Source organism: Paenibacillus sp. CAU 1782, assembly GCF_054551715.1.
Window position 1 is genome coordinate 1 of sequence record NZ_JBTOLL010000010.1, and the last position, 57,671, is coordinate 57,671.

Here is a 57,671-nt window from a genome sequence, read left to right on the forward strand (position 1 = left end):
CTGCTTCTCAAGGAGATTAAACAGGGCAGTTTCACTCGTTGTTCAGTTTTCAAAGAACAAGCTTTTGTTTCGTTTTGTTTCGTGTGTCCCGCATGTCTCAGCGGCGACTTAAATAATATAACACGACCCTTATATACATTGCAACCCTTTTTTTCGGATTTTCTTATATTTTGTCGAAATTCCTGTGATTAATTATTGCTTTAAAAAATTACTTCATTAATATACACAATTATAAACATATATTTTCAGTCATTCTGAATTACCCTCGGCGCGTAAAATATGCAGTTTGTCGGGATTGATCTAGATATTAACGCAGTGATAACGGTGATAACTGTATGGGCACCTCATTACTGATAGAGTAAGAATCTTCGTTTCCCTATGCTTCATTCGGCTAGATCTCTTATTTGATACTGATTCTGCAGCCAGCTATGCCTCGCAATGAGAAATCGGACTCTTCGAAAAACCTCTACAAAACTATTTTTTCAAAATACATTACCGCAGTTTTACTTCGTCCCCGTAACCTTGTCAATGGGGCGGCTTCTATTGTGTTTTGTCACATGACAAAAAAGTGACAACAATCACTACCGGATCTTTATCTGTTTATCTATACTTGTTTGACGTAGGCATTTTTACCTGTTAATCATACTTTAGTCCTGTATTTTTTCTATTGAATTTGCTATAATTCCAATAGATGTAAAGCGAGGTGATGATCTCTGTCCGGATATATGATGTTTACAGAGCTGCAGACTCCTTTGAAGATTTTTGGCATACGTTTGTTTAAGGATGAAGACGGGAAGTATTGGTACAAATATAAGGCCAACAAAAGAAAACGGATATTTTAACCGTCATAGGCTCGCCAGCTGCAATTAAAAAAAGCCCGCCATATCGGCGAGCTGTTTAAGTGTGCATGTATGGTATTAGTACTTTTTAGCCGCTGTGTATTTGCCGGCTTCTTTAATCATCTCTATTTTTTTGTTGCCTGCTTTTAAACCCGCATCCACTGTCGTATCGATGATGACCCACTTGCCGTTCAAATAAACCTCATTCCAAGCATGATAGACATCCACATAATCCGATTCGCCCATCACGAGTTTGGTTGGAATACCGAGGCTGCGAAGCATACCCGCAGTTAACGCGGCATACCCGTAGCAAATATCTTTTCTTGTCGAAAATGTGCGGTCAATGCTGGGAAGATAATCAGCGGGCACATTGGCCGCCAATTTTTTATCGTAGGCGATGTTTGCAATGACATAGTCATAAACAGCCTTAACTTTTTCTTCGTCCGTCTTTTTGCCTTTAGCCAATTGGGAAGCTTGAACAATCGCTTTGCTGGTGCTTGTCCAGCTGACATTTTGAATAGAGTTAAGATAAACCGCTTTTTCATCCTTCACATTCAACGTCACCGTGCTTTGCAGGACGCCTTTGAACTTTTTATCAGATACATGCTCCAGCACAGTGACTTTGTATTCGCCATTGCCCAGTTGCAAAGGGAACGTCTCTGTAGCTTGTCCGGCGATCAAATTGTACGTGTAGCTTTCTTTGCCTTTGGTGATCATTAGTTTGGTCGAAACGTTGGGGTTTACTTTGTAGGTAACCGAAATGGCGCCTTGAGACAGAAGATCGGTGCCCAACCATTCAGTACCTTTCGAGGTTTGTGCCGATGCAACTTGCACAGAAGTGAACAGGAGAATTACGGCAATTGCCATCGTAATGAGTTTACGCATGAAGAAAATCCCCTTTCGGCGGCCAGGCTGCCATCTGTGTAGAAGGCCCTATAGCTTTGCGTCCCTACCTTTCGATAGGTTTGCTATTATCGGTGTTAGGTTTTCTTTTGTTCAATATTGGCCTACTTTTGTTCAAAAAAGGGCCAGAAAAAACAAAAAAAGCATGTCCATTCGGTAGCTGGCTGCCATCAATTAGGAAGGCCCTATAGCTTTGCGTCCCTACCTTTCGATAGGTTTGCCGTTATCGTGTATTGCTTATCTAGTTCTATTCTACCACGATTTTGTCACAATTCAATAGATTCATAGAAAAATAAACCACTGCCTGACAACAATTCTGCCGTTACCTGTCGCTCCATTGAACAAATGACGTCGAAGGAGTGAACAAGCCTGGATGCAGTTAGGTCTGGCAGCATACAAAGGGGCTGTCCGAAAAGCCGATCCGCGTATCTGATTCAATTAAAAACGCTAATGGACATCCGTGTCCGTTAGCGCTTATTTTTTAGCTTTTTGCGTTTGTAACGGACATTGATGTCCGTTACAGCGAAAATTATCCAATAATTACCCATTTTGGGGCTCTAACGGACAAGGATGTCCGTTAGCATTTCAAAATCTGCGTTTTACGCGTCTAACGGACTTCCGTGTCCGTTAGAGCGTTTGACTTTTTGGACAGCCCCTTATTTCCATTCAAATATGTGAAGAAGAAGGAATTCGCCAAACATGCTGGCTCTTTTGACCGTTAACCCAGATTCCCGGCTATAGCTCGACCAGCGGCCAGTTCCGCCTGGAACGCTTTGCGATACTCCTCAATGATATCTGTACTATAACCGTTTGCGGTTAGACTTGCAGATACGCTGGACAAAAGGGATTCAAACTTGCTTGTGCAGCTATCCACTTCCTTGCTAATCTGGGCTTTAATCTGTGCTTTTGCGGCGGCGTCGCTTGTTGCATAATAGTCCAGTCCCAGACCGATCAATGTTGCCTTGCAGCTGTCTCTCAACGTTTCAAGAGAGCTCTGCGCGCTAGCTGTAATTTGCTCGTAGGTCAGTTTGGCAGGAACGCCCCCACCGCCTGCGCCGCCGCCCGCTACAGGCTGCGTTCCCGCTCCGCCATTTTCGCCAGACGCACCGCCATTATTGCCGCCCGGTTTGCCGGGAACCGTTTCTTCATTAAATTGTGCCCGATACGCCTCGGATTCTCCGTTTACCGTCCGGCTCACAGGGTCCCAATTCATTTCCGTGCCGATCGCTTCAGCAAGGAAGCGAACCGGAACATAGATCGTGCCGCTGTAAATAAACAGAGACTGACCTTCCGGCAATGTTTTGGCTGTTCCATTAAAGAGCAGCGTCGCATTAATCGTGCGAACCGGCAGGTTTACGCTTTTAAAGTCTTTGACTTTGCTTGAGCTATTGTTCAAAAGCTGCTTTTGAAGCTCCTCCAGCTCTTTTTCGTTTGGCTCATCCACTGTTACCTGCAGCTTTTTGCCGTCCCAGCCTACTGTTTGCTGAAGAGCATACGATATGTAACGAATGGGAAGATACACCCTGCCTTGATAGATAAAAGAATGCTGGCCTTCCGGCAGCTTCAGCTCTTGTCCGTCAAATACGAGTCCGACCGCTTGGGTTTTGACATTGACCACGGTCGGTTTTGAAGCATCGGCAGCCCACACGCCAGCAGGGATAAGTCCCAACAGCAGCAGCATGGCAAATGTCAGGGCAACCGTTCTTTTTAATGAATGCACGAATAAATCTCCTTCCTTTCTTAACTCTATTAAGCTTATTGTATAGCATAATGTACCAATCTCCAACCATTCCCCTCATAAAAACGGCTTGCCTCCGTATGCGAAAAGAGCAGACAGAAGGCAATCGGCAGCTTTCTTTAATTTTTACCGCATTCCTTTAATTTGTTAGCTGTCGGCATGAGGCTTAATCCGTTATTTTTAAGGTAAGCTTATCTTAGAGGACTTTTTGAACATGCACTTAAAGGTAGCACTATTCGTTTTGAGGGGGTTCCCGATTCATGGAACAATTCAGATTGCCAAAAGTTACAATCCCGAGCCTGGAATTGCCAAACGCTGTACAAGATGTGCTGCGCGAGGCTGAGCAAAAGCTGGCTCATCGACCAAAATTACTTCAGCTGTTTAAAAACTGTTTTCCCAATACGCTTGAAACCACTACAAAGCTGATGCCCGACGGCACGACCTTCGTCATCACTGGCGACATCCCGGCCATGTGGCTGCGCGATTCCGTTGAGCAAGTGATCCACTACGTTCCGCTGGCGGCCGAAGACGAGGATCTTGGGCGCATTATCGCCGGTTTGATCAAACGTCATATGGAAATGATTCTGATCGATCCCTATGCGAACGCATTCAATGAAAGCGCGAACGATTGGCATTGGAATACAACGGACGAAACGGACATGTCACCATGGGTTTGGGAGCGCAAGTTCGAGCTGGATTCCATCTGCTTCAGCATTCGTCTGGCTTATCTGTACTGGAAAGAAACCGGCAATGCGGATATTTTCGACGCGGGCTTCAAGCAAGCTATGCTGGCCATTCTGGATCTGTGGCGCACAGAGCAGCACCATTTTGAAAAATCGCCTTACCGCTTTACCCGCAACAACGGCATTCCAACCGATTCGCTGCGCAACAACGGCCTCGGCATGCCTGTCAACTATACCGGCATGATCTGGTCCGGCTTCCGTTCCAGCGACGATGCCTGCGATTTCCATTACAACGTGCCTGCCAATATGTTTGCCGTTGTATCTCTTCGCCAGATGGGTGAAATTGCGGAATGGGTTTTCCGCGACATGAAGCTTGTTCAGGAGCTTGCGGCGCTTGAGGCCGACGTTAATCACGGCATCGAGCTGTACGGCATGTATAACCATCCTGAATTCGGAAAAATCTACGCCTATGAAACCGACGGCTACGGCAATTACTGTCTGATGGATGATGCGGGTACGCCTGGTTTGATGTCGATCAGCTATCTCGGCTATGCTCCGGCTGACGATCCTATCTATCTCAACACCAGACGTTTTGCGCTTAGCAAAGAAAATCCTTTCTACTACGAAGGAAGCGCGGCTAGCGGCATCGGAAGCCCGCACACGCCTCCGGGCTATATCTGGCACATGGCATTGTCCATGCAAGGACTGACAGCTACCGACAAAGAAGAAAAGCTGAAAATGATTAACTGGCTGGAGTCCACCGATGCCGATACCGGCTTCATGCACGAAGGGTTCCATTCCGACGATCCGACTCAGTTCACGCGCAAATGGTTCGCCTGGTCCAACAGCCTGTTCTCCCAGCTCGTATACAAAGCGATGAAGGACAACTTACTATGAGCAAATCGATCCTGATTTTTGCCGATTCACAGTTTCCGACACCCTCCAGGGCTTCCCTGGAGGGCATTCAACAGCTTGCGGAAAATGCCACGCTCGTTCTTGCCGAACAGTTGGCTGAAAAGCTTGATGAGCTAAATGAAGGCGTATTCGTCAATCTGCATGCGCCGTATTTCCCTAAAGCGGCTTGGGGCAGCATCACTGCGTTTCTGAAGCGCGGCGGCGGATTAATTAGCGCCGGCGGAGCCCCGTTCCGCTTTCCTGTTGAACGGACCGAGTCCGGCTGGAAAGCCGGCACCGAACAAACGGCCTACCACCAAGAGCTGCACATCCATGAGGTTTTGCCGGTTGATCCTGCACCCGTTGCGAGCTTGTCCGCCAATTCGGACATTCCTCTGCTGCAGGGCGCGGAGATTCTGTTCGATATAGAGCCAACATGGAATATGGTGCCGCATGTATCCAAAAACAGCGAGCTTCCTCATCAGATGGGCTCCGCAGGCCCAATGGACGCTCATCTGTTTCCGCTGCTGACCGGGGTATCGCAAGACGGACGTTCCGTCGCTGCGCCCGTTGTGCTTTGGGAAAATACCAAAGGCAAATTCCAGGGCGGACGCTGGCTGTTCGTAAACCAGACGATCGGAGATCGCTTTTGGCAAAATGGCGGCGCTGAACAGCTGCTGGCTTGGGCGCGTTATTGCGCAGCGTCCGTGACCGAGTTTTGGCTGAAGCCAAACTACGCGTCCTACGAGCCGGGTGAACGGGCCACTTTAACGTTCCAGCATCAATGGCTGGGTCAAGGCGGCGCACCAACCGGCAAAAAGAACGCTTCATCCGCTGGAGCGGCGGCATCGCAAACCGCTTCAGGATCGGCCAATGCGGCAGCTCCGGCCAGCAACGCAGCCGGTGACGGTCAAGCTGCTCCAACGTCTACGTCAGGTCAAGAGTGGAACGTAACTCTGACAGTCGACTTTGTGAAGTCCGATGCCCTCTCCGCACGGAGCGAAGCCGCAGGCCAAGGAGAAGCAGCTGGGCAATCGGAAGCATCGCGCCTCTGGGAACATCAAGAGAAAGTGACATCGTCCCAGCGCTTGTCTTTTAGGCACATCACGCTTCCTTTTGACATCCAGTCCGGCTACTATGAGGTCGTATGTCGCGCCGAAGCGGCAAGCGGCGAGGTTCGCGTATTGCGTCAAGGCTTCTGGGGGATGGACCGCGCTTTCCTGGCACAGGGCGAACCCGTGACCTGCGACCGCGACTACTTCCAAAAGGACGGACGCCCTCTGCCCGTTGTCGGCATGACCTACATGACGTCCGATGTTGCGCGCAAGTTCCTGTTCCTGCCTAATGCTTCCGTCTGGAGCCGCGACATGGCGCAGATGAGCAATGCCGGCATCAACTGGATTCGGACCGGCATCTGGACCGCCTACCGCAATATTATGCAGACAGACGGCCATGCTTCGGAGGATGCCCTGCGGGCGATCGACGCATTCCTGCTGACAGCCAAAAGCTACAATCTGCAGGTTACATTTACGTTTTTCTCCTTTACTCCGGAAACCTGGGAAGGCGTCAATCCGTATCTGGACCCGCGCAGCGTGGAAGCCCAGAAGCGGTTTATCGGAGCCATCGTGTCCCGTCATCGGGATACAGCCAACGTGGATTGGGATCTGATCAACGAACCTTCGATGTTCGACCCGGTTCGCATTTTCTCCGACGGCCCGCGCACCTGCGGCGACGTGTACGAACGCGAAGCGTACTCGGCATGGCTGCGTCAGCGCCATGGCTCGATCGAAGCTTTGCAGGAGAGATGGAATATGACGCCGGTTCAACTGCCGGATTTTGAAGCAGCGGGGCCTCCTGAAGCAGAGAAAATCAATTTTGACGTACAAGATATGCATCAGGGCAAAAAAGGGCTTCAATGGCTCGACTACGTCCTGTTCTCGATGGACATGCACAACCGCTGGGCCAGCGAGCTGTATGCCGCCATCAAGGAAGAATGTCCGAACCATATGGTAACGGTCGGCCAGGACGAAGCGCTCGGCGCGCAGCGTCCATCGCCTTTCTTCTACGGCGAAGCCGTCGACTATACGACGGTTCACTCCTGGTGGCTGAACGATCAACTGCTGTGGGACGGCATTTTTGCCAAAACGGCGGATAAGCCAAACCTGGTGCAGGAAACGGGCATCATGTATGTGGAAACGCCCGATGGCCGCGCCAAGCGGACCGAACAAGAGCTTCACAACATTTTGGAGCGTAAATACGCCTACGCCTTTGCTGCCGGCGGAGCAGGCGCCGTCCAATGGATCTGGAACACCAACTTCTATATGGACAATGCCAATGAGTCCCATATCGGAGCGCTGCGCGCAGACGGAACGGAGAAGCCGGAAGCGGATGTTTCCTACCGCTTTGGATCATTTATGGCGGAAATCCGCGACTTGTTCCGGAACCGGAAGCTAGAGGATATCGCGGTTGTTTTCCCGTATTCCAACGACTTCTCCAACCGGAAGCTGGCGTTTGAAGCGACGACTGCGGCAACGCGTACGCTGGCCTATGAACTGAAGCGCAATTTCCGGGGAACCGGCGAATATCAGCTGGAGGCGCTGGAGCAAAATCCGCCAAGGTTGATTTTATTGCCTAGCCCCCATAACATAGAAGCTGAAGCCTTGAACAGGCTGCTTGATCTGGTAAGCCAATCGGGCGCTACTTTGCTTCTGACCGGACCTGCGGGCCTGGATGCTTATTGGCATCCGCAGAACACACTGAACAGCCTGATTGGCGAACGCCTCCCTGCCAATGTTCGTCGCGAGGAGCAGCTGAAGCTGAACGGAGAGGTTTATGCCGCCTCCTTCGGCATGCGCAAAATCGCGCAGCTGGCAAAAGAAATTCCTGCCTCGGGCAAAAACGGACCAAACGAGGTCGTAACGGTGGCCCACGGCGCAGGCAAGCTGATCTGGTGTCCGCTGCCGCTGGAGCTGAACGACCGCGACGAGGCGCTTTCCGCACTGTACCGCTATGCGCTGCAGGAGGCGGGCTGCGAGGAAGAGCTGGAATGGCTGAAGGGCGGTTCCCTGCCGGGCGTCTATGGACGCAAGCTGAGCTTTGACGACGGCGCATTGTTTGTGTTCGTATCGGAGTTTGGCCAGGATGCCGATATTTCGGTCAAGGACAACGCAACCGGACAAACGTACTCCTTCAAGCTGGAGGAAGAACGCTCCGTCCTGTTTGCTGTGAACAACAGCGGCGATATTTTGTCCGTGTACAGACCGCTTGAGGTAGGTATCGAGACAGAGCCGCGCGCTTAACGACATTGCGGGGACATGTGCCCCGCATGCTGACACTCAAGCAAAAACCTACAGCAAGAACAACACCAAGAACAACAAAAGCAAGAACAAGAGCAACAGCAAGAAGAACAACAAGAACAAGAACAAGAGCAACAGCAAGAGCAACAACAAGAACAAGAGCAACAACAACAACAACAAGAACAAGAACAAGAACAAGAACAAGAACAAGAACAAGAACAAGAACAAGAACAAGAACAAGAACAACAAGAACAAGAACAACAACAACAACAACAAGAACAACAGCAAGACCTAAATGTACAAAAATGCGAGGTGCGACATGACAGCAAAGAGAACGGCTCATCTGATCTCCCATACCCACTGGGACCGGGAATGGTATCTGCCTTACGAAAAACATCATGTATTGCTTATTGAACTAATGGATACCTTGCTCGACACCATGGAGCGCGACCCTGAATTCCGCAGCTTCCATCTCGACGGTCAAACAATCATCATCGACGACTACTTGCAAGTCCGTCCAGAGAAACGCGAGCTGCTTACCAAATACATTAAGGAAGGCCGCATCCAGATTGGACCTTGGTACATTCTGCAGGATGCTTTCCTGACCAGCAGCGAAGCCAACGTGCGCAATATGCAAATCGGCCATGCCGACGCACGTCCTTACGGACAATTGGCACGCATCGGCTATTTCCCCGACACATTCGGAAATATGGGCCAGGCTCCGCAAATTTTGAAGCAAGCCGGCATTGACAACGCAGTGTTCGGACGCGGCGTTAAACCTACAGGCTTTAACAATACCGTCAGCGACGGCGACTACGAGTCTGCTTTCTCCGAGCTGATCTGGGAAGGACCGGACGGCTCCCGCGTGCTTGGCGTTTTGTTCGCGAACTGGTACTGCAACGGGATGGAAGTTCCCGTCGACCCGGCAGAAGCCAAAGTATATTGGGACAAAAAGCTGGAAGAGGCCGAAAAATACGCCGCTACCGGACAACTGCTCTTCATGAACGGCTGCGACCACCAGCCTGTGCAAACGGATCTCAGCCAAGCGCTGGAAGAGGCGCGCAAGCTGTATCCCGACACCGAGTTCCTGCATTCCAGCTTCGAGGAATATTTGACGGCGCTTCGCAACGCGCTTCCGGACGAGCTGTCGGTTGTTAAGGGCGAGCTGCGCAGCCAACGCACGGACGGCTGGTCCACGCTGGTGAACACCGCGTCGGCGCGCGTCTACCTCAAGCAAATGAACCAAGTGGGACAAACCCTGCTGGAGAAAGTAGCCGAGCCCCTTGCCGCTTTAGCTTACTGGTCCGGTGCCGACTATCCGCATCACCTGTTCACTTACGCTTGGAAAACATTGATGCAGAACCATCCGCATGACAGCATTTGCGGCTGCAGCGTGGACGAAGTTCACCGCGAGATGGTTACCCGCTTCGACAAGAGCCGCCATGTAACAGAAACGATCGTGGATGACGCATCGAACTACCTGGCTGGCAAAACGGACACTTCCGCTTTTGCTTCCTATGGCGAAGACGCTCTGCCGTTTGTTGTATTCAACAGCACCGGCTGGTCGAGAAGCGGCGTTGTAGAAGTGGAAATCGATATCGCGCGTATTTACTACCGCGACGGCGAGCCGCTTAACGTTATGAACCAAAAGATGAAGACGCTGGATATTTCCGGCCGGACTCTGGTGGATGCAAACGGCAAAGCATTGCCTGTCACAGTGACCGATCTTGGCCTGCAATTCGGCTATGACCTGCCGAAGGACAAGTTCCGCCAGCCTTACATGTGCCGCAGAGTGAAGCTGTCGTTCCATGCCGACAACGTGCCTGCGCTGGGTTGGGCGGCTTATGCTTACGTGCGCGCGCAAGGGAATCAGGCAGCGGCAGTCGCAACGGCGGCGGCTATCAGCCCGGACGCAATTGCTGGCGCCAACTTCCTGGAAAATCAATCGCTGCGCGTCGACATTGCGGCAGACGGCTCTTATTCCCTGAAGGACAAAACGACAGGCCGCGTCTATTCCGATCTGGGCGTTTACGAAAATACAGGCGACATCGGCAACGAATACATGTACAAGCAGCCTAACGGCGAAGTTGCTCTTTTGACAAAAGGACTTGCGGCAAAAATCGAGGTTCTTCAGCAAGGCGGCGACATCGCTTCTGTTTCCATCGTGCATCAATGGGAGATCCCTGCAAGCGCCGAAGAAGGCTTCGAGGACGAGAAGCAGGAGGCTGTTTATTTCCCTGAACGGACATCGCAGCGCTCCAAACAAACGGTTCCTTTTACAATCCGTACCGTACTTAGCCTCTCCCGTTCGTCGAAAGCATTGGATCTGGAAACCAGCTTCAACAACCAGGCAAAAGACCACCGCCTGCGGGCTCTGTTCCCAACGGATATCGAAGCCGCGACTCACAATGCGGACGCGATCTTCGAGGTAGCCGTACGCTCCAACGAGCCTGCTGCGGAATGGACAAACCCAAGCAACTGCCAGCATCAGCAAGCTTTTGCCGATGTTAGCGGAGAAGGCGCTGGTTTGACAGTTGCCAACCAAGGCCTGCATGAATACGAAGTGCTGCGCGATGGCCGCAATACGATTGCCGTTACGCTGCTTCGTTCCGTGGCTGAGCTTGGCGACTGGGGCGTATTCCCGACTCCTGAAGCGCAATGTCTGGGTGAATCTACCGTTCGCATGAGCTTAATTCCTCATGCCGGCAACGGCGCAGAGAACGATGCTTACGCATCGGCTTATCAGTATCAAGCAGGCTGGGTTGCCACCCAGACGGATTTGCATGGCGGCACGCTGCCTGCAATCGGCTCCGGCTTGAGCTGGAACGGCACGGGCGTTGCATTCTCCTCCATGAAGGTCAGCGAACAAACAGGCGACATCATGCTGCGCTGGTTCAACATGCAGCAAAAGCCGTCGGAGCTGCAGCTGCAGACATCCGGTCAGCCGGGAACGGCCGCTTCTCTGTACAAGAGCGACATTCTGGAGCAAGTGGGCGCCGAGCAGCCTAAGCAAGAAGCTGCGCAAACAGCAGCGGCCTGGACAACGGCCGTTGGCCCTTGCGAAATTTTGACGCTTGGTTTGACTCCTGCTTCGAAGAAATAAACCGAGCCCGAGCTTTGCGGGTAACTAGGTAACTCTAGCCCTTGCGGTATCAAGCTAATTCTTGCTCTTGAGGTAACTAGGTAACTCTAGCTCTTACGATAACAAGCTGACTCTAATTCTTGAGGTAACTAGGTAACTCTAGCTCTTGCAGTAACGAGCTAACCCTAGCTCTTGAGGTAACTAGGTAATCCCAGCCCTTACAGTAACTAGCTAACCCTAGCTCTTGAGGTAACTAGGTAATCCTAGCTCTTGCGGTCATCCGCGTCCGTTAGACATCGATTTCCAAAAAAATCAGATGTCTAACGGACGTTCATGGCCGTAAGGGCTCTTTTTGTCTCCATTTACCCGCTATTTTGTATGCTAACGGTCAAAAATGTCCCTTACGTTTGTTGTTTACGGCTATTTGCCCCTCTAACGGTCACCGGTGACCTTTAGCCAGCAGAACAAAATAGACAGGCACCAATATCCATCAGGCAGCTGACCACAGACAGTTAGCGAGCCCCAATGTACGTCATGAACAGCAGACCTAGCTGGCGACCATCAATGTCCATCATAGGCAGCTGACCACAGACAGTTAGCGAGCCCCAATGTACGTCATGAACAGCAGACCTAGCTGGCGACCATCAATATCCATCAGGCAGCTGACCACAGACAGTTAGCGAGCCCCAATGTACGTCACGAACAGCAGACCGTAGCAGGCCAGCATCAATGTACTCAGGCAATTGACCACTACAGGCGGCAAACGACACTCCTCATACAGCATGACAACAAATACTCCATGGCCCTTATGCACGACTCAACACAAGCTACTTACTCTATTGCACTTTGCACACGACTCAACTCTCGCACTCCTTCTACGGCACTTGGCCACTACTCAACACACGCTACTCTACGGCACTTTGCTCACGACTCAACCCGTACTCCGTCTATGGCGCTTTGCCAGCTACTCAACACACACTCCCTCTGGTACCAAGTGCACCCCATGCCGGCGGATAGCGAGCAGCAAGCAACGCTAAATGGCGAGCACCAAACACTCTTTCCACGCCTGGCATTGCCACAAAAGAAAAACGCCCCCTCTTCGCCGATTATGCGGCGTAAATGGAACGTTTTTTCGTTATAGACCTACAGCAAGGTCGTACTATTGGATTTCAATTGCTTTATTCAGCATACTTGCTGCACTTGTTATACTTGTGCACTTACTGTACTTGCAGAACTTGTTGCACTTACTGCACTTACTGCACTTCCTGCACTTTCTGCACTTACTGCACTTGCTGAACTTGTTGCACTTTTTGCATTTGCTCCACTTGCTGCATTGACTTCAGTCCATCCGGCTGCCCGCTTGCTCTGCTTTGCCTGGAAAGCAGCCTTATTAAACCATCTACAGCATCGTTCGGTACTCCGTCGGGGAGACGCCGCTGTATTTTTTGAACTGCTTGTAGAAGTAGTTGGAGTCCCAGAAGCCGACCTTGTTTGCAATGCTCTGCGTTTTCAGATTGGATTCCGCCAGCAGCTCCTTCGCTTTGCCGATCCGATAGCGATTGACGTAGTCGGAAAAGGTTTGCGAGGTTTCCTTGTGAAACAGCTGGCCCAAATAAACGGGATGGGTATGATAAAACTGGCCCAGCAGCTTAAGCGACAGCTCCTCGCTGTAATGGGTATGAATGTGCTGCAGAATTTGTTTGATAATAGGACTGACGCTGCTGCGGTCGTTCAAGGCTTCCGCGACGTTGCGGGCGATCAGCTTAACGCAGTCTGCCAGCCGCTTAGGCGTAGCTGCCTGGAAAATCCGCTCGCTAATATCCCGGTAGTCTTCGCCATCACCCATCAGAGATGTCTGCGCGTCACGCAGCATGCGAATCATGGAATGGCAGCGCTCCAGAGCCGCGTTGCGCAGCTGCGAAGGCGTAACCCCTTCGGTCTTCAAGCAAGCCTCAATGTCCTGATCGATCATCTCCAGCAGGGCATCCAGATCATTGGCGGCCAGCAGACGCGTATACTCCGAGTCGGGGCTGAACGCTATGCGAACTGCCGGCGCGTCGCCGGGCTTTTCATCATAGCCCCATACAATCCGCCCCGGGTCAAGCAAGGTGAGCGACAACGCCTCCTGTGCATGCTGGTAGCTGTCCGGAATTTGGGCAATGCCGGACTGTACGCTGCCGATCAATACAAGCGGCCGAATCCCGTGGACGTCCTCCAGCTTCCGGGCTTGCTTCTCCAGCGTTTCCCGCAGCCGGAGCAGCATTTCCTTGCCTGTCGACGGCAGGCCGCAAACCGCGATCAGATCATCATCCAGATTGATCAGGCAAATAGAGGGCACTCCCTCCAGGTTGAGCCCGTCCTCCATCTCCCTGCGCACAAGCGCCGCTCTCTCCGCCCCATGATTCTCCTCATCCTCGCAGGCGGGATGCACCGTTTGAATCAGCACGACGGCCGCATGCGGCGCAGGCATCTTCATATGCAGCAAATCGGCTCGGCTGGCCCATTCGTCCAGCGTCATGCGCCGTGTCAGCCAGCGGAACCACAGATTATCCTTTAAATGCTGTATTTCATCATCCAGCAGCCTGTCGGATTGGTCACGCACCAGCTGCTCTACCGTATTGACCACCGTTTGCTGAAGCTCTTCCCGGTTAATCGGCTTGAGCAGATAGTTTTCGATGCCGATGCGGATAGCTTCTTTTACATACACAAACTCATTGTATCCGCTGAGAACAATGCAGCGCAGCCGAGGATTCCTCTCCTTCAGCCTGCGCATCAGCTCAAGCCCGTCCATCTCCGGCATGGAAACATCCGTGAGCAGGATGTCCACGCGCAGGTTTTCCTCAGCGATTAACTCCAGCGCCTCTTCCCCGTTCTCCGCTTCGCCAACGATATTCAGATCAAGAGCGTTCCAATTCAATATCGCATGAAGCCCCTCCAGAATCAGAGGCTCATCATCCACTATAAACACATTAAACAAGACCGTTCCCTCCCTTTTGATAAGGAATCCGCAGCTTGACGACGGTGCCCTCATTCCAGACGCTGTCCACGCTTACGCCGTAGTTTGACCCGTAGAGCAGTCTGATGCGGTCATGTACATTCATCAGCCCGATCGACGTACCCGAAAGCCTGACCATGCTGCTGAGCGCCTGCTGCAGCTCGTCCAGCCGCTCCGGCTTAACCCCTTTGCCATTATCCTCTATGGTAATCGCCAGCGTTGCCCCATCGTCCTCAATGCGGGATGTAAGAGTGATCGCAGTCACTTTTTTGCCGGAGCGAACGCCATGAACAATCACGTTTTCTACCAGCGGCTGCAGAAGAAGCTTAAGCAGCGAGCTTGATCTTGTAGCCGGCTCCAGCTCTATGCTGTAGCTGATCCGGTCCTTCAGCCGGATGCGGTACAGCTCCAGGAAGCGGCGGCAGTTCTCGCATTCCTCCTCCAGCGTCACCATCGTTTCCTGCTTGATCGTATAACGCAGGAGCGAGCCTAGCAGGTAGGTCATGTCCCCGACATTTTCAGCGCCTTCCGCAATGGCCTTCATCCGTATCGCTTCCAGCGCATTGTAAAGGAAATGCGGGTTGATCTGGGCCTGGAACGCCATCAGCTCCGCATGCTTCTGCTTGATTTCGGAGACGTAAACCTGCTTGATATAGCTGTCCAGCTCCTGGCACATGAGATTAAAGCTGGTCGAGATTTCGTCCAGCTCGTCATTTTTGCGAATCGGGATTCGTACGTTCAAGTCGCCTTTGCGCGCATGACGCATCGCCCTAATAATGGAATGCGTCCGCGTGGAATAGCGATATACCGTAAAATAAGCGAACAGCACCGTAACAACGATACAAATCGCCGTGATGGAGATTACCCGGCTTTTGAAGCCCAGATTGCTCTGGTCCATCTCTTTTTCCTGCAGCAGCGCTGCTACGTACAGTCCGGATTTGTCGGTTCTTTCAATAGTTGTATACGTTTTCAAGCTGCTTTTATTTATATTCCCCTGCTGCAGAAGCTCCTTCATGTGGGGATAAATCTTGCCCGTGTTCTCTCCCGTTGAATCATACAGAACCGTACCGTCCTGAAAAAGGACAAGCTGGCTGCCTTTATGATCGCCTACCTTGGAGCGCAGCACGCTTCGCAAGGAATCCGCCTTGTACGTGATCAGAAGCGCGCCAACATTGCGCAGCGTCGCGGGATCGTTGATCTCCAGCGCAAACGTGTAATTTCCTTCCCCCGTAATGCCCAGCACCTTGTCCAGCTCGGGACTTCGAGAACTCGCCCTCTTCTGCGAACGCATCTGATTGATGACTTCCCCAATCCCGGCTTGGCTTTCGGGCAAAGCGGTGAAATGGGTCAGCGAGGTCTGGTACACATAGAGAAAGGACTGGCTCGAGCTGTACAACGCGATATTGGATATATCGGCATCACGGTCCAATTGGCTTTCAAAAAAAGTGATCATATCGCGATCATTCGACGTGCTCCCCGACAAATAGGATTCCAGCCGGTGCCGCACATAATCGGGAAGATCGTTGTTCAGGAAAAACAACACATCCTCCTGCAGCGCCTTGTCCCGGTAAACCTGAAGCATGACGTCCTGGGACATGTCCATCTTCTGATCCAGGTAGCTCGATATCGTATCGACGGTCAGCACTTGGGCGGACAATTCTTTTTGCAGCAAGGAATCCGTGTAATATTGATAAATCAAAACGGCAAGTGTGAGAAAAGCCACAACCGCCACCAATGAATAAATAAAGACGATTCTACCGAAAATTTTCTTGTGAAAACCAAAAAAAGAACGTTCCTTCAAGAGAGTCATGATGATCTGTCTCCTATAGCGGGCTGCTTGGCAACCTCTGCTTTTGTGTCCTGTTTTCCTTTACTTCATGCTACCATGACGAGGGTCCCGAGAAAAGAACAGCCTTTTCCACAACTTTAATTTATACTGCAAACCTTAGTTTTATCAACTTTAACCAAGTAACCCGTTTCAGGTAAGGTTATATATAGACGCAGCAAATCTGGAACGTAATGATCGGCCGCAACCATGAATAACAGAACTGGAGGAGTGTCAATGAAAGCGCTGTACCAATTTGCAAAAAATTTAAACCGCAATAAAGCTTTTTTGCTGATGGTGCTGCCGGGAGCCTTGTGGCTTCTTATTTTTGCCTATCTGCCAATGCCGGGTGCGGTTATCGCATTCAAGGAATACCGGTTTGGCAAAGGCGGATTTTTGGCCAGCATACTTGAGTCCGATTGGGTGGGCTTCAAAAACTTTGAATTCCTGTTTACCGCGCAGGACGCTTTTATCATTACGCGGAACACCGTGCTTTACAATCTTGTTTTTATCATACTTGGCCTGATCTGTTCGGTCTCCATGGCAATCATTCTGCATGAGCTGACCAACAAAAAACTGTCCAAGCTGTACCAGACAGGCATGTTCATGCCTTATTTCCTGTCCTGGGTTATCGTTGGTTACTTCGCATTCAGCTTCCTGAGCATCGACAAAGGCGTGCTGAACCAGGTTGTTCAATATTTCGGCATGGAGCCGATCTCCTGGTATAGCGAGCCGAAGTATTGGCCGTACATTCTCGTCTTCCTTAACTTGTGGAAGGGTATCGGCTACTCCAGCGTTATCTATCTGGCATCCATCGCAGGTATCGACAGGTCTTACTATGAAGCAGCCATGATCGACGGAGCCAACAAGTGGCAGCAGGTAACGCGCATTACATTGCCTCTGCTGCAGCCGATGATGATCATTCTGACCATCCTGGCGATCGGCGGCATTTTCCGTGCGGACTTCGGTTTGTTCTATCAAATTCCGCGGGAATCCGGTATCTTGTTCCCGGTCACCAACGTTATCGACACCTACGTATACCGCGCGCTCAAAGTTGTCGGAGACTTCGGCATCAGTACCGCTACCGGCTTGTATCAATCCGTAGTCGGCCTCATACTGGTTCTTACGGCTAACGGCATTGTCAAAAAAATCAACAGGGATCAGGCACTGTTCTAGGAGGAGATGGAGATGAAAATAGCCAAAACACGCCGTCTCAACAATGGCCAGAACTTATCCCGGCCATGGAATTTAATTCTAAATCTCGTAGCCGGCGGATTCGCGTTTCTATGTGTATTCCCGTTTATATTCGTAGTCATTCTATCCCTGACCGACGAGCAGTCGCTGCTCTTGAACGGTTATCAAATATGGCCCGAGAAGTGGAGCCTGTACGCCTATGAATACATTCTTCAAACCGGCGACCAGCTGCTTCGCTCCTACGGCGTAACGATTCTCATCACGGTAATCGGCGTTCTGATTACGGTCTCCATGACCACGCTTTACGCCTATGCCCTTTCGCGGCGCAATTTCAAATACCGCGGCTTCTTTTCCTTCATTATCTTTTTCACGATGTTGTTCAGCGGCGGTCTGGTGCCGTCCTACATCGTCGTTACGCAGATGCTTGGTCTCAAGGATTCCGTATGGGCGCTGATTCTCCCTATGGCGATGAATGCCTTCTACGTTCTGGTTCTGCGGACCTTCTTCTCAACCAGCGTACCTGATCCAATCATTGAATCGGGCAAAATCGATGGCGCAGGCGAGTTCAGATCCCTGTTTTCGCTCGTACTGCCGATTTCCCTTCCGGGTCTGGCCACCATCGCGCTCTTCAGCACGCTGGGTTACTGGAATGACTGGTTCAACGCTTTGCTGTACATTGATTCCAATCAATGGGTGCCGCTTCAGCCGATGCTGATGCGCATCGAAAACAACATGCAGTTCCTGATCCAGAACTCCGCCCTGCTTAACAGCGGCCAAGGCAAGGATCTGCTAAGCTCGCTGCCTCAGGACACCTCCCGTATGGCGATGGTTGTTCTGGCAACCGGCCCGATCGTTCTGGCTTATCCGTTCTTCCAGCGTTATTTTGTGCAAGGCCTGACAATTGGCGCGATCAAGGAGTAGTAACTGACGATTATAGGAATGAAGGAGCCTCGCGCTCCTTCGGACTTGTAATATAAATTATCTGCTAGGGGGATATGACACATGGTAAGGAAAAAAGGCTTAAGCTTGCTTGCGCTGGTTCTCGTCCTGTCTTTGGTTTTGGCGGCCTGTGGCGGCAAGAATAATGAAAGCGGTAGCGAAGGAAGCAATTCCGGCGCTAACGGCGGCAGCGAAGCTCCGGTAGAGCTGGTATGGTATACGATTGGTACACCACCAAGAGACCTGCAAAAGGTTAACGATGAAATCAACAAGATTACAGCTGACAAAATCAACGCAACTGTAAAAATCAAAATGCTGGATTGGGGCGAATATTCCCAAAAGATGCAAATCGCTATCGCTTCCGGCGAAAGCTTTGATATCGCTTTTACAAGCTCCTGGGCTAACGATTACTTCGGCAATGCCAAGAAAAATGCATTCCTGGCAGTCGACGATCTGCTGCAATCCCATGGACAAGGCATTGTAGCCGCTCTTCACCCTGACTTCCTTGAGGGAACAAAAGTAAACGGCCACAACTACGGTATTCCTGCAAACAAAGAGCTTCCGCAGCAACGCGTATTCCGTTTCAACAAAACGTTTGTTGACAAATACAACCTGGATATTTCGAACGTAAGAACGCTTCAAGACCTGGAGCCGCTTTTGAAAACGTTTAAAGAAAACGAACCCACAATTGCTCCGATCCCGGCTAAAATTGCTGAGTTCTTCCATGTAGACATGCCTATCAACGATATTCCAATCATCGGCATGCCGCTGGACACAACGGATTACAAGCTGATCAACGTATGGGAAACTGACGAAGCTAAGAGCTACCTGGAAACCATGCACCGTTACTACCAAGCAGGTTACCTGCCTAAAGACGTAGCAACGCAAAAAGACGCTGGCGACTACTTCAAAACTGGCCAATGGCTGGTTGACGTAGCCGATTCCCAACCTCTTGCAGACAACCTGTGGAGCGCTGATGCCGGTTATGAAGTGGTGAGCGTGCCTATGCAAGATCCAATTTCGTTCAACTGGTCCGTAGCTGGTTCCATGCAAGCAATCTCCATCAACTCCGAGCATCCGGAAAAAGCGATGGAGTTCCTGAACCTGCTGTACACTGACGCTGATCTGATGAACCTGCTTGACTTCGGTATTCAAGATGTTCACTACACAAAAACAGGCGACAACACAAAGGACATCATTCCTGACAGCGGCTACGGCTTCCCTGCTTTCACAGCCGGCAACCTGATGCTGACATACCTGAATTCCAACGATGCTCCAGACAAATGGGAGCAATTCCAAAAGTTCAATGATTCCGCAACAGCTGCTCCTCTGCTTGGCTTCCAAGTAGACACAAGCAAAATTACAAGCGAACTGGCAAGCTTGAAAAATACGAAGGACGCCGTTTATGACGCGTTGTTCTCCGGTACGGTTGATCCTGCCGTTCAATTGCCTAAAGCAATCGAGAAGTTCAAAGAAAACGGCCTGGACAAAGTTATGGCTGAAATCCAGTCCCAAATCGACGCTTGGGTAGCTAGCAAATAAGCAATAGCTGCACCATTTGAAGAAGCCTCCGGCTCCGCAGTAACATGCGGCCCGGAGGCTTCTCTTTTGTTATGGGATTATCCATCATTGCCTGCTGGGTTACATCGCATTGGCGATAGCCGACAACGCGTTGGCGCGTGCCTTTTCTTTGGAGCTTGCGTATTCGGAGCTCCAATCCGGCAGCGTGGTCTCCGAGATGCCTTCACTCTTATACTGCTCCTTCGCTTTGGACAACAAAGCGTTAAAGTCGCTGTCGCATTTGGCTTCGGCGGCAATCACATCATCTAGAAATGCCCCCTGGATTTTATCCAGCCCGGCATCCGGATCGGCCTTCAGCTCGGCTGCGATTTTTTTGACCAGACTGCTGCTCGTTGCGGTGCAGGATGCCCTCAGCTGCTCCATCTCCTTGGTGATGGCGGCGTCAATGCCCTGTTTGACTTTGCTTTTGTCGTCAGGCGATGTTGTGGCACTCGGATTGTCAGAGCCTCCGCTTGACGGCGTCCCGGGCTCCGTCGAAGGTTTAACCGTCGGGTTGGCTCCACCGCTGTCTTGGCCGCCAGAAGCCGCTGGCGACGGCTCAGGGGAAGTGGAACCATTAGGATCGGAGCTGGCTTGTCCCGGTGCTGCCGCTCCGCCTTGGCCATTTTGGCCCTCCGTGGAGCCTCCGTCGTCGTTGGAGCCTTCAGTCGCGGAGCCATTAGCTGCACCGGCTTCATCGCCGCCAGCTTCACCAGACGCGTCTCCGGGCTGTCCGCTCGCCTCCGGCTGCTCCCCGTCGCCCTGATCCGGCTCCTTGTCATCCTCTCCCGAAGCTTGCGCGATTTGTTCATTCAGCCTTTTGGCCTCATTCATTTTGGAGCTAAGGCTGCTTACGCCATACACAACAAGGGCAAGAAGGAGCAGTGCTCCCGCTCCTATCAACAGCATTTTTTTGTTTTTGGTCATTTGATCTCCTTCGCCTGCAAACCCTCCAGCCAGTGAAGAACGGCGATTCTCCTTATTCTGATTAAAAGTAAACTCGGTAACATCTGCTTATCTCTTAAACGCCCTTTGCTCATGATTTGTTTCAGTTCACTTTACCCTTCCGCTTAACCTCATCGCCTGCGTTCCCGCCGTATTCTCCATTGAGTCCTGATTCTGCTGATGCCCCAACAGAGAAGAATTGCGGTAGCCGCGCCCGCTCCATCAATGATCACATCTCTAACCTGCGCCCCTCTGCCCGGCACGAAATATTGATGAATCTCATCCGAGATCGCAACCAGCACGCAGAGGATCAGAGCCATGCCAGCTCGCCGCCAGCCTCGCAGAGGGCTTAACCGGAGCGCATTAAACATCAGAATTCCCAGTAGGCCATAAATGAAGAAATGCGCGTTTTTACGGAACAAATGATGGACCCGTTCAAAATGATTCCCCGCATCAGGATACCAGCCGGACACATGGGAAACGAGCCACCGCGTCAGGCTGCGGCTCCACGCTCCCGATTCCGTCGCCGGCTGGGAGGACAAATAAAAGATCAAACCAAACGCCAGAACAACCAGCGCCCAATATATCGTTTTTTTCATAGACTTATCCTTTATTGGGGCGGCTTTCTATATTTAAAGCCGCGGAGTCAAATATCGTTGTTTCCAGCCTAATGACCCTGGCCCCTCATTTGGCGAGCCGGCACTTATAATCTCCAAAACGTGTACCCTTTTTCTTGAATCATTGCCTTATCCATTATACTTTTGACATCGATAATTATTTTTTCATCATTCTTTATGTCTGCAAAAAGACGGTCCATTTGGTCAATTTCCATATTTTTAAATGAGTTGTGCGCTACGGCAAAGACTAGACAATCTAAATCCTTTAAATCATCAAAGGCCGCTAACTCCACGTTATACTCTTTTCTGGTTTCTTCAAAATCAGCATATGGGTCATAAATAATAGGCTTTATACCATACTCATTTAATACGCGAATAATATCTATTACTTTCGAATTCCGAATATCAGGACAGTTTTCTTTAAAGGTAATGCCAAGTATAGCAACCTTTGCTTGCTTGACCACCTTATTGGCCAATATTAACTTTTTAATTATGGCATCTCCCACAAACTTCCCCATACCATCATTTATTTTTCGGCCAGACAAAATGATTTGGCTATGATACCCTAACCTTTCGGCCTCATATAAAAAGTAATAGGGATCGACGCCAATACAATGCCCTCCAACAAGGCCAGGATAAAACTTTAATGCATTCCACTTCGTATTCATAGCATCGACAACTTCTTTAGTGTCAATATTCATACTATTAAAAACCATCGCCAGTTCATTCATGAAAGCTATGTTAATATCCCTTTGGCTATTTTCGACCACTTTTGCAGCTTCAGCCACTTTTATCGACGATGTTTCGTAGACTCCTGCTTTTATAACTAACCTGTAGACCAGTGAGATCTCGCGAAGAGCTTCATTATCCATACCCGATACGATTTTCACTATATTCTCCAGGGTATGAACCTTATCGCCAGGATTAATTCTTTCAGGCGAATACCCTACTTTAAAGTCCACTCCACACTTTAACCCCGACTCTTGTTCTAGAATAGGGATGCAATAGTCTTCCGTTACACCCGGATATACTGTCGACTCATAAACAACTATTGAGCCTTTAATCAAATTTCGCCCTACCACTCTGCTTGCGCCTTCAATTGGTGAAAGATCAGGAGTTTTATCGGCATTTATTGGAGTGGGAACCGCAACAATATGAAACCTGGCTCTTTTTAAATCCTCTTCATCCGATGTAAAGATTAAGTCCGTATTACTTAATGCCTCATTACCCACTTCATTTGTGGGATCCTGCCCTGTTTTATATAATTCAATTTTTTCTTGATTTAGGTCGTATCCTATCACGTTGACCTTCTTGGCAAAAGCCACCGCCAGCGGCAAGCCAACGTAGCCTAATCCCACGACCGAAGCAAATTCGGTTTTGTCTAATAGCTTGGCGTAAAGTTCCACTGACTTAACCTCTCCCTGTTGTTTAATGATCTATCCAATGCTGACTCCTTCTAATTAGATTACCTGTTGGTTTCTAAAAGCATAACTTGACTTAGATCCCATATTGCTTATCAAAATAATGCTGGTATTCGCCGCTTAAAATACGCTCCCACCAAATCTTGTTATGGAGATACCATTCAACCGTTTGAACAATCCCCGTCTCAAAGGTATACTGCGGCTTCCAGCCCAGCTTGATCAGCTTGGAGGGATCAATGGCATACCGCTTATCGTGGCCAAGACGATCCGTCACAAATTCAATCAAATCCTCCGTCTGATTCAACGCATGAATAATCGTCTTCACGACCTCAAGGTTTGTCCGCTCATTATGCCCGCCAATATTGTAAACCTCGCCGTTTGCTCCTTCATGCATAACCAAATCAATCGCTGAACAATGATCCCAGACATGCAGCCAATCCCGAATGTTTCTTCCATCGCCATAAACGGGAACCTTCTGGCCGTTAAGCACCCGGGAAATAGTGAGCGGAATAAGCTTCTCCGGGAAGTGGTAAGGGCCGTAGTTATTGGAACACCGTGTAATATTAACGGGGAGTCCAAAGGTTTCATGGTACGCTCGCACCAACAAGTCGGATGAAGCCTTGCTTGCGCTATAGGGGCTATTAGGCTGTATAGGCGTTTCCTCGGTAAAGAAGGTGTCGGGGTCAAAATCCAATTCGCCATATACTTCATCGGTGGAGACATGTACAAACTTGGTGATCCCATATGCCTTGGCTGCATCCAGCAGCACCTGTGTTCCCAATACATTGGTCTTCACGAAGATGCCAGGATCGGTAATCGAACGATCCACATGGCTCTCAGCTGCGAAATGAACAACATAATGAAACTGTTCTTTTTGAAATAAAGCCATGATTTCATCCCGGTCCGCAATATCTGCTTTCACGAAGCGGTAATTCTCTTTTTCCTCGATTCCGGAGTGTTTGGTAAGATCGCCGGCATACGTCAACAAATCCAGATTCGTGATGTCATACTGGGGATATTTATCTACCATATACTGAACAAAGTTCCCGCCTATAAAACCAGCGCCTCCGGTAACGAGCACTTTTTTCCTTGTCATTTCTGCTCCTCCAACTTTAACTGTTCTAGGAATCTCTTTACCGCATCCTGCCATGACGGCAAAGGCTCAAAGCCTTGTTCAATCAATTTTCGCTTCGACATTCGGGAGTTTTTGGGCCTGACCGCCCGAGTCGGATATTCTTCTGTTGCAATGCCATTCACTTTTACGGCTTTATGGGCAACTGCAAAAATTTCACGAGCAAACTCTGCCCAACTGCAAAATCCCTCATTCGATGCATGATAGGTTCCATATTTATCCGTACGCGCAATGTCTATCAGCAATCGAGCCAGGTCTGCTGTATACGTAGGGGAACCCCACTGATCTCCAACCACATTTAACTCATTGCGCGTTTCAGCCAGCCGTAGCATCGTTTTTACAAAATTATTGCCATTAAGTCCGAATACCCACGAAATCCGCACAATAAAATACTCCGACAACAAATCCTTTACGATTTGCTCTCCTTCGTATTTGGTTAACCCATAATGATTAATCGGGTTTGGAGAATCGGTTTCTTTGAAGGCTTCTTGCCCTTTGCCATCGAATACATAATCCGTGCTGATATATAGAAACTTAGCTTGCACCTGCTTAGCCGCAGCCGCCAAAAACCTGGTGCCGTCTTTATTTGCCTTCCGGCAATTTTCCTGGTCATCCTCCGCTTTGTCCACGGCCGTATACGCTGCGCAATGAATAATAACATCCGGTTTATGTCTATGTACAAATGCCGACACCGCTGCTTCATCCGTTATATCCAGACTTGCCGAGGTTGTGCCTATCATATTCAAACCTAAACTAGCTCCTCTTTGCACAACATCGAAACCAAGCTGTCCCCCAAAACCCGTCACTACAATATTCATGTCCTATTCTCCATGGATAAAGTTATAATCGGCATCAGTTAATAAAGGCGCTATTTCATCCTTCTCCGAGAGGATCGGCGTTGTGCCCAGCGGCCACTGTATGCCAATCTCTTGGTCATTCCAGCGAATGCCACGATCATGTTCTTTGGAGTAGACTTCATCCACTTTATATTGAACTTCTGCATTTTCCGTCAATGTCATAAAACCATGGGCAAACCCTCTGGGTACCAGCAATTGTTTTCTGTTTTCTTCGGTTAACTCCACGCCGATCCATTGCCCGAAGGTCGGACTGCCTTTTCGAATATCGACGGCTACATCATAGATAGCTCCCCTGTTGCACCGAACCAATTTGGTTTGCGCCTTAGGATTTAGTTGATAGTGCAGCCCTCTGAGCGTCCCTTTTGCCGCGGAAAAAGAATGGTTGTCCTGAACAAAGGTTATATCGATGCCTTCCATTTTAAAACGGCCTTTGCTATACGTTTCCATAAACCAACCGCGATGGTCGCCATGGACCGTTGGCTCAATAATGATTACGCCATCTAGCTTAGTGCTTGTCAGCTTCATGCTAATACGCCCTCCTGTTTAATCACTTCTTTATTTTGCTGGGCTAATCGGATCAAGTATTGCCCATACTCGTTTTTCTTCAACGGTTCGGCAAGCTCAAGCAGCTGCTTTTTGCTAATATAGCCTTTGCGATATGCAATTTCCTCAAGACAAGCCACCTTTAGACTTTGCCTTTTTTCGATGGTTTCAATATAGGTTGACGCCTCTAGCAAAGATTCGTGCGTGCCCGTATCCAGCCAGGCGAAACCACGGCCAAGAAGCTCCACATGAAGCTCGTCCAGCTCCAAATAAGCCTTGTTGACATCCGTTATCTCTAATTCGCCACGCGCTGAAGGCGTTATTTGTTTAGCTATATCAATAACGCGATTGTCATAGAAATACAGGCCCGTTACCGCATAAGTCGATTTGGGCACTTGGGGTTTCTCTTCGATGGAAATAGCTTTGCCGCTCTCATTGAACTCTACGACACCAAAGCGCTCCGGATCTTTGACATTGTAGCCAAAGATGGTTGCTCCCTTTTGACGCAGAGCAGCTTTTTCCAATAGATTCGTAAAACCATGGCCATAAAAAATATTATCTCCTAATATTAATGCGACGCTATCATCGCCGATAAACTCCTCGCCAATTAGAAAAGCTTGTGCCAATCCATCTGGCGACTCCTGAACAGCATAGCTGATGGTAATGCCAATGTCGCTGCCGTCACCTAACAACTGCTCAAATCGGGGAGTATCTTGGGGAGTTGAAATGATCAAAATATCTTGAATACCTGCCAACATCAGGATAGACAGCGGGTAATAGATCATAGGCTTGTCATAAATCGGAAGCAGCTGTTTGGAAATCGTTTTAGTTAAGGGGTACAGTCTTGTCCCGCTGCCTCCTGCAAGGATTATGCCTTTCATTTGTTACCCTCCTGGAAAATGTAGTTGTAAGTAAGATACACTGAAGCCGCTAAAAGCCCTAACCTCATTTTAATGTAAGCCTTGAACGATTACTACAGATACTCTTGTAGTTATAAGAAAAGCTGCCTCGCCAATGGAAGCAGCTTCTATTATCCAACAAGATGGAGTGTTTCGAATTATTTAACCCCGTAATAGCCCACGTACCAGTCCGCAAAACGCTGCAGGCCTTCGCTTATCGGCGTTTGCGGTTTGAAGCCGACCGCTTTGTACAATGCATCTGTGGATGCATATGTGGCTGGTACGTCGCCGGGCTTAATTGGCTCAAACTGCTTGGCAAATACAACCTCTCTGCCCAGAGCCTTGCCCAAGGCCGTTTCAAGCGCCCCAATAAAAGCCATCAGCTTCTCCGGGCTGTTGTTGCCGATATTATAGACCTTGTGCGGAGCTCCTGCTCCACCGGTTTTCGCAGCTTCAACCGGTGTTGTTGCATCGTCCTCCGCCATCCCTGCGCTAACCGCCCCAGCTACCGTGCCGACCGGAGGCTTCCCGATAAGCCGAATAATACCGTCTACAATATCATCGATATAGGTGAAATCACGGTACAGATCATTTTCAAAATCGCCATTGTTGTAAATCGCGATCGGCCGCCCTGCAAAATAGCTATCGGCAAAGCCAAAGTAAGCCATATCTGGCCGTCCCATCGGACCGTAGACCGTAAAGAAGCGCAGGCCTGTCGCAGGTATGCGATACAGATGGCTGTAGGTATGTGCCATCAGTTCATTACTCTTTTTGGTAGCGGCATACAATGAAACGGGATGGTCCACAGGATCGCTTTCCTCAAAAGGAACCTTGCGGTTTGCCCCATAAACCGAGCTGGACGAAGCGTATAAAAGATGCTTCACCGGAAACTCGCGGCAGGCTTCCAGGATATGATGGAATCCGACGATATTGCTTTGAATATAAGCGTCCGGGTTCTCAAGAGAATAACGAACACCCGCCTGAGCAGCCAAATGCACAACAACCTCCGGCTTGTAATGCCGGAATAAGTCCGTTACCGCCGTTTTGTCCGAAATATCTCCTTGAACAAACACAAAGCGCTCTTGCTGTTTCAGCAGCTCCAGCCTTGCATGCTTCAGCTTGGGGTCATAATAATCATTTAGATTATCAATGCCGATAACCGTTGCCCCGTCCTCCAGCAATCTCTTGGAAACAAAACTGCCAATAAAACCCGCCGCGCCTGTAACCAGATAGACGCTGTTTCCGCCTGCAGTCTCATTGCTCAATGCTTTTCGCCTCCTTAACTCCCCTGCCGGACAGCAGCTTCGCGACCGATGGAATGATACTCCACGCCAGCCGCTTTCATTGCCGCCACGCTGTACAAATTGCGCCCGTCGTAAACAAGCGGAGTACGCATCAGCTTACGGTAGGCTTCAGGCTGAATTGCCTTAATCTCTCCCCACTCCGTAAAAATAAAGCAAACATTCGCGCCATCCAGCGCCTCCTCAGCACTTTCGGTATACGTGATGCTTCCTTTGGCGTTGCCTCCTGAAGGGTATAGCTTGGCGAAATTAGCCGCGCCGACCGGATCGTAGGCAAACACATTTGCGCCTTGCTGAAGCAGCATCGGTACATTCTCCAGCGAAGCCGCTTCCCTGAGATCGTCCGTCGCCGGCTTAAAGGTCAATCCAAGCACGGCCACTTTCAGACCGCTAAACGTAATCAGCCGCTTGCTGGCTTTTTTGTATAACATCGTCTTCTGATCCTGGTTCACATCAATCGCAGATTTGACCGTTCTAAGCTCGTAACCATGTTGTCTGGCCAAATAATCAAGCGCCTTCGTGTCCTTGGGAAAGCAGGAGCCGCCAAAACCGATCCCGGCGTTCAGAAACTTTCTGCCGATTCGGGGATCGTAGCCCATACCTTCGGCCACATCCTGAATATCCGCTCCCACCAGCTCACACAAATTAGCGATATCGTTCATATACGATATTTTGAGCGCGAGAAAGTCATTGGAGGCGTATTTGATCATTTCCGAAGATCTGCGGTTAACCGAAACGATAGGCAGCCCAAACGGCTCATAAATCGACTTCAGCAACTCTTCCGCCCACTGGCTTTCCGTCCCGATAATAATGCGTTCCGCGTGCAGCGTGTCGTGAACGGCAGAGCCTTGCGCCAAAAATTCCGGGTTAGAGGCCACTTCCACCTTTACCGGGTTGATTAAAAAATCCCGAATGAATTGCTCTACCTTATCGTTTGTTCCTACAGGCACCGTCGATTTGACGACAACCAGGCAATCCCTCTCGATCGTTTCAGCAATTTGCCTAGCCACCGTTGCGATGTAGGACAGATTGGCAGAACCATCCGGCTGCTCCGGAGTGCCGACTCCAATGAAAATCGCATCAGCATCTTTATATGCAGATACATAGTCAGTGGTATAGTCGATTCTCCCGGCAGCGTAATTTTTCCGCATTAGCTCTTCCAGCCCGGCTTCATAAATAGGCGAAACACCCGACTTCATCAATGCGACCTTGTTTTCGTCGATATCGACGCAGGTCACTTGGTGGCCCATCTCCGCAAAACAAACACCTGCGACCAATCCGACATAACCCGTTCCGGCTACTGCTAGTTTTGACATCACTACCTCCACTATTTATTTTATTATTTTTTTTAAAACTCCTAAACCCTCTCGTTTTATCTCTGAAAAAAAACTAAGAACAACAAAATAAAGAACAATGCACAAAAAAATCACCACTAAATACCATAGAGTGTTGGACGATACTGATTTTAACATATACCCCAAAAGTCCCATGATACATGCGGATAGCAGCATCGGATATGTGTTATTTAAGACCCTGAGAATTGGTATACCAATAAACATCTTTAATAATGCAAAATGAACTAATACATGTTGCATTCTAATCCAAGCACGCCAATATACTAGCGTCCAGAAACCAACCTTAACGCTAATTAAACAAACTGGAACCAGTACGAATAAATGCATAGCTTGAGCTAAAAATGATAACTTTGGTTTTCCCTTTGCCCTATAAACTTCACTATTATAATACCCATATACTATTGTAATTGCACTTGTTAGAGACCAAACTCCAATTATCTTGCTCGCTTCCCCCCACTCATTCCCCAAAACAACAAGAGTAACTAAATCGCTAAATAGGAAAATACCCACTCCCAAAGGAAGTACAATTATTGATGATATTCTTTGAAACTTTAGAAAAACTTCAGTGAATTTTTCAGTATCTTCTTGTAGTCTTGAAAGTGCTGAGAATAATACGGGAACACTCGATGCTACAATTACGTTTAAGAGTGCACTTACAAGCATTGTCGAGGTTTTATAAAGGCCTAAAAAATACATGTTTAAGGCACTAGCTATAATAAAAGAATCTATCCAAACAGTAAGCCATATGGAAATTGACTCCATGCTTGACCAAAAGCTAAAATTAATCATTCTTTTTAAAATTTTTATATCAAAAAGAAACTTTGGTTTCCAGCTTGATCTTAAATATAAAATAACCGCACTAATAAGTTGTGATAATAATAATCCCACTATTATTGACCAGTACCCATATCCGCTTAGTGCCAGTGGTATCGTAATAATTACAGGTACAAATACTCCTATAATTCTTACGACAAAAACCGTTCGAAAATCTAGTTCTCTTTTGTAAAGCGCTAACTGAATACTTGTAAACGAGTTTATTGGTATCAATAAACACGAAACCCAAACTGCATTTCCTAAATCAGAATATCCTAACCACATCGAAATTGTATTAGCATTTAATAAAATTATTACAAATACAATTATTGACAACAAAAAGTTTGTACAAAAAGATACACTTGAAGCATTCTCCAATTCCTTTCTACTCTTAAAATTGAATTGGATCAAATATTTATGAAAACCTGCATCAGTTAACATCTCCGCAAAACTCGTAATTAATGTGATTGAAGCAACAATCCCAAAAACCTCTGGTGCTAGTATTCTTGCAAGAATCATGTTTGTTATTGGGCCAATTATTTTAGCTAAAACTTCTGTTATTGATGCCCATTTGGTTGCTTTTATAACTTTATTGTTAAATTCCATATTACTCATTTAATGAACACCTTCCACACTACACTTCATTAATTACTAATTACTTCTCAAGATTAATACAGCGAGAATAATGTTACCAATTCCAATACCATAGATATGGATAGACTCGATTCCACTCTGGTCTATATAGCATTGTTATGTAATAATTCAAAAAGAATCCTATTGAGATTACCGAAAATAAAACTAACTTTTCAACTTTCCCCTTTAACCCACTCACTATATTGGGTATAGCAAAGATATAAAAAGCAGTAAAATATATTGAAATCCGACTCACTAAAGGTGCATTCAAGCCCGCAAGACCACATATGACTGCAATTAAACAAAAAGAAAACCAAATTTTTTGCTCATCCATGTAGTGGTTAGCAAGAATTGTGTTATTATCTCTATAAACGTATTTCCTATAGCCTGTTATTAGAGCTGCGAAAAAAATACTCAAGTAAATTAATAGATTAAAGTAAATTGCTATGTTCCCTTGCGAGTTAAAGTATTCACTATGCAAGTACACCAAATATTTTGGATTTAAATTTGTAAACATTCTAACGATCTCGTCAAACATTACACTAGCAACAATTCCTATTAATAATATTAAAGTTACATTCCCCTTTTTATAAGTTATATTTGAAATCGGGTACGAAATAAGGAATACTAGTGCAGATATATGGAATAAGGACGCTAATAGTACTAATAAAAAAAATTTAATAAACTTTTTTTCCTTTATATAAGACACACTCAACATTAATATTGCTATTGAAATGTACTGTCTACTTATATTCATAATATCAAAGAACATTCTACTAGTAATAAATATATATACACTAAAAGCTACATTCTTTGAATATTTATAAATTGAAACAGCTAAGACAATAAAAATAAAACAAGTTATTAGAACTTGTAAGTGTATATATTCAAAACCTATTAATCCAAAGAGTCTAGATAATATTACATAGCCTATCTCCATACTAGATACTGACTTTGAGAATAGGTCTTCATTAATGACAATAAAATATGAATTATAATATGTTAACGAGTCATTGCCTACCGAAGGTGCTCGAAAAGCACTTAAAATAAACAACGGAGTTAATAAGATTATTACCCACAACACAGACTTTTTAATTTTTGGGACTGCATATTCAAAAACTGCGGCTAAAAAAAATAAAAATGCTATTAATATATAAAGAGACATTATTCAACCTCTTTCTTGCTAAGTACATAATTAACAGTATTCTGCTAGATGGAGTTCACCAATCTTAAGTATTAATTTTATTAACTCTTGAAAGATCAAGCCAACTTCCTATTTCATACTCGAATTCAACTGGTTGAAAAGTTTCATAACCTGAACCATGATAAAAAGTCATTTCCCCAAAATAAATATCACCATTAATATTATACAAATCTATTCTAACATGGGGTATATCGGCAGATAATATCCTCGCTATACTTATCATTTGATCGAAATTTATAGGCTTTGGGATTTTATGTTCGCGATCAGTTGGATAATGTATCATTGCATTGCAATAATTCCAATCCATGTCATAAATATTTCTTTTATGCTCATCAAACCTACCATAATCAATTTGCACAAATTGGGGCTCCCCATGAAAACAAAAAAACTTATAGTCCTTGAGTTCATTATTTGATTCATCTACCATATATTTCTCGCAAATAATTTTTGGCCGGATATTTTTATAGGGCCACTCCCTTCCATGCCAATACCAATTCATTTTCATCCAGCCTTGAAGCTTGTTTAGTACCAGTGCTCTTGATGCATTACTTTTATCTTTACATATAAAGTTACTGCTAGAACCATGCGTGCATTTAAGCACAAATTCCTTAGGCAAATCATTCCATTTTATTTCTTTAACATCATTATATACAGCAAGTAAGGGTATTAAATAGTCCGAACCAATTTTTGATTCCACGAATTCTCTAACTTTGTATTTATCCACATAATCTGTATACAATGAGTTTCTATTATTTAATTTAAGCCACTGAATCTTTTCATTAAATGTTTGTGGTGCCTTTAAGTTTAGTTTTTTTTTCATATGGTAATAATACTGAACCCTTATATATGCTTTGTCAGGAATAATTCTCATTATATATTTAACTATGTTTTTAATATTGATCATTATATTGCTCCTTAATTTATAAGACTTACTTTTTTATTGCTGCGTAGCAATGACGAGTATTGCTGTTCTGTTTTTTGCGCAATAACATTCCAGTCATATTCCAAGGATTTGTTTCTAGCATTCTGTCCTTTAATTTTAAGCCCGTCTATTCTCTCACTAAGTAAATTACGTATTGCATATTCAATACTGAATACTGTTCCGTCAGCTCCCCAACCAGAATTAGAACTTTCAATATCTTCTCTCATATTAGTCCCATTAGTGACCAAACAAGGTAACCCATAAGATAATGCTTCGATGAGTCCCATTGAGTGACCTTCAAATCGAGAAGTCAGAACAAAGACATCACTATTTAATAATACTTTTTCTTTTTGAATATCAAAAACTGGATCATAAACCCTCACTATTTTATCTAATTGATTTTGTTTAACTAGTTTCTCTATTTCATTTCTAGATCCATTTTTATCAGGACCATAAATATCTAAATACAAATTAATGTTATTCATTTCACTCTTTATTTTTCCTAAAGCTCCAATTAAGAGATCAAGACCTTTTTGGTAAATATCCAAACGCCCAATAAACACCATTTTTATCTGCTGTTTTTCTTCATTCCAGACTTTTGACACTTGGGGCGTTGAAATCCCGTTAGGAATAACAATCATTCTTTTATTCCAACTTGTTTTTGAAGAGCTTTGCTCATCTTTTGTTAAATATTGAATTGCTAATGCCTCTTTAATGAATTTATTAAACAAAAATAAATTAGCTACTTTTTTCTTAATGTATTTTGATTTTTGTGCAGCCTGCGTCAACGAACTTCTAGGAATTATAATATACGGTATCTTTCGAATTCTGCATTCTTTAGATACTTTCAAATATTCAATAAAGTACATTCCTTGAAAAACAACTAAATCAGGGTTATTAAAAGGTGCTGGCAAACTTGAGATTTTTAGCTCAGGATAATCCTTAAGACTATGATAATATTCTTTTTTATACATGCGTTCTCTTTCCGCACTACAAATATTATACCAAAATACGTTATTTAATAGTCCTTGATTTACAATTTGAGATGGAACACTATAATATAATCCTGATGCTTTTTCACCATCAATATGTGATATATAAAGTATATTCATAGCAATCTCCTGACCCATCAACTATTCATTTAAATGTACTCACTAGAAATTCACTAGAACTTCAGGGACCATCCACATTCTCACATTATTAACAAACAACAATCTTGTAATAAACCAATTGATTTATCTGGCTATTAAATATTTTCATCAGGCACCATTCTCAATGGCATAGGTTTGGAATATTATTTTTACTAACCTAAGTTAACTTAAAATAAATTAATAACTAAAGGCTTGTTCTCCTTAGAATGCTTTGGTAAAGTTTTTTAATTAAGGGATTAGGCAATTGCCGAACAGATATTGAAATTAACAAATTAATAAAATACTGTGAGTAACTTATCATGCGATTACCGCGCATATAACCAAATAGTTCTACTTGCATTTTAAAGTAGTCCCACCCTCTTCTTCTCACATATGTACTGTCTGTCACTCTCATTAATAATAAAACTTCATCAATATTTGTGAATTTACTTCCAGCTATCCATAGTCGTATCCATAGAAAATAATCTTCTGCATACTTGAAATCCCTATAATTACCAACCATTAAAACATCTTTTTTTCTAAACATCACAGAGGGGTGATTAAATGGATTTCTACGTTTTATATAACTTTTTATTTGCTCATCAAATAAGGGCACTTTTCTATAACCAATTATATTACTTGGATGATTTAGAAATTCACCAATATGGCTGCCCACAACGCTCACATTCAGTTTTGAAGTTAAGATTTTTAATTGTTTTTCACAGCGTTCTGGTAAAGAGATATCATCCGAATCCATTCGGGCTATGAATTCATTTTTACATTGAAGCACCCCCCTGGACAGTGCACTACCTAACCCAACATTTTCTGTAAGGGGAAGACACACCAAAGGACCTTCTGTTTTTAGTTCCTCTATCGTACTGTACAATTCATCTGAGAGTGGCCCATCAATGACCAGCACAACCTCATCTGGAGGAATAGTTTGGTTAAACATGCTCCTAACACTGTCCCTTAGGTTTTGGGAGCTTTCTTTTATATAAACACTCATAAGCACACTATACTTCATTACTATTCCTCATTGTCTATATTAATATATTCTGATAGTCTATCGCGCTCCACTACCAGTTAACACCACCTTAACCGTCCTAAACAATATTTGTAGGTCCAACCCAATGCTGCTATTATGAATATAATATCGATCTAGCTGTAGTTTCTCAGATGGAGTGATATCATAACCACCATTAACTTGCGCCCAGCCTGTTAGACCAGGTTTTACTTCCAGACGTTGTTCAAACCCTGGAATTTCCTTTGCAAATTTTTCTGCAAAGATGGGACGTTCAGGCCTTGGTCCTACTAAACTCATTTCTCCTTTTAACACATTCAAAAGCTGTGGCAGTTCATCTATTCTTGTTTTTCTAATAAAAGTTCCAATTTTTGTTATGCGTGGATCATTTTCAGTGGCCCATTGGGCTCCATTTTTCTCTGCATCGATTCTCATTGATCTAATTTTTGTCACTGTAAATTCTATGCCATCCATGCCAAGTCGTTCTTGACGATAAAATACTGGTCCTCTACTCTCTAACTTTACACATGCTCCTGCAATTAAAATAAGTGGAAGTGCCATTACCAGACCAATAATACTTAAAACTATATCCGCAGCCCTTTTTACAGTCAGATATATATACGATACATTTCTTTTAGGCTTTGTATAATTTACTATCTTGGTTGCTTGGTCTCTTTTATAAGAATTTGCATTTGAACGGTAACTCAAACTGTCTCACCTACCTTACGTTGTGCGTACCTCCATGAATCACGGACCATATCTTCTACAGTCCGCAAAGCCATCCAATCAAGCTTCTGCTTTGCCTTATTTACATCTGCAAAACAATTGTCAAGATCACCAGGACGCCGGTCTACGATTTGGTACGGGATGGAAATTTGGCTAACTTGTTCGAATATATTAATCATCTCAAGAACACTAGTGCCTTTACCTGTTCCAAGATTGAATATTTCCAAGCCCGTTTTAATTTTTTCTATTGCTTGTACATGTGCCTTTGCTAGGTCTACAACATGTATGTAATCTCTAATACCGGTGCCATCAGCTGTATTATAATCATCTCCGTAGATAAATAACTTTTCATATTCACCGGTTGCGACAGCAGTAATATAAGGCATTAGATTGTTTGGCTTGCCAGTTGGGCTTTCGCCAATTAAGCCACTTTCATGAGCACCAACTGGGTTGAAATAACGCAGAATTGTCACGGACATAGTAGGATAAGCAGTCACATAATCTGTAAGAATCCGTTCATTTATTACTTTGCTTTCTCCATATGGGTTCGTTGTTGGAAACAATGTCATTTCTTCATGTAGCGGTGATTGATTTGGCCCATACACAGTTGCTGAAGATGAGAAAACAAATCTATTAACGTCATATTTTAGGCATAGTTTGGTTAATACTAAGGTAGTTAATATATTATTGTAGTAGTAATCTAGAGGAATGTTGACTGATTCACCTACTGCTTTAAATCCTGCAAAATGAATTACACCATCTATTTGCTCACTCTCAAACAATTGATCCATACACTGCTCATTAGTCACATCTATTTGAAAAAATTTGGGCTCAATTGTTGTTATTTGAACAATTCGGTCTAAAACACCAATAGAACTGTTAGACAAGTTATCTACTATAATAACCGTATGGTGATTTTTAATTAATTCTATTACCGTATGTGATCCAATATATCCCAAACCACCAGTAACAAGTATTTTCATAGGAAATATACATACTCCTTTCCAACATAGTCTATCAACCACTACTAATGCTCCAAGCAATTTATCATTTTTCTACTTCATCACTTATTTCTCTTTTGAGACTTCTTCATAACTCTTACCTTGACTCATGCCATACTTCTTTGCAATTTGAATTAGCTCATCATATTGCTCTGGAGAAAGTCTTTCAAGAATTAAAGTTCTAGCTGCTTTCTTTTCATCTATACTTAAACCGCCACTTGCAAGCTCTTGTAGGTACTTGATATCATCAGCACTAAGTTCCTTCAGAAAGACAGTTGCGAGTTTCGCTTTTTCTCCTACCGTAATTTTTTCCTGTACATCTTTTGCCTTATCTACACTTACTTCCGCGCTGTATTCTGTCGAACCCTTTGAGGGCTCACTACTAGGTTTTGTTGTTTGTGGATCTTGTATTTCTTCATGATCGTCAGATTGATTAATTTCTTCATCATTGTTGTCAGGGGAAAGCTGGTTAACTTCATCTTGATTTTGTTGCGTATCGTTTTTATCAACAAGCACCGGTTCGTTTGTTTCTAGCAATGTATCCGCTAGCAACTCATCTTCAAGACTATTAGATAATTGCGCTAACATCTTGTCCATTGCATAGTTTGCTGCAAGCAAACCGGAAATTACAACAACAACTAGTATGCCGGTTAGCCACAAAAGAACCTTTTTCCAACGTTTCATTTTTCGACGAGTTTCTACCATGATTATCTACTCCTAACAAGGATGTTTTATTATGATTAGTTTACTTTGACTCTCATTTCAGATCCTTTTCGTCGCCCCAGTAAAAAGCTTACTGACAGTTGAAACGGGATAGTTCATTAAAATAGTTCAGCAAAGCCCATATCAAGTAAGTCTATGAATACGGGCCCGCCAGAATAATTCCCAAATTGGTAAATCACATCAAATATATGTCACATGCAATTGTGGAGACCATATAAAATCTTAAAGCAAGACCATCATTCTTTTGCACCGTAGTAATAATAGTAGGATTCCTCGTTGGCTTTGCGTTTGACGTTGTTAAGGACAACGCCCAAAATACGGGCATTAACGGTTTGCAGGTTTTGAATTGCTTTTTTGGCAATGTCCCGTTTCACCCTGCCTTGATCCACGACCATAATGGCCCCATCGCTTTTTGTTGCAACGATTTGCGCATCGGTAACGGCAAGCAGCGGCGGCGTGTCGATCAGAACGATATCGTACATCTCGCGAAGCTGCTGAATGATTGCGGTCATCCGATTGGAGCCCAGCATTTCGGCGGGGTTCGGCGGGATCGTTCCGGACGTAATGACGTCCAGACCGGGAACATTGCTCATTTGAATCGACTCTTCCAGCGTACATTGCTGAGATAACACGGATGACAGGCCCCATCGATTGGATATGGAGAAGTTATGATGGGCGGTAGGTTTCCTCAAGTCGGCATCAATCAATACAACTTTTCGCTCCGACTGGGCATACGTAATGGCGAGGTTCGTAATCGTTGTTGTTTTGCCCTCGCCCGGACCGGCCGAGGAAACCATAATGACCTGAATTTTTTCGTCGATGGCCGAATAATCAATATTGGTTCGCAGCGACCGGTATGACTCGGATATTGGGGAACGGGGGTTTGAAAGCGTGATAAGCTGACGTTTATTTTTCGATCGTGACACGTTCAAGTTCCCCTCCTTTATAGGCCCGAGACGTCCTGCTGCTTTGCGGTGAACCTTCCGCTTCTTCAGGACTCATTCTCGATATCATAGCCAAGGTTGGCTGTCCCAAATATTCCAATACGTCCGCTTCCGTCTTGATGGTGTCGTCCATATACTCCAGCAGAAACACAACGCCGACAGCAAGCATTAGCGAAACGACAAAAGCAATGGCAATATTCAATGGAACGTTAGGTGCTACAGGCTCTGGTTGAGCGTCAACAGGCGCTTCGTTCAGAATCGAAACGTTTTCCACCTGGAAAATGTGCTGAATCTCTTCGCGGAACACGTTGGAAACCGCATTTACCGTTTCTGCCGCTTTTCTGTAGTCAATATCCTGCACAACAAGCGTCATGACTTGCGTATTGTTAACGGAGCTGACCATGATCTTTTTGGATAGCTGTTCTGTTGTGTACCCCAGCTCCGGATATTGCTCAGCGACTTTATCCAGAATAGCAGGCGTTTTGATGATTTCCTTGTATGTATCGATCATGCGAATATTGGTATTAATCTGATTCAGGTCAAGCTGCCCCGTTACTTGCTGCGATGATGTCTGGTTAACGATGATTTTGGTAAAAGCTTCATAGACCGGGGATTTAAAGAAGAGGCTATAAACACCCGCCACCGCGGAACATAATACGACAAAGGCTACGATCAGCCAAAGCCTCTTCCGTATAACGGCAACATATTGCCTCAAATCAAGTTCATTAGACACTACACTACTCCTCCATTAGACATAGTTTTTTCTCATGATGAATAGTTCTTTAGCACCATGCCCTTCTGCATTATACCACTATAGGGGTAGACAATCTGTGACTTTTGACAAAAAATCTTCCTCCCATCCACATGGGAGGAAGATTTTGTGGTAATTGTAGTGTATTTGTATTAGAAGTTGAATGCTCTGTAAATGATTACTGCGGCTTGAGCGCGAGTTGCGTTGCTGTTAGGCGAGAATTTGCCGTCGTTGCCAATGACGATGCCATGGTGAGCGGCGAATGCAACGCCCTCTTTCAGCGAGGAGCTGATTTGACCGGCATCGGAGAAGACAGCCAGTTCAGCATCCAGATCTTCGACTGCAGTAGCGCCTTTTGCTTTCAGCGCGCGTGCAACCATAGTTGCCATCTCAGCGCGAGTGATCTTGGCTTGCGGATCGAAACGGTTAGCGGAACGCCCATTAATTACGCCCAGATCAGCTGCAGCAGCAACGTAAGGAGCAAACCAGTCGTTAGCGACAACGTCGCCAAAGGTTGCTGTTGCAGACACGTTGTCCAGATCAAGAGCGTGAATCAGCATTTTTGCAAATTCAGCGCGTGTTACTTGATCTTGTGGAGCAAACACGCCCTCCGCTTTACCGTTGATTGCGCCTTTAGCGGCGATTACTTGGATCGCACGGCCAGCCCAATCTTCAACTACGGATGTATCACCGAACGATACTTTATTTTCCACTACTGCGTATGAAGAGAATGTGTCACGCGCCTCGGTAAGCGCTCCATTCTTATATCTGCCACCAAAAAATTGAAGCTTGTCTTCTACAATTTTGGCAAGCGTCAACAACTCAGTGTCAAGGCCAGTAGTATCACTAAGCGGGAAGACAATTTGAATAGGTTTGGAGAAGGTAGTTACTGGCTTATTGTCTACTGCTAAATTAAACTCGAACACGTCGGAAGCGAATGTAGCTTGCTGAGTCAATTCCTCGGAAGGAGCCGATTGTTTTACGTTCAGATCAATGGCTCCTGCGATGTTTCCTCCAACCGGTAGTGTAACAACAAACTCGCCCGCTTTAATAGCGATTCCGGCCAGATTGGCTTGAATGCCTTCGCTTACAATGGCCGCCGACACTTTGATAAGCAGCTCGTCCTGTGTTACTGCACCAAAATCAAGTGTAAGCGTTGCGGCAGGCAATGTTTCTCCCGTTACGCTTTTCAAAGCGTTTGCGATTGCTGCAATGCCTTTGATTGCGGAAATTGCATTGTTTTCGTTAGGAGCAAGCGTTGCCTGGTTGTTTTGAACCGCTGCTTGACCAGTCAAGGTAGACAGCTTGCTAACAGCTGCCCCAGCATCTTTAACCGCTTGAGCGATCAATTCCGCTTTTTCAGCTTCAGTTGCATTTTCCAGCTTGCCTTTCAGCGCTTCCAGGTTGTTCACTGCGATTTGAGCTTCTGCAGGCACGCCTGTCGTCGGGAAGATAACAACCGGATAAGTTGGATTTGGTGTAACCGGTACTGGGAAAGCTTCAAAGTATGCTTTATTCAATACCGAGTAAGCTGCTAGAGCTGTCGAGAAATGAACGACACCTTCGCTTGCTTGAAGCTTAGTAAACACATCAGCCAGATCTTGCGAAGTCAATCTGTTTTGCGCAAAATTTGCAAATGTTGTGTTAGAGAGAATCGCTTGATTCGCTGCAGTCTTCAACTGCTCTTTGATAGCCGTCAAATCGGATAGTTGAGCAACTGTCAAAGTGGAGATGAGATTGGCAACCTTCAACTCGAAGTTGTGCAGCACAGACGCAACATCATTTACGGACAGTTCCGGGTACAGGTCATTGAGGAATCCATCGTTGGCAGCAGCAATTGCTTCATAATTTTCCTGCCAGTCTTTATCAATTGTTAGCGTCAAGATATCTTCGATCAGATCATTGATTGTGGCACTGTCTACATTAGTTCCAGCGATCAGCTTTTCAACCAATGGCGAAAGAATTGTAGAATCGGCATCAACCGCGTTTGCAATTTCAGCTCTGAAAGCATTAACTTTAGCCAGACCGTCAGCATCAAGCTTAGCGTACACTTGCTGAGCGCGAGCTGCAAAATCGGAGTATGCTGCAGCATGAATTACATTACTTACCCCAAGTTTCTCAGCCAGTCCCTTATTGCTGAGCGGGATGCCTGCGAATGCGGACATCACTACGCTTGCCGCGATTGTTGTGACTGCCAGTTTCTTTTTGAACGACATTTCCAATCACCTCTATAATTAGAATAGTTGCACTCATCGTTTTTTGATGAATGTCTAGTAAAACCTAAACGTACCGCTTTCTTATGTATCGGTTTCATGAAGCTTGTCTTGAACCTTTTCCGAGTATTTCCCTTACCTTTTTGAAAATAAGGAAATGAAACGGCGCCATTGTCCTCCTCCTGCTGCGGAAAAAGCAGGTTGTTCGGCCAGCGGCGAGTTGTCCAGCAACCTTCTGGCGTTGTTCTTCAGATAGCTGCTCCATTGTTCTCCCATTGTTCTCTCAATGAACGAATAGGCTTCGCCCAATCGAAATCCCCGGCGGGAGATATGATGCGCATCTGACGATACAAAGTGGATGCTGCCTTGCTTGAGCAATGAAAGCGAAGTTTGTTGAATCCGTTTTCCGAATACGCCAAGCAACGAATGGGTGGTCACCTGACCGCATGCCCCTAGTTCTACCAATGACGCGAAACGTTCCGCATGCTGCGCAACCTCCGCATTTCTCTCGGGATGAGCGATGACCGGCGTCAGCCCCATAACACTCAGCTCATGAATCATTTCTTCCATAGACTTCGGAATACGGGAAGAAGGCATCTCCAGCAAAACATATCTGGTTCCGGCCAGCGTGAGCAACTCATCTCGGCTCCAAGCATCCAGCAGGTCATCGTGAACGCGAATTTCCTGACCTGCGGCTATTGTGACAGGCACGCCCGTTTCTATCAGTCTAGCATTGACTGAATCTACGAGCCGTCGCACATCGGAAGCCGGATTCATATAAGCTCCATTGGCATGGTGAGGCGTTGCGATGATTGTTGTAATCCCCTCTGAACAGGCTGCCCGGGCCATATCCAGCGTATCATCAAAATTTGCGGCCCCATCATCCAATCCGGGTAAAATATGACTGTGGATATCTATCATGCCGACTGCTCACTCCTTTGTCAGCAATTCTTGATGGTCTTCGACATTATTTCTCATGCTCCGACAGTCACTTGACATTACTCTCAGTATATCCTACGTTTTCCAAATACACAAAGTCAAAAATTGCATTTGAAAGCGCTTTAACGTAAAAATGAGAGGAAAAGTTCAGATTTTGTTCAGAAAATCCCAGTTTTGGTATGCGATTTTCTTAAAATTGATTCTTTAGTCTCACTAGGTTTTTTGTAAATTTCCCAGTTTTTTAAGCCAAAAAAGCGCTGCTTAAGCAGCGCTTCCCCTGGAAACCTATAAATTAATGCTCGCCCCGCATATGAGGGAACAGAAGCACGTCGCGAATGGATGGAGCATTGGTCAGCAGCATGACCAAACGGTCGACGCCGATGCCAAGACCGCCCGTTGGCGGCATGCCGTATTCCAGCGCGCGGATAAAGTCGTCGTCCATCTCATGCGCCTCGTCGTTGCCTTGCTCTTTTTCCTCCAGCTGGGACTGGAACCGTTCGCGCTGGTCGATAGGATCGTTAAGCTCCGTGAAGGCATTGGCATGCTCACGCGCTACAACGAACAGCTCGAAGCGATCCGTGAAACGCTCGTCCACGCTGCTCTTTTTCGCCAGCGGCGAAATCGCGACGGGGTGTCCCGTTACGAATGTCGGCTGAATCAGCGTGTGTTCGCAATGCGTTTCGAAAAACGCGTTGACGATATGGCCAAACGTCATATGAGGCTCGACCGGCACCTTGTGCTGTTTCGCCAGCTCATGCGCCTGCTCGTCGCTCATATTTTCGTTGAAATCCACGCCGGTCACTTCTTTAACAAGGTCCACCATGCTGATGCGGCGCCAGCCTGGCGTCAGATCCACATCGTAATCTTGGTATTTGATTTGGGTTGTGCCGAGCACTTCCTGGGCGATATGGGCGATCAGATTTTCCGTCAGATTCATAATATCTTTGTAGTCGGCGTAAGCCTCGTACAATTCAATCATCGTAAACTCGGGATTATGGCGAGTAGAGATGCCTTCATTCCGGTAGACGCGTCCGATCTCATAGACCTTCTCCAGACCGCCAACGATCAGCCGCTTCAAATGCAGCTCGATCGCGATTCGCATGTACAGCTCCATATCCAGCGCGTTATGATGCGTTACGAAAGGACGCGCCGCGGCTCCGCCCGCGATGGAATGCAGGGTTGGCGTTTCAACCTCCAGATAACCCAGCGAATCCAGATAACGGCGCATGGACTGGATAATGCGGGAACGGGTAATAAACGTTTGCTGAACGTCCGGATTAACGATGAGGTCGACATAACGCTGGCGATAGCGCAGCTCAACATCCTTCAAGCCATGATGCTTGTCCGGCAGGGGCAGGAGCGACTTGGTCAGAACAACGATCTCCAGCGCCTTGACGGAAATCTCGCCTGTATTGGTGCGGAATACGATGCCGCGCACGCCGATAATATCGCCAATGTCGAGAAGATCAAACGCGGCGTATTGCTGCTCGGATACGGTGTCCTTGCGCGCATAGATTTGAATGCGGCCCGTCAAATCCTGGATGTGTGCGAACGCTGCTTTACCCATGCTGCGTTTCTGCATAATGCGGCCCGCAATGGTAACCTCCGTCGCTTGCTCGTCCAGCGCTTCCTTGCTGAGACCCTCGTTGCCTGTGAGAATATCGCCCGCGCTGTGAGAGCGCTCGAATTTGCGTCCAAAAGGATCAACGCCGAGATCTCTCAGCTCATCCAGCTTGTTTCTGCGAATCTGCAGAAGCTCGCTCAGCTCCTGCTCATTGTTTTCATGTTCCACTTTTCGCTCATCTCCTTGGTACGTTGGCAAACGTTCAAAAAGCTTCCAGCAAGGAAGCTTTCCGAATTAGCGCGCCTTATTTTTTGATATCGACAATTTTATATTGAATAATGCCCGCCGGTACGTTAACTTCAACAACGGTGCCCTGTTTTTTGCCCAAAATGGCTTTCCCGAGAGGGCTTTCATTGGAAATCTTGTTTTGCAGCGGATCCGATTCCGCCGTGCCGACAATAGCATATTCCATTGTATCGCCAAATTCCATATCTTCTACGATGACGGTAGAACCGATGCTCACCGTGTCGGTATCGATTTCATCATTATTGATAATACGAGCGTTGCGGAGCATTTTCTCCAGCGTAATAATTCTGCCTTCAATAAAAGCCTGCTCGTTTTTGGCATCCTCGTATTCCGAGTTTTCGCTGATATCTCCATAGCCGATGGCAACCTTGATCCGCTCGGCCACCTCGCGGCGCTTGACCGATTTGAGGTTCTCCAGTTCCTCCTCAAGCTTTTTAAGTCCGTCTTGAGTCAGAATGATTTGCTTATCGTTCATCTTTCCGATTCTCCTGTCGCGTGACTAATTTTCATACCGGGTATGAATTCACTGATACTTAATATATTACGCATGATCGCCGTCATACCTTCCTCGGAGTGGTCATATTGGCAATCTTTTGTTAGATTATATTGCACGATTATATTGCATGGTCCCCCGAATGTCAATGTAAGCGGCCTATCAGAGCCGCCTGATTCCGGTTTAGAGGGCTACGGCCCCTTCGGCGGCTTCATCAAGGGATGAAATGTAATGATCCAGGATAGCCACCAGCCGATCGCGACTCGTTTCTTCCATTATGACATCCTTCACACGCGCTCCGCCGGGCAGGCCTTTTAGGTACCAAGCCAAGTGCTTGCGCATCTCCCTTACGGCTACGGCTTCATTCCTGATCGCGATCAGCCGATCCAGATGAAGAATCGCAACATCCAGCTTCTCGCGCGGCGTCGGATCGCCAAGCAGCTTGCCGCTCTCCAGGAACTGGATCGTGCGATAAAGCATCCACGGATTGCCGAGCGCGCCTCTGCCGATCATGACTCCGTCAACGCCCGTTGTATCCAGCATGCGTTTTGCGTCTTCCGGAGAGAACACATCGCCGTTGCCGATTACCGGAATGCTCACGGCTTCTTTAACTTCCTTTATAATATCCCAGTTGGCTTTTCCGGTATACTGCTGCTCCCGGGTACGGCCATGCACGCTGACGGCGTTGCCGCCGGCGCGTTCCACCGCGCGTGCGTTCTCCACCGCATAGACATGTTCGTCATCCCAGCCGATCCGCATTTTGACCGTTACCGGCTTATCGACGGCATCCACAACAGCGGACACCATCTCGTATATCTTGTTAGGGTCTAGCAGCCAACGGGCGCCAGCGTCGCACTTCGTCACCTTCGGTACGGGACATCCCATATTGATGTCGATTATATCTGCGTTCGTTTGTTTGTCGACGACCTTGGCGGCTTCCACCAGCGACTCCCGGTCGCCCCCGAAAATTTGCAGGCTAAGCGGCTTCTCCCGCTCATCCACAAAAAGCATTTCCATTGTACGCTTGTTGCCATGCAAAATAGCCTTGTCGCTCACCATTTCGGCGCAAACCAGACCCGTTCCGAATTCCTTGGCGATCAAGCGAAAAGCGGGGTTGCAGACGCCGGCCATCGGCGCAAGCACCACTCTGTTCTTCATCTCGATGTCTCCGATTTTCAGCATGTCGCTCCCTACCCCTCCTTTGTTGACGCAAGCTCTTCCGGGCTAATGCCCAATGTTTCCGCGATCTGCTCCAGCAGCCGGGGATCGCTTCTGCGCGTGCCTCTCTCAAGCGAGCCTAACACCGCTACCGAAATTCCCATTTCCTGAGCCAAGCCTTGCTGCGTATATCCCTTCAGCTTCCGGAACGCTCTGATGCGCTGCGCAAGCTGATTGTTGTGGACTGAATATTTTTCCATAATGCAATGCCTTCCTTTCCTTGCTGAAGCGCCTCTTGCGAAGCTTTTCCCGTCTGCTCTGCCAATGGGTGCAAGCGGTTCAGCACGTCGTTCAGAGGAACCAGCACGAAAGCCCGTTCCATCATGCGGGGATGCGGCAGCGTCAATTCCTCCAGATCCATGGCAACATCCTCATAGAGGAGAAGATCCAAATCAATCGTTCTGGGACCAAACCGGATTTCTCTGGTTCTGCCCAGCTCCAGCTCCAGCTTCAATAATTCGCGGAGAAGCTCCAGCGGCTCAAGCGTAGTGCGCACGGCAATGACCATATTCAGGAATGCGGGCTGGTCGCTATAGCCTACGGGATCGGTTTCATAGATGCCGGAGAGACGCGCCAGGCTGATGCCTGAATGGCCGTCGATGGAGTCCAGCGCGCTTAGCAGCTGCCCCTCGCGATCTCCAATGTTGGAGCCTAGCGCTATATAGGCTTCCGCTTCGCTTGTGCGCATTTCTTCATCTCCTTCATCCTAACTTAGTTCCGGCCGCACGATAGCTCCGTCCGTTCCGCGCTTGCGGGTCAGTTCAACCGTTACACCGTCAAAATGAATCTCGAACGGCGGATTCGGCTTCGTTACGCCTACAGTCAATTCATGTATCATAGTATAAGCGTCAAGCACACCGGATGCAATGGCGCCGGCCAACGCTTCAATCAGCTTGACGGGAGGGCCTTCCACGATTTTCTTGACGACCGCATACAGCTCCGCGTAATTAATCGTTTTATCCAGATCGTCGTTCTGCGACGCGGCATCCAAATCCAGAGACAGCTCCAGATCGACAATAAACTTCTGCCCAAGGCGGTTTTCCTCCGCAAATACGCCATGATAGCCATAGAAGGACATGCCCTTCATTTTCATTTTATCCATAACCTACGAACGCTCCTTCATCTAGCGATAATAAATGGCGTCCGCCATCAGGGCGGCACGACGCATATCACGAACATCATGCACTCTCATGATTTGGCATCCCTGCGCAATGCCAAGCACAACCGTTGCCGCTGTGCCCAGCACCACTTCATCGACGGGGAGATCCAGCGCTTGACGGATAAACTTCTTGCGCGATGTGCCCAGCAAAACGGGGTAGCCCAGCTCCGCAAGCTCGTACAGCCGTCCCATCATCTCCAAATTATCCTCATAGGTTTTGGCAAAGCCGATGCCTGGGTCCAGCCAGATCCGATCACTTGCAATGCCCGCTTCCTCCGCTCTTGCCATGCTGCTCTTCAGGTCCGCGATCACATCGGGAACCAGATCATTATAGTTGCGTTCACTCCGGTTATGGCTGATGATGACGGGACATCCGTATTCCGCAGCTACCCGAGCCATATCGGGATCGCCCTTCAGACCCCAAATATCATTAATGATATGCGCTCCCGCTTCCAGCGCCTGACGGGCAGTAGCCGCCTTGTACGTATCGATGGACAACGGCATCCCGGGAAGCGCCTCCCGCAAAGCGGCGATAATAGGCACAACACGCCGGATTTCCTCTTCTGCGTCAATCGCCTCAAAGCCCGGCCGCGTCGACTCCCCGCCGATATCCAGAATATCGGCGCCCTGCGCCGCCATTTCCCTTGCATGATGGACAGCCGCGTCTACATCCATATATTTGCCGCCGTCGGAGAAAGAATCCGGCGTTGCGTTCAAGATGCCCATAATCAAGGTGCGATTCCCTAGCTCCAGCGGCACCTCGCCGCTCAATCGGTATTGCCGCCGGCAAAAGCTCGATTTTTGCGCCATCCTTTCCGCCTCCTTACAACCATTTTTGCTAGTGCTAGAGCAGACTATTGCGCCGGATATCCCCTCTGTACAGCTCCAGCAGCCCTCGAAGAACGGGGAACGAAGCATTGTCCGCCACTGAGTCCGGCCTAACAGTTGTGCCGGCCTCTATGTATTGAACGTTGGCGCTGCCCACGACGGTAGAACGGCCATCGGAATCCGTGAGCACCGCTACCGGAACAAGCTCCTGCACCGAATTACTCAGCCAAACCTCCTGAGCGCCGAGAAGGTCCTCCCAGCGGTAATGGCCCTCTTCCACGGCCAAACCCGCTGCCCCAGCAAGCTCAAGCACCCGCTCTCTCGTTACGCCGGGCAGTATGCCCGTATCGATAGAAGGCGTACAGACAACGCCATTCACGACAAAAAACAAATTGCTGACGATGCCTTCCGCCAGCCAACCCTCCCGGCTAAGCATCAAGCCTTCGGGGGGGCCCCCGGATTCCGGTTCTGGCATCCCCAATCCCAATAGCTCGCGCTTCGCGATAATATTGTTCATATAGTGTAGCGATTTGAAGCGAACGGAACCCTCCGGCGTATTGCGGGGAGTACGAAGCAGCCTCAACTCCTTGGCCGGGGGCGGCTCCATCGCCATCCACCCCGCGCCAATTGCCGGCAAAGGCTTCGCCATCAACAGCAGCGTCGGTTCCCTATAATCGCCTGAAGGCAGACCTAACTCGCCTACCCCGGCGCTGACTGTCAGTCTGATGTAGCCGTCGTTTAAGCCATTAGCCTTCAGCAAGCCCGAAACCTGCTCCGCAAGCTGCTCCTCCGTTAATGTCAAAACAATGCCAAGCTCGCTGCAGCCTCCGCGAAGCCTGTCCATATGGCGCTTCAGCAAATAGGGAACGCCGCCGTATGTGCGGAACGTCTCGAACAGCCCGATACCGTACAAAAAGCCGTGATCATATGCCGAGATCACAGCTTCTTCCGCTTGTACGAGGACTCCATTCAGTCCAACCTTCATGCCAATTTACCAGACCTGGACTTCAAAAAATTGCGCAGCATCGTTAATCCATGATCGGTAATGATGGATTCCGGATGGAACTGAACGCCTTCCACCGCATACTCCTTATGTCTCAGCCCCATAATTTCGCCTTCCTCCGTCTCGGCGCTGATCTCGAGACAATCCGGCAGCGTCTCTCTGCGCACGATGAGGGAATGATAGCGAGTTGCCGTAAACGGCGACTCCATGCCTTCGAACACCGATTTTCCGTCATGCAAAATTTGCGATGTTTTGCCATGCATCAACCGTTCAGCCCGCACAACCTCTCCGCCAAAGGCCTGCCCGATGGACTGATGTCCCAGGCATACGCCAAAAATCGGAATTTCTCCTTTGAAGCGCTCAATCAGCGCCAGGCTAATTCCCGCTTCGTTAGGCGAGCATGGACCTGGAGATATCAGAATATGGTCCGGTCCAAGCTCTTCAATACCGGCCAAATCGATTTCGTCGTTCCGCTTGACCACAATATCTTCCCCAAGCTCGCCCAAATATTGCACAAGATTATACGTAAACGAATCATAGTTGTCGATTACTAGTATCATGGTCCGCCGCCCCCTTTTTTTGGCTCCTTACTCCTTGCTTTCTTCCGCCAGACGTTCGCTTAATTGAATCGCCTTCCACAACGCCTTTGCTTTATTTAGCGACTCGTAGTATTCCCGTTCGGGATCAGAGTCGATGACAATACCCGCTCCCGCTTGAATATGAACGTTGCCCTCTTGTATAGCCATCGTTCGAATAATAATATTAAATTCCATATCGCCGTTGTAGTCAATCCATCCCATCGAACCCGTATAAGGTCCCCTGCGCACAGGCTCCAGCTCCTCGATGATTTCCATCGTACGGATTTTTGGAGCTCCCGTGATCGTACCTCCCGGGAAAGCCGCCGCTATGGCGTCGTAAGCATCCTTGCCGGAAGCCAGTTTCCCCTCCACCTGCGAGACTAGATGCATGACATGGGAGTAACGTTCGATGACCATAAGCTCTTTTACCTTAACCGTGCCGTATTCCGATATGCGGCCAAGGTCATTGCGCTCCAGATCCACCAGCATAATGTGCTCGGCACGTTCCTTCTCGCTCTCCAGCAGTTCCTTGGCGAACTTGATATCCTCTTCCTCCGTCCGCCCCCGTCTCCGGGTCCCTGCTATAGGGCGCGTGGATAAACGATCCCCCGCCTTGTCGATCAGCAGCTCCGGCGAAGCCGATACCAATTGAAAGTCAGGGCAGCGAAGGAAACCCATATACGGCGACGGATTAAACAACCGAAGCCATTCGTAAAGCTCCTCCGGGCTGCTCTGCGTTCTGCGGCTGAGACGCTGAGACAAATTAACCTGGAACACATCGCCTTGTCGGATGTAGTCATGAATCGCGCTAACCGCGTCCATATAGGCTTCCTTGGCAAAAGGAGAAGATACGCCCTCCAACGCCTCCACATCGATGTGCAGAGAATCACGTTCCATCAAATCGCGTCTGGAAGCTTGCTGCTCTGTTGCGCGCTTAGCGGCCCGCTCCTCCTGAAACCAGGTCAGCCAATAGTCCGCCATTCCTTCCGCACGGGAAGCCGCCTGCTCGTAACGTACACGAAGCTCATCTTCCGCAATCCCGATTTCAACCGGGGAATGCACAACGCAGAAGACTGCCGAGGTGTGATGGTCGATCACCCACAGCTCATTCATTTTTAGAAAAAGAAAGTCCGGCAAGCCGATATCATCCGCCGCTAGCTCAGGCAGCTTCTCGATACTGCGGATTACGTCGTAGCCCCAATATCCCACGGCTCCGCCTAGCCACTTTGGACCTTCTGCCAGCTTTGGCCCGCGCCGATCGCCCATCCAGCGACGCACGATATCCAGCGGCTTGCCCTTCCAATGCTTATGAACGGGGCGCTGCTCCTCCATCGGCTGGAACGCGATTGACTCCGCTTCCAGTCCCTTGCCGCGAATAACGCCCTCCGGATGCAGCCCCAAATACGTAAAACGGCCGTCTTTTCCGCTCTCAAGCACAAAAGCATAGGGCGACGCGTCCTGCCACACTTCCTCCCAGGAGGTCACCGGCCCCGCTCCGCCGGGAATCGCCAGCTCTTTAACAAAGGGCAAGGTAGTATATTTGCTTTCTGCACGCCATCCGGCCCATTGCTCCCATGCGGTCACCATCCCCGCCAACCTCCGCTTCCATCACCATTATGATAAGAAAGGTCGCCCCGTTATTACGGAAGACCCTCCAACTTATACAGATATTTTAAGTAGGTTGCCCCAAAAATGCTTGTCCCAAAAGCATGCCTGGCATGTATGCCCAGCCTCTTCCGCGGTCTATGGCAACTTAGCTCCCGCGTTCCTTCAACATCATACCAGCATATTCTGAATACTTCAATAACTGCGGGACAGGGATGAGGCGTTGCGTAGGCCCTCTAACAAAAACACCCTTCACTCCGAAGAATGAAGGGTGTTTGACGCAGGTTAACCTGCTGCATAAGAAGTCTGATTAATTCTCGAAGTTGAACAGCGGCGTGCTGAGGTAGCGTTCGCCGTTGCTTGGCACAACCGCAACTACGCGTTTGCCGGCGCCAAGCTCCTTGGCAACCTTCAGAGCGGCGCTGATCGCTGCGCCGGAGGAGATACCGCACAGAATACCCTCTTCCTTAGCTGCACGACGCGCATGCTCGAATGCATCGTCGTTTTCGATCGTGATGACGCCGTCATAAATTTCACGGTTCAAAATATCAGGAATGAAGTTAGCGCCGATACCTTGGATTTTGTGAGGGCCGGGATTGCCGCCAGACAAAATCGGCGATGCAGCCGGCTCAACAGCGTATACCTTAACGTCCGGGAAGTTTTGTTTCAACACTTCGCCAGCGCCAGAGATAGTGCCGCCAGTGCCGATACCCGCGATAAAAGCATCCAGCTTTCCGTCAAGGGAATTGATTGCTTCAACGATCTCAGGACCAGTTGTTTCACGGTGAACCTTAACGTTGGCCTGGTTTTTGAACTGCTGCGGGATGAAGTAGGACGGGTTCTCTTGAGCCAGCTCCTCCGCCTTGCGAACTGCTCCGTTCATGCCTTCCGAACCTGGCGTCAATACCAGCTCAGCTCCGTATGCACGAAGCAGGTTGCGACGCTCCACACTCATGGTTTCAGGCATGACCAGAATTGCTTTATATCCTTTTGCCGCCGCAACCATTGCCAGGCCGATGCCTGTGTTGCCGCTTGTAGGCTCAACGATTGTATCGCCGGGTTTTAATTTGCCTTCTTGCTCGGCCACTTCGATCATGCTAATCGCAATGCGGTCCTTAACGCTGGCACCAGGGTTTTGGTACTCAAGCTTTACATAAATTTCCGCGCTTCCTTCCGGTACAAGACGGTTCAGACGAACAAGCGGTGTATCACCAATCAGTTCCGTGATGCTTTGAACAATTTTTGCCATGAAGAAAAGCCTCCCTTAATCCGACTAAAATAGTTGGTTTTCACTATCTCCATCTTATCAATGGAGTGCTTTAGTTGTCAATAGCCCTTTTCACATTTTTGGGAAAAAGTCCTGTTCAGGCATCTATTTAAGTTCAACTAAACAATTATGGCAGGAGTCCACCGCGTGGATGGTTCTTCCAAACGCTGTTGTTTCCAGATTTTCTGATTGAATAAGTCTCCTGTTGAAATCCGGAGAACAACGCGACCGTTTTAAACGTTCTAGTGAAGAACGTCGCTACGCAAGCATATGCTTTTCTCCAGAACCATTCATGCTCTGTCACCATTCATGCTCTGTCCTGCTTCTGCCGTTTCTTTAGTTGAACTTATAATAGGCCCGGCCTTATCATCAGTGCTTGATTTCACCAAGCAACCGCGTGAAACACGGAAAGTGGGGACTAGGGACAGTGGGGGGGGGGGACAGGGTCAGTGTGGAACACGTAAGACGATCCCCTTTTCAAAGGGGCCCCTCGACAAGGGGACTTCGTCAAGGAGTCCTCGTTAAGGGACCTCGCCAACTGATGTCTACCCGTCTAACGGTCATCAATGACCGTTAGAGCCCTAAATGAAGCCATCTGCGTTGGGTAACGGTCACCGATGTCCATTAGACGCTCAAAAGTCACGTTTTTGGGGGTGCAAGTAAGTTGTAACGGTCATGGATGACCATTAAAAGTGGAACTATCCGCAAAACGGGGCTGTAACGGTCATGGATGTCCGTTACGCGGGAACGTTCACGCTAGAGCGTGTCTGAAAACACGCTCAAGGCCATCGAGTACCGTCGATTCGCCCCCCTGCTGAGTTCCTTTTCCTCGACTTACCCTGATGTCAAGCCTTCGAGAAAACGCCTTGCCTTGCATGAAACGAAACTTCGGCCATATCTGCTCCCTAAGAAGTTTTCAAATACACCCTGGCTTTCGGCCCTAACCATCCAGCCTGTTCGACGTCGCATACCTTGTATATAAGCCAGGCTCTCCACAAAGACAACGTGCATAGTTTGTCTCATATGGTTTGTCGCGAAGCGTTCACAAGCCAAATCCAGCAAGCGGAGAACCTTTACCCTCGACCTTGAATGAACTTGCCCTTGGCCTTGGCCTTGGCCTTGGCCTTGACCTTGACCTTGACCTTGACCTTGACCCACCTAGTTTGACCTCAATCGGAGTCAAGCACTGCTTTCGCTTTTGAGCCTTATATATTCAGAATATCATTTGACAATTGCGGCTTCGTGACTGGCCAGAAGCCTCTCCTCCAGACTGCTTAGCGATCCCGCCCGCTGCAGCGCCAATTCCCGCCGCACCGTCTCTTCGACCCGCTCCGGCGGAATGCCGCCTATGCTTCTGCGGCCAGCCAGCCGGATGACGGCATAATCGCCGTCATCAAGAAGAACCGGTCCCGCTATATCTCCCACCTGAAGACTTCCCGCTTCCGCCAGCAGCGCAGGATCGTAGAAGGGATCGTCTTCGTCGATAAAACCGAGATCTCCGCCGCTGTCCGCCGTATACTCGTCCCGGGAATAGGCAGCGGCAAGCTCCGCGAATCCTTCGCCGTCGCCCAGCCAGGTCAGCAGATCTTCGGCCTGGCTGGCGGACGAGATCACGATCCAGTTCAGATGCATTTCTCTTCGCGGCTCTCCGTAATCGGGATGCTGCCGCAAATAACTCTGTATCTCTTCCTCCGCCACCGGCGTCTCCCGAACAGCAATGGCCTCCAGCAGCAGGCGGTGGTTCAGCTCCGCCATGACCTGATCCTTGCTCATTCCAAGCTGTTCCCGCATCGCCTCGAAGTACGCGTCCTCCCCGCCATAGGCTTCAGCCGTCCGCGCCAATGCCAGATTCAGTTCATTCTTTGCCACGTCGATTCCCTGAATGCCCGCTTCAAGCAGAACGGCTTTGCGGACCAGCATTTGGCGAAGCACGGCATCTCCATGCAGAGTATACAGCTCCTCTGTAAGCTCGCCCCTTGTAATAGGCACGCCGCCTATGGAGGCAACAACCTGTCCGTCATGCCCTTCCAGATCGGGGTGGTCGACTTGTCCGTTTTCGCCGCTCGGCGCCGCATCGGGCTCATCCTTGCCCGTTTGCAGCAGCGGCATCATTTTTACGACAACCAGGCCAGTCAGCACAATCAGGCAAATGGCCTGAAAGATAACAACCGTCCTCAACACCTTGTCTTTTCTCATGCCCCGGATGCCCTTACTCTAGCTGACGGGCGGCTGATTGATCTGCGTGAGCAGAACCTCCAGCTCAGGGCGGTTGAAGACAAAAGCCTCGTTGCAGAAATGACATACGATTTCCGCGCTGCCGTCTTCGTCGATCATCGCCTGAAGCTCATCCGTCCCCAGACTGATCAATGTCTGCTCCACCCGTTCCCGTCCGCATTGGCATTTGAATGACAGCTCCATCGTGTCATGAATAACCAGATCTTCCTCGCCTACGATCCATTTCAGAATATCTTCGGGCGTTTTTCCCTGCGCCATCAAGGTGGTTACGGGCGGCATCGATCCCACCGCCTGCTCCAGGCGCGTAATTTCCGCATCGCTTAATCCCGGCATGAGCTGAACGATAAATCCGCCTGCATGAAGAACGGAATTGTCGTTCTCCACCAGCACGCCTACGCCTACCGCCGAAGGCGTCTGCTCCGATACCGCAAAATAATACGTAAAATCTTCGCCCAGCTCTCCCGAAATAATCGGAATGCTTCCCCGATAAGGCTCTTTGAGACCCAAATCCTTGGTTACATGCACGTAGCCGCTTGTTCCGACGGCACCCGCCACATCCAGCTTGCCCTGGGCATTGCTGCCGTGATGGGCTTGCGGATTGTCCACGTAGCCCCGCACTTCGCCCAATGCGTTGGCATCCACCACAATCTGGCCAATCGGGCCATCGCCTTTGACCTGAATCGTCAGCTTTTCGTGGCCCTTCAGCATGGCTCCCATCATGGCGCCGACCGAAGCCGTGCGTCCAAGCGCGGCCGTAGCGGTCGGAAACGTATCATGACGCCGTCTCATTTCTTCGACCAGCCCTGTCGTACGAGCGGCAAACACCCTGATTTTGCCTCCCCAGGCCGTGCCCCGAATCAGTATATCCTTCAAATCCTCCATCTATTGGCCCTCCTGATTTCTTTCATAAATCAACCGCAGTCCCTCCAGCGTCAGCAAAGGGTCCACCTCGTCCACCGTTTCCGATTCGGCCGAGATCAGCTCGGCCAATCCTCCCGTTGCAATAACGCGGGGCGAAACGCCGAACTCCGCCCTGATTCGGTTAACAATGCCGTCTACCTGACCGGCATAGCCAAAAATAATGCCCGCTTGCATCGAAGTGACCGGATTGCGGCCAATCACGCTTTTGGGCTTTACCAGCTCGATCCGTGGCAGCTTGGCTGCGCGTTGATACAAGGCTTCCGTAGAAATGCCGATGCCCGGCACAATAGCGCCGCCTAAATAGTTAGCGTGTTCATCAATATAATCGAAGGTGGTTGCTGTGCCAAAATCAACAACAATGAGCGGAGCGCCATATTTTTCAATGGCGGCCACGGAGTTGACGATTCGGTCTGCACCGACCTCGCGGGGATTTTCGTAACGGATGTTCAGGCCGGTTTTGACACCAGGCCCTACAATGAGAGGTACCTTGCGCACGTACTTCACGCAAAGTTGCTCCAGCGTCCGCATGAGCGGGGGAACGACAGAGGAAATAATGACGCCGCTGATCTCCGTCATGGCAATGCCGGCATATTGAAACAGCTGATGCATGCTGATGCCATATTCGTCCGCGGTTGCAGACCTGTTCGTGCTGAGCCGCCAATGATGAAGCAGCTCCTTATCCTTGTATACGCCAAGCACAATATTGGTATTGCCGACATCGATAACCAGAATCATGACTCCTGCCCGCCCTTCTTCTCGTTAAGGTCGAGACTGATGTCCAGATTCTGAAACGAATACGTAAGAGCGCCAACGGAAATGACATCTACCCCGCAGGATGCAATGCCATGAATACTATTCAGATTAACGCCGCCCGAAGCTTCAACGATGACATGCGGCGAGCGGCCTTTAATCAAGGCGACCGCTTCCTTCATGGCTTCGTGGTCCATATTGTCCAGCATAATGATATCCGCGCCGCAAGCCAGCGCTTCCTCTACCTGTGCCAGACTTTCTGTCTCCACCTCGATTTTCATCGTATGCGGAATAAAACGGCGCGATGCTTCGACGGCAGCCGTAATTCCGCCGGCCCCTTTGATATGGTTATCCTTAATCATAACGGCGTCATACAAGCCGAAGCGGTGATTGGAGCCGCCGCCTACGCGCACCGCATATTTCTCCAGCATGCGATGGCCGGGCGTCGTTTTGCGGGTATCCGCCAGACGCACGGGAAGCCCTTCCAGCTTCTGCACATAAGCGGACGTTGTTGTCGCAATGCCGGATAGGCGCTGCATCAGATTAAGCGCCAGGCGCTCGCCAGTCAACAGGCTGTGCGTACGGCCTTCCACCTCCGCAATAACCGTGCCTTTCGTTACCCGGTCGCCGTCTTTCACCAGCGAACGGAAAACGAGATCGCTGTCCACGATCTCAAAGACCAGCTCCGCGATGGGCAAACCGGCGATAATGCCGTCCCCTTTTACATGAATGATGGCTTTGGCCTGGGAATGGGAGGGAATCGTTGATTCCGTCGAAATGTCTCCGCTGCCGACATCCTCGTCCAGCCAGCTTTTGATTAGCCCTCTCAGACTTTCATCGTAACGATGTGGATTCCACTCATACATCATTAATTCTCTCCTCGGTTATGCCTTGTATGCGGTGCAGCACCGTATGTTTTCTCCAAACCAGATCATCCTTGGCGGGGAAATCCTCGCGGTAATGCGCTCCCCGGCTTTCCTCGCGGCTGAGCGCCGCTTCCGTTGTCAGCAACGCGCAGGTGAGCAGGTTGGCGAATTCATATTCCTCGCGTTCGCTCAATTGCGTCTGGAAGATCGGCACCTGACGCTTCAGTTCCTCCAGCCCTTTGCGCAAGCCGTTCTCATGGCGCTTCAAGCCGACCCAGCGCACCATAATTTTTTGCAGCTTCAGGCGGCGCTCGACGACAGCTTGAATAGAAGGCTCGCTTCTGGGCTGATCGATTTCGATAACGGGATGTACATCCAGATCAGGCAGCGCCTCGATCCGTTTCACGATGCGCCTGCCAAACACAATCGCCTCCGACAGCGAGTTGCTGGCCAGCCGGTTTGCCCCATGCACGCCCGTGGAGGAAACCTCGCCGCATGCAAACAGCCGCTTTATATTGGTTTCGCCGTTCAAATCCGTCTTGACTCCGCCCATCATATAATGCATCGCCGGAGCTACGGGTATCCAGTCGCTTGTCAGATCAAGGCCGTACTGAAGACAGGTTTCGTAAATTGTCGGGAACCTGTGCTTCACTTTGTCCGCAGGCTCATGGGTAATATCGATGTAGACAAAAGTGGACCGCGTCGCCTCCATCTCGCTGACGATCGCCCTGGCTACGACGTCACGCGGCGCAAGCTCCAGCTGCTCATGGTAGCGTTCCATGAAACGTTCGCCTTTAATATTCCTCAGCACCGCTCCTTCGCCCCTTACCGCTTCGGAGA

Annotated in this window: 48 protein-coding genes and 2 riboswitches (1 of these 50 running past the window's edge); of the genes, 7 read left to right on the plus strand and 41 right to left on the minus strand. The window is 48.3% G+C overall.

Translation table 11 applies throughout. The annotated features are described in order from the left end of the window. Nucleotides 1-917: 917 nt before the first annotated feature. Nucleotides 918-1,724: a transglutaminase-like domain-containing protein gene (locus ACX93W_RS18465; protein ID WP_459393856.1), complete on the minus strand. Its 807-nt coding sequence runs from the start codon at nucleotides 1,722-1,724 to the stop codon at nucleotides 918-920. A gap of 14 nt (nucleotides 1,725-1,738) precedes the next feature. Then, nucleotides 1,739-1,819: riboswitch (cyclic di-GMP riboswitch) on the minus strand. Nucleotides 1,820-1,894: 75 nt separating this feature from the next. Continuing rightward, nucleotides 1,895-1,974, minus strand: a riboswitch (cyclic di-GMP riboswitch). A 486-nt stretch (nucleotides 1,975-2,460) separates the two neighbouring features. Beyond that, nucleotides 2,461-3,462 carry a copper amine oxidase N-terminal domain-containing protein gene (locus tag ACX93W_RS18470; RefSeq protein ID WP_459393857.1) on the minus strand — a complete coding sequence of 334 codons (1,002 nt, stop codon included), beginning with the start codon at nucleotides 3,460-3,462 and terminating at the stop codon, nucleotides 2,461-2,463. A gap of 278 nt (nucleotides 3,463-3,740) precedes the next feature. Between ACX93W_RS18470 and ACX93W_RS18475 the strand changes: the two genes are divergently transcribed. From ACX93W_RS18475 to ACX93W_RS18490, 4 genes are read left to right on the plus strand one after another with little or no spacing between them, the layout of a single operon-like run. Further along, a complete protein-coding gene (locus tag ACX93W_RS18475) occupies nucleotides 3,741-5,060 on the plus strand; it encodes a glycoside hydrolase family 125 protein (protein WP_459393858.1) in 1,320 nt (439 codons plus the stop codon). Continuing rightward, the gene (locus ACX93W_RS18480; protein WP_459393859.1) at nucleotides 5,057-8,356 is read left to right on the plus strand and encodes a beta-galactosidase; all 3,300 of its coding nucleotides are present in this window, start codon (nucleotides 5,057-5,059) and stop codon (nucleotides 8,354-8,356) included. The genes ACX93W_RS18475 and ACX93W_RS18480 overlap by 4 nt, the downstream gene beginning before the upstream one ends. Before the next feature lie 26 nt (nucleotides 8,357-8,382). Continuing rightward, nucleotides 8,383-8,676 (plus strand): hypothetical protein, encoded by a 294-nt coding sequence (locus tag ACX93W_RS18485; RefSeq protein WP_459393860.1) that lies wholly within the window; start codon nucleotides 8,383-8,385, stop codon nucleotides 8,674-8,676. Beyond that, complete coding sequence (locus ACX93W_RS18490; protein ID WP_459393861.1) at nucleotides 8,673-11,456, plus strand: alpha-mannosidase; 2,784 nt, start codon at nucleotides 8,673-8,675, stop codon at nucleotides 11,454-11,456. Before ACX93W_RS18485 ends, ACX93W_RS18490 begins: the two co-directional genes overlap by 4 nt. A gap of 1,378 nt (nucleotides 11,457-12,834) precedes the next feature. Here the strand turns inward: ACX93W_RS18490 and ACX93W_RS18495 are convergent. Both ACX93W_RS18495 and ACX93W_RS18500 read right to left on the minus strand, forming a co-directional pair. Then, nucleotides 12,835-14,403, minus strand: coding sequence for a response regulator (locus tag ACX93W_RS18495; RefSeq protein ID WP_459393979.1), 1,569 nt, complete (start codon nucleotides 14,401-14,403; stop codon nucleotides 12,835-12,837). 1 nt (nucleotide 14,404) lies between these two features. Next, the gene (locus tag ACX93W_RS18500; protein ID WP_459393862.1) at nucleotides 14,405-16,240 is read right to left on the minus strand and encodes a sensor histidine kinase; all 1,836 of its coding nucleotides are present in this window, start codon (nucleotides 16,238-16,240) and stop codon (nucleotides 14,405-14,407) included. Between the two features lie 252 nt (nucleotides 16,241-16,492). On the opposite strand from ACX93W_RS18500, the gene ACX93W_RS18505 reads away from it, so the two are divergent. The 3 genes from ACX93W_RS18505 to ACX93W_RS18515 all read left to right on the plus strand — a co-directional run bounded on the left by ACX93W_RS18505 (nucleotide 16,493) and on the right by ACX93W_RS18515 (nucleotide 19,930). Then, nucleotides 16,493-17,431 (plus strand): ABC transporter permease, encoded by a 939-nt coding sequence (locus ACX93W_RS18505; protein WP_459393863.1) that lies wholly within the window; start codon nucleotides 16,493-16,495, stop codon nucleotides 17,429-17,431. 18 nt (nucleotides 17,432-17,449) lie between these two features. Then, nucleotides 17,450-18,370 (plus strand): carbohydrate ABC transporter permease, encoded by a 921-nt coding sequence (locus ACX93W_RS18510; protein WP_459393980.1) that lies wholly within the window; start codon nucleotides 17,450-17,452, stop codon nucleotides 18,368-18,370. Nucleotides 18,371-18,451: 81 nt separating this feature from the next. Next, nucleotides 18,452-19,930, plus strand: coding sequence for an ABC transporter substrate-binding protein (locus ACX93W_RS18515; RefSeq protein WP_459393864.1), 1,479 nt, complete (start codon nucleotides 18,452-18,454; stop codon nucleotides 19,928-19,930). Between the two features lie 99 nt (nucleotides 19,931-20,029). Here the strand turns inward: ACX93W_RS18515 and ACX93W_RS18520 are convergent, their stop codons facing one another. The 37 genes from ACX93W_RS18520 to nadB form a co-directional block, all read right to left on the minus strand. Continuing rightward, the gene (locus ACX93W_RS18520; RefSeq protein WP_459393865.1) at nucleotides 20,030-20,875 is read right to left on the minus strand and encodes a hypothetical protein; all 846 of its coding nucleotides are present in this window, start codon (nucleotides 20,873-20,875) and stop codon (nucleotides 20,030-20,032) included. A gap of 149 nt (nucleotides 20,876-21,024) precedes the next feature. Continuing rightward, nucleotides 21,025-21,492, minus strand: a complete 468-nt coding sequence (locus tag ACX93W_RS18525) for a VanZ family protein (protein ID WP_459393866.1) — start codon at nucleotides 21,490-21,492, stop codon at nucleotides 21,025-21,027. Nucleotides 21,493-21,596: 104 nt separating this feature from the next. After that, the gene (locus ACX93W_RS18530; RefSeq protein ID WP_459393867.1) at nucleotides 21,597-22,916 is read right to left on the minus strand and encodes a nucleotide sugar dehydrogenase; all 1,320 of its coding nucleotides are present in this window, start codon (nucleotides 22,914-22,916) and stop codon (nucleotides 21,597-21,599) included. A 91-nt stretch (nucleotides 22,917-23,007) separates the two neighbouring features. Beyond that, nucleotides 23,008-24,027, minus strand: coding sequence for a dTDP-glucose 4,6-dehydratase (gene rfbB, locus ACX93W_RS18535; protein ID WP_459393868.1), 1,020 nt, complete (start codon nucleotides 24,025-24,027; stop codon nucleotides 23,008-23,010). Further along, complete coding sequence (rfbD, locus tag ACX93W_RS18540) at nucleotides 24,024-24,881, minus strand: dTDP-4-dehydrorhamnose reductase (protein WP_459393869.1); 858 nt, start codon at nucleotides 24,879-24,881, stop codon at nucleotides 24,024-24,026. The genes rfbB and rfbD overlap by 4 nt, the downstream gene beginning before the upstream one ends. A gap of 3 nt (nucleotides 24,882-24,884) precedes the next feature. Then, nucleotides 24,885-25,445 (minus strand): dTDP-4-dehydrorhamnose 3,5-epimerase, encoded by a 561-nt coding sequence (gene rfbC / locus ACX93W_RS18545; RefSeq protein ID WP_459393870.1) that lies wholly within the window; start codon nucleotides 25,443-25,445, stop codon nucleotides 24,885-24,887. Next, nucleotides 25,442-26,344 carry a glucose-1-phosphate thymidylyltransferase RfbA gene (gene rfbA, locus ACX93W_RS18550; protein ID WP_459393871.1) on the minus strand — a complete coding sequence of 301 codons (903 nt, stop codon included), beginning with the start codon at nucleotides 26,342-26,344 and terminating at the stop codon, nucleotides 25,442-25,444. Before rfbA ends, rfbC begins: the two co-directional genes overlap by 4 nt. 176 nt (nucleotides 26,345-26,520) lie before the next feature. After that, the gene (locus ACX93W_RS18555) at nucleotides 26,521-27,627 is read right to left on the minus strand and encodes an SDR family NAD(P)-dependent oxidoreductase (RefSeq protein WP_459393872.1); all 1,107 of its coding nucleotides are present in this window, start codon (nucleotides 27,625-27,627) and stop codon (nucleotides 26,521-26,523) included. Nucleotides 27,628-27,641: 14 nt separating this feature from the next. Beyond that, on the minus strand, nucleotides 27,642-28,979 hold the full coding sequence (locus ACX93W_RS18560) for a UDP-glucose dehydrogenase family protein (RefSeq protein ID WP_459393873.1): 1,338 nt from the start codon (nucleotides 28,977-28,979) through the stop codon (nucleotides 27,642-27,644). Nucleotides 28,980-28,994: 15 nt separating this feature from the next. Beyond that, nucleotides 28,995-30,446 (minus strand): lipopolysaccharide biosynthesis protein, encoded by a 1,452-nt coding sequence (locus ACX93W_RS18565; RefSeq protein ID WP_459393874.1) that lies wholly within the window; start codon nucleotides 30,444-30,446, stop codon nucleotides 28,995-28,997. Between the two features lie 73 nt (nucleotides 30,447-30,519). Then, complete coding sequence (locus tag ACX93W_RS18570) at nucleotides 30,520-31,629, minus strand: EpsG family protein (RefSeq protein ID WP_459393875.1); 1,110 nt, start codon at nucleotides 31,627-31,629, stop codon at nucleotides 30,520-30,522. Between the two features lie 64 nt (nucleotides 31,630-31,693). Beyond that, nucleotides 31,694-32,572: an ATP-grasp fold amidoligase family protein gene (locus tag ACX93W_RS18575; protein ID WP_459393876.1), complete on the minus strand. Its 879-nt coding sequence runs from the start codon at nucleotides 32,570-32,572 to the stop codon at nucleotides 31,694-31,696. Between the two features lie 11 nt (nucleotides 32,573-32,583). After that, entirely contained in the window at nucleotides 32,584-33,702 is a 1,119-nt protein-coding gene (locus ACX93W_RS18580) for a glycosyltransferase family 4 protein (RefSeq protein ID WP_459393877.1), read from the minus strand. A gap of 223 nt (nucleotides 33,703-33,925) precedes the next feature. Further along, nucleotides 33,926-34,744, minus strand: coding sequence for a glycosyltransferase (locus ACX93W_RS18585; protein WP_459393878.1), 819 nt, complete (start codon nucleotides 34,742-34,744; stop codon nucleotides 33,926-33,928). A gap of 39 nt (nucleotides 34,745-34,783) precedes the next feature. Next, on the minus strand, nucleotides 34,784-35,449 hold the full coding sequence (locus ACX93W_RS18590) for a sugar transferase (protein WP_459393879.1): 666 nt from the start codon (nucleotides 35,447-35,449) through the stop codon (nucleotides 34,784-34,786). After that, nucleotides 35,446-36,450, minus strand: coding sequence for a UDP-glucose 4-epimerase GalE (gene galE / locus ACX93W_RS18595; protein ID WP_459393880.1), 1,005 nt, complete (start codon nucleotides 36,448-36,450; stop codon nucleotides 35,446-35,448). Before galE ends, ACX93W_RS18590 begins: the two co-directional genes overlap by 4 nt. Nucleotides 36,451-36,534: 84 nt before the next feature. Continuing rightward, nucleotides 36,535-37,173: a hypothetical protein gene (locus ACX93W_RS18600; RefSeq protein ID WP_459393881.1), complete on the minus strand. Its 639-nt coding sequence runs from the start codon at nucleotides 37,171-37,173 to the stop codon at nucleotides 36,535-36,537. Nucleotides 37,174-37,427: 254 nt separating this feature from the next. Further along, nucleotides 37,428-38,117 (minus strand): CpsD/CapB family tyrosine-protein kinase, encoded by a 690-nt coding sequence (locus tag ACX93W_RS18605; RefSeq protein WP_459393882.1) that lies wholly within the window; start codon nucleotides 38,115-38,117, stop codon nucleotides 37,428-37,430. Beyond that, nucleotides 38,098-38,868 carry a YveK family protein gene (locus tag ACX93W_RS18610; protein WP_459393883.1) on the minus strand — a complete coding sequence of 257 codons (771 nt, stop codon included), beginning with the start codon at nucleotides 38,866-38,868 and terminating at the stop codon, nucleotides 38,098-38,100. Before ACX93W_RS18610 ends, ACX93W_RS18605 begins: the two co-directional genes overlap by 20 nt. A gap of 170 nt (nucleotides 38,869-39,038) precedes the next feature. Beyond that, nucleotides 39,039-41,102, minus strand: a complete 2,064-nt coding sequence (locus ACX93W_RS18615; protein WP_459393884.1) for an S-layer homology domain-containing protein — start codon at nucleotides 41,100-41,102, stop codon at nucleotides 39,039-39,041. A 132-nt stretch (nucleotides 41,103-41,234) separates the two neighbouring features. Beyond that, nucleotides 41,235-42,020, minus strand: coding sequence for a tyrosine-protein phosphatase (locus ACX93W_RS18620; protein WP_459393885.1), 786 nt, complete (start codon nucleotides 42,018-42,020; stop codon nucleotides 41,235-41,237). A 310-nt stretch (nucleotides 42,021-42,330) separates the two neighbouring features. Further along, on the minus strand, nucleotides 42,331-43,830 hold the full coding sequence (gene lysS, locus ACX93W_RS18625) for a lysine--tRNA ligase (protein ID WP_459393886.1): 1,500 nt from the start codon (nucleotides 43,828-43,830) through the stop codon (nucleotides 42,331-42,333). Nucleotides 43,831-43,906: 76 nt separating this feature from the next. Further along, nucleotides 43,907-44,383, minus strand: coding sequence for a transcription elongation factor GreA (greA, locus tag ACX93W_RS18630; protein WP_459393887.1), 477 nt, complete (start codon nucleotides 44,381-44,383; stop codon nucleotides 43,907-43,909). A 201-nt stretch (nucleotides 44,384-44,584) separates the two neighbouring features. Continuing rightward, the gene (gene dusB / locus ACX93W_RS18635) at nucleotides 44,585-45,583 is read right to left on the minus strand and encodes a tRNA dihydrouridine synthase DusB (RefSeq protein WP_459393888.1); all 999 of its coding nucleotides are present in this window, start codon (nucleotides 45,581-45,583) and stop codon (nucleotides 44,585-44,587) included. A gap of 8 nt (nucleotides 45,584-45,591) precedes the next feature. Continuing rightward, nucleotides 45,592-45,819 carry a helix-turn-helix domain-containing protein gene (locus ACX93W_RS18640; RefSeq protein WP_459393889.1) on the minus strand — a complete coding sequence of 76 codons (228 nt, stop codon included), beginning with the start codon at nucleotides 45,817-45,819 and terminating at the stop codon, nucleotides 45,592-45,594. Continuing rightward, nucleotides 45,756-46,307 carry a 2-amino-4-hydroxy-6-hydroxymethyldihydropteridine diphosphokinase gene (gene folK / locus ACX93W_RS18645; protein ID WP_459393890.1) on the minus strand — a complete coding sequence of 184 codons (552 nt, stop codon included), beginning with the start codon at nucleotides 46,305-46,307 and terminating at the stop codon, nucleotides 45,756-45,758. The genes ACX93W_RS18640 and folK overlap by 64 nt, the downstream gene beginning before the upstream one ends. Nucleotides 46,308-46,325: 18 nt before the next feature. Then, nucleotides 46,326-46,721 (minus strand): dihydroneopterin aldolase, encoded by a 396-nt coding sequence (folB, locus tag ACX93W_RS18650; RefSeq protein WP_459393891.1) that lies wholly within the window; start codon nucleotides 46,719-46,721, stop codon nucleotides 46,326-46,328. A 21-nt stretch (nucleotides 46,722-46,742) separates the two neighbouring features. Then, nucleotides 46,743-47,588 carry a dihydropteroate synthase gene (gene folP, locus ACX93W_RS18655; RefSeq protein ID WP_459393892.1) on the minus strand — a complete coding sequence of 282 codons (846 nt, stop codon included), beginning with the start codon at nucleotides 47,586-47,588 and terminating at the stop codon, nucleotides 46,743-46,745. Nucleotides 47,589-47,622: 34 nt separating this feature from the next. Beyond that, a complete protein-coding gene (locus ACX93W_RS18660; protein ID WP_459393893.1) occupies nucleotides 47,623-48,591 on the minus strand; it encodes an aminotransferase class IV in 969 nt (322 codons plus the stop codon). Further along, a complete protein-coding gene (gene pabA / locus ACX93W_RS18665) occupies nucleotides 48,588-49,169 on the minus strand; it encodes an aminodeoxychorismate/anthranilate synthase component II (RefSeq protein WP_459393894.1) in 582 nt (193 codons plus the stop codon). Before pabA ends, ACX93W_RS18660 begins: the two co-directional genes overlap by 4 nt. A 27-nt stretch (nucleotides 49,170-49,196) precedes the next feature. After that, nucleotides 49,197-50,774, minus strand: a complete 1,578-nt coding sequence (locus ACX93W_RS18670; RefSeq protein WP_459393895.1) for an anthranilate synthase component I family protein — start codon at nucleotides 50,772-50,774, stop codon at nucleotides 49,197-49,199. Between the two features lie 328 nt (nucleotides 50,775-51,102). Further along, on the minus strand, nucleotides 51,103-52,041 hold the full coding sequence (cysK, locus tag ACX93W_RS18675) for a cysteine synthase A (protein WP_459393896.1): 939 nt from the start codon (nucleotides 52,039-52,041) through the stop codon (nucleotides 51,103-51,105). A 1,239-nt stretch (nucleotides 52,042-53,280) separates the two neighbouring features. Beyond that, nucleotides 53,281-54,255 carry a peptidylprolyl isomerase gene (locus tag ACX93W_RS18680; RefSeq protein WP_459393897.1) on the minus strand — a complete coding sequence of 325 codons (975 nt, stop codon included), beginning with the start codon at nucleotides 54,253-54,255 and terminating at the stop codon, nucleotides 53,281-53,283. Nucleotides 54,256-54,273: 18 nt separating this feature from the next. Next, the gene (hslO, locus tag ACX93W_RS18685; protein ID WP_459393898.1) at nucleotides 54,274-55,176 is read right to left on the minus strand and encodes an Hsp33 family molecular chaperone HslO; all 903 of its coding nucleotides are present in this window, start codon (nucleotides 55,174-55,176) and stop codon (nucleotides 54,274-54,276) included. Continuing rightward, nucleotides 55,177-55,950, minus strand: a complete 774-nt coding sequence (locus ACX93W_RS18690; RefSeq protein WP_459393899.1) for a type III pantothenate kinase — start codon at nucleotides 55,948-55,950, stop codon at nucleotides 55,177-55,179. Beyond that, a complete protein-coding gene (gene nadC, locus ACX93W_RS18695; RefSeq protein ID WP_459393981.1) occupies nucleotides 55,947-56,831 on the minus strand; it encodes a carboxylating nicotinate-nucleotide diphosphorylase in 885 nt (294 codons plus the stop codon). Before nadC ends, ACX93W_RS18690 begins: the two co-directional genes overlap by 4 nt. Then, on the minus strand, nucleotides 56,824-57,671 hold the 3' portion of the coding sequence (nadB, locus tag ACX93W_RS18700; RefSeq protein WP_459393900.1) for an L-aspartate oxidase. It continues 766 nt past the right edge of the window; only the last 848 of its 1,614 coding nucleotides appear in the window; its start codon lies beyond the right edge, outside the window; its stop codon occupies nucleotides 56,824-56,826. The genes nadC and nadB overlap by 8 nt, the downstream gene beginning before the upstream one ends.

Excerpts from the sequence above, each read along its gene's own strand:
- ACX93W_RS18465 (WP_459393856.1), bottom strand. The coding sequence starts at position 1,724 with ATGCGTAAACTCATTACGATGGCAATTGCCGTAATTCTCCTGTTCACT.
- ACX93W_RS18475 (WP_459393858.1), top strand. The coding sequence starts at position 3,741 with ATGGAACAATTCAGATTGCCAAAAGTTACAATCCCGAGCCTGGAATTG.
- ACX93W_RS18480 (WP_459393859.1), top strand. The coding sequence starts at position 5,057 with ATGAGCAAATCGATCCTGATTTTTGCCGATTCACAGTTTCCGACACCC.
- ACX93W_RS18485 (WP_459393860.1), top strand. The coding sequence starts at position 8,383 with ATGCTGACACTCAAGCAAAAACCTACAGCAAGAACAACACCAAGAACA.
- ACX93W_RS18490 (WP_459393861.1), top strand. The coding sequence starts at position 8,673 with ATGACAGCAAAGAGAACGGCTCATCTGATCTCCCATACCCACTGGGAC.
- ACX93W_RS18500 (WP_459393862.1), bottom strand. The coding sequence starts at position 16,240 with ATGACTCTCTTGAAGGAACGTTCTTTTTTTGGTTTTCACAAGAAAATT.
- ACX93W_RS18505 (WP_459393863.1), top strand. The coding sequence starts at position 16,493 with ATGAAAGCGCTGTACCAATTTGCAAAAAATTTAAACCGCAATAAAGCT.
- ACX93W_RS18515 (WP_459393864.1), top strand. The coding sequence starts at position 18,452 with ATGGTAAGGAAAAAAGGCTTAAGCTTGCTTGCGCTGGTTCTCGTCCTG.
- ACX93W_RS18520 (WP_459393865.1), bottom strand. The coding sequence starts at position 20,875 with ATGACCAAAAACAAAAAAATGCTGTTGATAGGAGCGGGAGCACTGCTC.
- ACX93W_RS18525 (WP_459393866.1), bottom strand. The coding sequence starts at position 21,492 with ATGAAAAAAACGATATATTGGGCGCTGGTTGTTCTGGCGTTTGGTTTG.
- rfbB (WP_459393868.1), bottom strand. The coding sequence starts at position 24,027 with ATGACAAGGAAAAAAGTGCTCGTTACCGGAGGCGCTGGTTTTATAGGC.
- rfbD (WP_459393869.1), bottom strand. The coding sequence starts at position 24,881 with ATGAATATTGTAGTGACGGGTTTTGGGGGACAGCTTGGTTTCGATGTT.
- rfbC (WP_459393870.1), bottom strand. The coding sequence starts at position 25,445 with ATGAAGCTGACAAGCACTAAGCTAGATGGCGTAATCATTATTGAGCCA.
- rfbA (WP_459393871.1), bottom strand. The coding sequence starts at position 26,344 with ATGAAAGGCATAATCCTTGCAGGAGGCAGCGGGACAAGACTGTACCCC.
- ACX93W_RS18560 (WP_459393873.1), bottom strand. The coding sequence starts at position 28,979 with ATGTCAAAACTAGCAGTAGCCGGAACGGGTTATGTCGGATTGGTCGCA.
- ACX93W_RS18565 (WP_459393874.1), bottom strand. The coding sequence starts at position 30,446 with ATGAGTAATATGGAATTTAACAATAAAGTTATAAAAGCAACCAAATGG.
- ACX93W_RS18570 (WP_459393875.1), bottom strand. The coding sequence starts at position 31,629 with ATGTCTCTTTATATATTAATAGCATTTTTATTTTTTTTAGCCGCAGTT.
- ACX93W_RS18575 (WP_459393876.1), bottom strand. The coding sequence starts at position 32,572 with ATGATCAATATTAAAAACATAGTTAAATATATAATGAGAATTATTCCT.
- ACX93W_RS18580 (WP_459393877.1), bottom strand. The coding sequence starts at position 33,702 with ATGAATATACTTTATATATCACATATTGATGGTGAAAAAGCATCAGGA.
- ACX93W_RS18585 (WP_459393878.1), bottom strand. The coding sequence starts at position 34,744 with ATGAAGTATAGTGTGCTTATGAGTGTTTATATAAAAGAAAGCTCCCAA.
- galE (WP_459393880.1), bottom strand. The coding sequence starts at position 36,450 with ATGAAAATACTTGTTACTGGTGGTTTGGGATATATTGGATCACATACG.
- ACX93W_RS18600 (WP_459393881.1), bottom strand. The coding sequence starts at position 37,173 with ATGGTAGAAACTCGTCGAAAAATGAAACGTTGGAAAAAGGTTCTTTTG.
- ACX93W_RS18615 (WP_459393884.1), bottom strand. The coding sequence starts at position 41,102 with ATGTCGTTCAAAAAGAAACTGGCAGTCACAACAATCGCGGCAAGCGTA.
- ACX93W_RS18620 (WP_459393885.1), bottom strand. The coding sequence starts at position 42,020 with ATGATAGATATCCACAGTCATATTTTACCCGGATTGGATGATGGGGCC.
- greA (WP_459393887.1), bottom strand. The coding sequence starts at position 44,383 with ATGAACGATAAGCAAATCATTCTGACTCAAGACGGACTTAAAAAGCTT.
- dusB (WP_459393888.1), bottom strand. The coding sequence starts at position 45,583 with ATGCTGAAAATCGGAGACATCGAGATGAAGAACAGAGTGGTGCTTGCG.
- ACX93W_RS18640 (WP_459393889.1), bottom strand. The coding sequence starts at position 45,819 with ATGGAAAAATATTCAGTCCACAACAATCAGCTTGCGCAGCGCATCAGA.
- folK (WP_459393890.1), bottom strand. The coding sequence starts at position 46,307 with ATGCGCACAAGCGAAGCGGAAGCCTATATAGCGCTAGGCTCCAACATT.
- folB (WP_459393891.1), bottom strand. The coding sequence starts at position 46,721 with ATGGATAAAATGAAAATGAAGGGCATGTCCTTCTATGGCTATCATGGC.
- folP (WP_459393892.1), bottom strand. The coding sequence starts at position 47,588 with ATGGCGCAAAAATCGAGCTTTTGCCGGCGGCAATACCGATTGAGCGGC.
- ACX93W_RS18660 (WP_459393893.1), bottom strand. The coding sequence starts at position 48,591 with ATGAAGGTTGGACTGAATGGAGTCCTCGTACAAGCGGAAGAAGCTGTG.
- pabA (WP_459393894.1), bottom strand. The coding sequence starts at position 49,169 with ATGATACTAGTAATCGACAACTATGATTCGTTTACGTATAATCTTGTG.
- ACX93W_RS18670 (WP_459393895.1), bottom strand. The coding sequence starts at position 50,774 with ATGGTGACCGCATGGGAGCAATGGGCCGGATGGCGTGCAGAAAGCAAA.
- cysK (WP_459393896.1), bottom strand. The coding sequence starts at position 52,041 with ATGGCAAAAATTGTTCAAAGCATCACGGAACTGATTGGTGATACACCG.
- ACX93W_RS18680 (WP_459393897.1), bottom strand. The coding sequence starts at position 54,255 with ATGAGAAAAGACAAGGTGTTGAGGACGGTTGTTATCTTTCAGGCCATT.
- hslO (WP_459393898.1), bottom strand. The coding sequence starts at position 55,176 with ATGGAGGATTTGAAGGATATACTGATTCGGGGCACGGCCTGGGGAGGC.
- ACX93W_RS18690 (WP_459393899.1), bottom strand. The coding sequence starts at position 55,950 with ATGATTCTGGTTATCGATGTCGGCAATACCAATATTGTGCTTGGCGTA.
- nadC (WP_459393981.1), bottom strand. The coding sequence starts at position 56,831 with ATGTATGAGTGGAATCCACATCGTTACGATGAAAGTCTGAGAGGGCTA.